Here is a 57671-nt window from a genome sequence, read left to right on the forward strand (position 1 = left end):
TGGGGCAGAGCTCGGCTCGTCCGAGCGGAGCCCCAAGCGTCGAAAGCGGTGATAGCGTTTTTGCCTCATGTCGAAGGTGGCAGTCCTCGGCGCGGGCGCGTGGGGCACGGCGCTCGCGAAGGTCCTCGCAGACAAACAGAACCCGACGTTCCTCTGGTCGCACCGCGCCGATCTCGCGCTCCTGATCAACGAGCGGCGCGTCAACGAGCGGTACTTGCCCTCGGCCCCGCTGCCGCCGACGTTGCGCGCGACCGCTGACCTCGAAGAAGCCCTCTCCGGCGCCACGCTCGTCGTGCTCGTCGTGCCCTCGCACGCGATGCGCGAGGTCGTGACGATCGCGCGCCCGTACATCCCGGCGCGTGCGCTCATTTGCAGCGCGACGAAGGGCATCGAGAACGACTCGCTCATGCTGATGAGCGAGGTGCTCGTCGACGAGCTCGGGCGCGCGGTCGAACCGCGGCTCTCGTATCTGTCGGGCCCGAGCTTCGCGAAGGAAGTCGCCGCGGGGCAGCCGACGGCCGTCGTCGTCGCGGGCAAGAGCAACGACGAGACCGTCGCGGTGCAGCACGCGTTCGCCACGGAGCGGCTGCGCGTCTACCAGTCGGATGACGTCGTCGGCGTGGAGGTCGGTGGGGCGCTGAAAAACGTGGTGGCCATCGCGGCGGGCGCCGCCGATGGGTTCGGCTTCGGGCACAATGCGCGCGCCGGTTTGATCACGCGTGGCCTCGCGGAGATCGCACGCATCGCGATGGTCAAGGGCGGCAGCCCCCTCACCCTCGCGGGCCTCTCCGGGCTCGGCGACCTCGTACTCACGTGCACCGGCGAGCTCTCGCGCAACCGCACCGTCGGCTACGAGATGGGGCGCGGGCGCACGCTCGACGACGTGCTGACGCACCTCGGCCACGTCGCCGAGGGCGTCAAGACTGCGAAGAGCGCCTACGATCTCGGCGTGAAGCTCGACGTCGACATGCCCATCACGACCGAGGTCTACCGCGTGCTCTACGAGCAAAAGCCCCCGCTCCAGGCGGTCGTGGACCTCATGAACCGGTCGCTGCGCAAGGAATGACGCGCCCGATCGCGCCTCGGCGGCACGGCCGACATTGCGCAGAAGAAGGCAGGAGAGCCGGAAAGGTGTAGACTCTCCGCGCGATGCTACGTGCGCGTTGGTTCGCTCTCCTTGCTGCAGCCCTTTCTCTTGGCGCCGCCGCGACGGCCGCGGCGCAGAACCCGGTCCCGGATCCGTCCGGTCAGCCGCCGCCCCCGCAGCCCTTCCCGCTGCCGACGACGCTGCCCACGATCCCGGGCCTGCCGCCGCTCATCCCGCAGCAGCCCACGCAGCAGCCGGATCCGAACCAGCCGCCGCAACAGCAGCCCCCGCAGCAGCAGCCCACGCTCCCTGGCCTCCCCACGATCCCGGGCCTGCCGCCGCTCATCCCGCAGCAGCCCACGCAGCAGCAGCCGCAGCAACAGCAGCCGAACCCGTACGGGCAACCCCAGCCTTATCCCTACGGACAGCAGCCCTATGGGCAGCAACCTTATGGGCAGCAACCTTATGGGCAGCAACCTTATGGCCAGCAGCCCTGCGTGCAGCAGCCCTACGGCCCGCCCTGCCCGGCCCAGCAGCCTGTCGTCCCGCTCATGCAGGATCGGACGAAGCTCGAAATGGGCTACCTCTACGGCGCCTCGATCGCCTGGGGCGTGACCACCGGCGTCTGGATCGATCTCGAAGCGGAGACGGAAAACCCCGGCCTCGCGCTCATCGCGCCCGCGCTCTTCGGCGCCGCCGCGCCGACCGCGATGTTCTTCCTCGATCGACCGAAGATGCCCCTCGGCCGGCCCGCTGCGACCGCGACCGGCATCTTACTCGGCTCGGGCGAGGCCGCGCTCATCTGGACGCGCCAGTACACCACCGCCAAGTCAGGCGAAGAGTGGGGCCCGAAGCAATATTTCCGCGCCCACGTCATCAGCTCGACCATCGGCGGCGTCGGCGGTTATCTCGCGCATTACGGCCTCAAGTTCCGCCCGCAGACGAGCATGTTCGTCGGCTCCGCGGCGCTCTGGGGCTCGATCGCGGGCGGCGCGTTCGGCGGCGGCGGAAGCAGCGGATCGTGGAGCGCGTGGGCGAACGACGGCGTCTTCCTCGGCGGCCTGATTGGCTACAACCTCGGCATGGTCACGGCCGCGGGCGTCTCTGCCGTGTGGACGCCGTCGTGGAACCAGCTCGCGTGGATGTGGGGCGGCTTCGGCGCGGGCGCGGCCGTCTCCGCGCTCGTCTACCCGTTTTATGCGCTCTCGGACGACGCCGATCCTCGCAGCGGCCTGATCTTCCAGGGAGTCCTCTCCTTGCTCGGCGTGGCCGGCGGCGCGCTCATCGGCGCGCCCGAGTCGAAGAGCCAGACGACCCAGGCGCCCGCGACGACCATGGGCATCGGCAATCACCCCAAGTTCGCGCGCATCCTCGGCCCCTCCATCATGCCGGTCCAGGGCCCCGGCGCAGGTGTCTCGCTCATCGGCGAGCTTTACTGAACCCGGCGACGTAGCCGGGCCTCCCGACATCGAACGGCGCTGGGCGGGCCGACGCCCGCGGCAAAAGCGCTATCCTCCGGGTCCCCATGCCGACATTGAAGTACTTCGCCGCCCGCGGGGCGCCTCGGGTGTATGCCGTGCACAAGCCGGTCACGACGATCGGCAAGGCGCTCGGAAACGACGTCGCGCTCGCGGGGGCGGGTCTCGCGGACCACCACGCGCAGATCTCCTTCGACGGCCGGGACTTCGTGCTCGAAGAGCTCGACCGCGACGGCGACATCCAGATCAACGGCAAGAAGAAGCGCCGCGCGCGCCTCGTCCACGGCGACCGCGTCGCACTCGGCAGCGTCGAACTCGGCTTCTCGATGTTCTCCGAGGCCACGAAGGCGCGGCAGGACGACGACGACCCGAGCGAAAAACGCGAGTCGCCCGGCGTCTCGGCCGAGCTCGCGGGCGTGCGCAAGCTCTTCGCGTTCAGCGAGAAGCTCATCAACCGCCGCAGCGTCGACGAGCTGCTCGAAGCGATGCTCGACGACATCATCGAGCTCACGCACGCGGACAAGGGTTTTCTGCTCCTCGTCGAAGGCGCCGAGGAAGCCGCGGATCCGGGCAAAGGCGCGCGCCGCGAGGCCCAACGCGACGAGGAGCGCAAGCTCGTGGTGCGCGCCTCGCGTAACGTGCGGCGCGAGGCGATCACGGACGCGCAGGGCTCGATCTCGGACAGCATCGCGCGGCAGGTCCTCGCCTCGGGGCGGCCGCTCATCGTCTCGGACGCGCTCGCCGACACCCAGTTCGGCCGCAGCGAGAGCGTCATCGCGATGAAGCTCTCCAGCGTCATGTGCGCGCCGCTTCTCTCGCAGGGCGAAGTCATCGGCGCGCTCTACGTCGGCAACGACAAGGTCAAACACCTCTTCGATCGCACGCAGCTCGAGCTGCTCGGCATCTTCGCCTCCCAGGCCTCGCTGATCCTGCAGAACGCGATGCTCCTCAGCGCGCTCCGGGCCGACAAGGCGAAGCTCGAAGCGGAGCTCAAGGACAAGAAGTTCGGCGAGATCATCGGCGCGTGTCCGAGCATGCTGGAGGTCTTCCGCAAGCTCACGAAGGTGGCGGCGACGGACATCAGCGTGCTCATCACGGGCGAGACCGGGACGGGCAAGGAGCTCATCGCGCGGGAGATCCATCGGCGTTCGAACCGCGAGGGCGGCCCGTTCGTCACGATCAACTGCGGCGCGATCCCGGAGAACCTCATCGAGAGCGAGCTCTTCGGCCACGTGAAGGGCGCGTTCACCGGCGCCATCGCGAGCCGGCCCGGCAAGTTCCAGGTCGCGGACAAGGGCACGCTTTTCCTCGACGAGATCGGCGAGCTGCCGCTGAACTTGCAGGTCAAACTGCTTCGCGCGCTGCAGGAGCGTGTCGTCTTCCGCGTCGGCGACTCGAAGCCGGAGAAGGTCGACATCCGCATCGTCGCCGCGACGAACCGAAACCTCGAAGAGGAGATCCGCGCGGGCCACTTCCGCGAGGACCTCTACTACCGGCTCAACGTCGTGAACCTGTGGCTCCCGCCCCTGCGCGAGCGCGGCGACGACGTGCTCATCATCGCCAAGGCGCTGCTCTCGAAGTACGCGGACGAGCTCGGCAGCTCCGTGCGCGGCTACAGCCCCGCGGCGCTCGCGGCGATCAAGAAATACGGCTGGCCCGGGAACATCCGGCAGCTCGAAAACCGCATCAAGAAGGCGCTCGTGCTCTGCGACAAGACGCTGCTCGGCCCCGAGGACCTCGATCTCGGTCCCGGCGCGGAGACCGCCATCTTGCCGCTCGAGAAAGCGAAAGAAGAATTCCAGCGCAGGTACGTCCTCGAAGTGCTGGAACGCAACAACGGGAACCGTACGCAGACCGCCCGCGACCTCGGCGTCGATCCACGCACCATCTTCCGGTACCTGGAGAAAGAGCAGAACCCGATGCCGAGCGGCGCGGGCGGCACGCCGCGGGATCCCTCCGAAGGCTGAATGGAAAGCACCGAAGTCCGGTCCCTCCCCCACCCCTGCCCCGACAAAACGCGCGCCGATCTCGAATGGGATCGGCTGCTCGCGGCGCTCGCCGATCGCGCGGCGAGCGAGGCCGGCAAGCGCATCGCCCGTGATCTCCCGTTCGCCTCGACGCACGAAGGCGTGCTCGTGGCGCTCGGCGAGGTGAAGGAGGCCGTCGACCTCGATCGCACGGCCGAGCCCTTGCCCGCGCCCGACGTGCCCTGGGTCGAGGCCGCGCTCGATCGCGCGCGCATCGGCGCGACGCTCGCGAACGAGGAGCTGCGCGCCGTGGGCCGATGCCTCGCGGAGGCCGGCCGGCTGCGTCGTTTCCTCGCGGCGCGCAAGGCGCGCGTGCCGCTGCTCTTCCGCGCTTGCTCGACCGATCCGGGCCTCGACGCGCTCGAACGCGAGGTGAGCTCCTCCTTCGATCCCGACGGCACGCTCTCCGATCGCGCCTCGCCGCGCCTCGCGGAGCTCCGCGGCGAGCGGCGAAACCTGCGCGATCGCCTCGTCCGCAAGCTCGACGAGATCATGCGCAAGCACGCGGACATCCTGCAGGACACGTACTACACGGAGCGCGACGGCCGGTACGTGCTGCCCGTGCGCGCCGACGCGCACGAGCGTTTCCCGGGGATCGTGCACGCGACGAGCGGCAGCGGCGCGACGCTGTTCGTGGAGCCGCGTGTCGTCGTCGACATGGGCAACCGCCTGAAGATGGTCGAGGCCCTCGTGCAGCACGAGGAGGAGCTCGTCTACGCGGCGCTCAGCGCGAAGATCGGCGGCGAGATCGACTCGGTCGCGGCCGCCGTCTTCGCCCTCGCGCACGCGGACGTGCGCGCTGCGTCTGCGCGCCTCGCGAAGGATCTACGCTTCACGTTCCCCGAGGTGCCCGAGGCCGACTCGGTCGGCGCGATCCGGCTCGTGGGCGCGCGTCACCCGCTGCTCGCGCTCGACGGCGTCTCCGTCGTCCCGAGCGACCTCGGGATCACGGCGGGCCACGCGATGATCGTCTCGGGCCCGAACGCGGGCGGCAAGACCGTCGCGCTGAAGACACTCGGCCTCGCCGCGCTCTGCGTCCGCGCGGGCCTGCCCGTGCCGGCCGACGAGGGCTCGCGTGTCGACGTCTTCGAGGTCGTGCTCACGGACGTCGGCGACGATCAGAGCCTGCACAAGAACCTCTCCACGTTCAGCGCGCACGTGCAGAACCTCGCGCACATCCTCGGCGATACGCGGCCCGGCGCGCTGGTGCTGCTCGACGAGCTCGCCGGCGGCACCGACCCGCGCGAGGGCGAGGCGCTCGCGTCCGCCGTGCTCGACTCGCTCTGCGCGCGCGGCGGCACCGTCGCGACGACGACCCACTACGAGGGCCTGAAGGCGCTCGCGCTCGCCGATCCGCGCTTCGAGAATGCGTCCGTCGGCTTCGACATCGCCACGATGAGCCCGACGTTCCGTCTCTCGATGGGCATCCCCGGCGCGTCGAGCGCGCTCGCCGTGGCGCGCCGCTTCGGCATCCCGGGCACCGTGCTCGAACGCGCCGAGCGGTTCCTCTCGCGCGAGGCCGTGCGCTTCGAGGACATGGTCGCGAAGCTCCAGGCCGAACGAAACGCGCTCGAAGTCGCGCGCACGTCGGCCGAGCGCGAGGCCGAGATCGCACGCGACAAGCAACGCGCGCTCGACGAGGAGCTCACACGCCTCCGCGCCGAGGAGCGCCGCTACGTCACGGAGGCCGGCCGCGAGCTCGTGGAGTCGATCCGCAAGGCGCGACAGGACCTCCGCGACGCGCAGGCACGCCTCCGGGCCAAGCCCACGGCCGAGGATCTACGCGCCGCGGCCCGCGCGATCGACGCCGTCGCCCAGAAGACGAGCACCTTCGGCGAGCTCGAACCGACCGGGCGTGACGAAGGTTTGTCCCGCGGAACCGTCGCGCCGGCCGAGATCCGCGTGGGCACGCGTGTCTACGTCCCGCGCCTGCGCGCCGAAGCCGACGTCGTCGAGGTCCTCGCGGGCGGCCAGCTCCGCGTCGCCGCCGGGCCCCTCAAGCTCACCACCAACATCGCCGAGGTGCGCGCCGCCGACGGGGGTTCGTCCGAAAAAACCCGCGCGGGCGGCGGCAAGAAGCGCGTCGATCTCGACGCGGCCGCCGATCCCGACGTCCCCATCCAGACGAGCGAAAACACCGTCGATCTCCGCGGCCTCCGCGCGCACGAGGCCGTCGGCATGGCCGAGCAGTTCCTCGATCGCTCCGTCGGCGCGGGCCGCCGCGTGGCCTTCCTGATCCACGGCCACGGCAAGGGAGCCCTGCGCGACGCCGTGCGGGACGCGATGCGCCAGAGCCCCTACGTCTCCCGCCTCCGCCCCGGCGAACCTCGCGAGGGCGGAGACGGCGTCACGGTCGTCTGGCTCCGCGCTTGACGGGGCGGTGGCCGCCGCCGCCGCCCCCGCCGCCACCGTCGCGTTTGCCCGCGCCTTTGCTCACATCGGCCTGCTTGCTCGCAGCCGCGCGATCCCGATCGACGCGCCCGAGATCCTCGGCGACCCGATCGAGCACGCCGTTCACGAACGCCGACGAGTCCTCGCTGCCGAAGCGCTTGGCGAGCTCGACGGCCTCGTCGAGGATGACCGCGCGCGGCACGTCCCCGCCGTTCATGAGCTCCCACGCGCCGAGGCGCAGCACGTTCCGATCGACCCGCGCCATCCGTTCGAGCCGCCAGTTCACGCTCGCCTTGCGGATCGTCTCGTCGACCTTCGTGAGGTCCTTCTCGACGCCCCGCACGATCCGGTCGGCGTACTCCCGCCCTTCCGGATCTCCGGGCGTCAAACGCCAGTAGTGCATGATCACGCGCTCAGCGGAGCTCGTGCCCTGCTCCAGCGCGAACAACATTTGCAGCGCCGCCTCGCGGCCTGTCGACCGAGCGCCCATGGTCCCGAGAGCTTTCGATCAGAGCCCGGCGCCGTCGAGGGCCGAGGCGAGCGAGACCATCTCGATCGCGCTCACGGCGGCCTCCCAGCCCTTGTTGCCTGCTTTGGTCCCGGCGCGCTCGACCGCCTGCTCGATCGTGTCCGTCGTCAGGACGCCGAACGTCACGGGCACGCCCGTCTGCAAGGAGACCTGCGCGATCCCCTTCGTCACCTCGGACGCCACGTAGTCGAAGTGCGGCGTCGAGCCGCGGATCACCGCGCCGAGCGCCACGATCGCGCTCACGCTGCGCTTCTCCGCGAGCCTGCGAACGACGACGGGGATCTCCCACGCGCCCGGCACACGCACGATCGTCACGTCCGAGATCGATCCGCCGTGCCGCGCGATCGCGTCGAGCGCGCCCTCGACCAGCCGGTCGACGATGAAGTGGTTGAACCGGCTCACGACGAGGGCGAACTTCGCCCCCGACGGGACGACCAGGTGGCCCTCGACCGTGCGCGGAGCGCCGCGCTCTCCATTGGTGCTCATCCGAATATCCTCAAGCCTCGCCCTGCATGGACACGAGCGGCACGCGCTCGACCACTTCGAGCCCGAACCCGTCGAGCCCTGCGATCTTCGTCTGGCTGTTCGTCAGAAGCCGGAGCTTCTGGCAGCCGAGGTCCGAAAGCACCTGCGCGCCGAGCCCGAACTCCCGCAGCGCCTGCTGCGGCGCGCGCGTCTCCTGCGTCGTGCGGCCCTTCGCCTCGAGCTCGGCCCCGAGATCGAGCCGCGGCGGGATGTAGAGCACCACGCCCTCGCCCGCCTTCTCGATCAGCGAGATCGCCTCGCGCAGGTTCGACCCGCCCTCGAACGGCGTCGAGCTGAAGAGGTCGGCCACGAGCGCGCCCGCATGCACGCGGCAGAGCGTGGGCTTCGCGCCGTCGACCGTGCCCTTCACGAGCGCGAGGAACTGCCGCGCCTCGCCGATGATCTCGTAGACCGCCGCCGTCCACGTCGTGCCCGTCAGATCGAGCCGGATCTGCCGCTCCGACACGCGACGCACGAGCCGCTCGGTCTGCAGCCGGTACTGGATGAGATCCGCCACCGACAGGATCACGAGCTCGTGATGCGCGGCGAACCGCTCGAGGTCCGGCATCCGCGCCATCGTGCCGTCGTCGTTCATGATCTCGCAGATCACGCCCGCGGCCCGGAGCCCCGCGAGCCGCGCGAGGTCCACCGAGCCCTCGGTTTGTCCCGTCCGAACCAGGACGCCGCCGCGCCGCGCACGCAGGGGAAACACATGCCCCGGCGTGACGAGGTCCGTGGGCCGCGCGTCCGGCTGGATCGCGACCTGGATCGTCCTCGCACGGTCGGCCGCGCTGATGCCCGTGGTCACGCCCGTGCGCGCCTCGATGCTCACGGTGAACGCCGTCCCGAGGGGCGGACCGCCGCGCCCCGGCGCGCTCATCATCGGCAGCTCCAGCCGGTCGACCTGCTCCTCTTCGAGCGTGAGGCAGATGAGCCCGCGGCCGTGCTTGGCCATGAAGTTGATCGCCTCCGGCGACACGCGCTCGGCGGCCATGCAGAGATCGCCCTCGTTCTCGCGGTCCTCGTCGTCGACGAGGATCACCATCCGACCATTGCGGATCTCGTCGAGCGCACGGTTCACGCGGCCGAGGACGGCAGAGTCGATCGTCAGTCGATGCGGCATCGTGCCCCCGCCCTTCTCGCCCGCGCGCCCCGCGGCGAGCTCGTCAAAGGAATCCCCCCGATCGGAGCTTCGCGAGGAGGCGTTCGTCCCTGGATTCGTGGTGGTGGTGCTCATCGTTCTCTGCGACCTCTCCTCCCCACCCCGGCGCCTCGTCCGACGAAGACGTAGCGCGCACTCCGCTCGCGATCGAAAGCTGCCGCGCCACGTAGCGCGCGAGCACATCGACTTCAAGATTCACGGCTTGCCCCGGCCGAAGATCACCGAGGTTCGTCCGCCCGAGCGTGTGCGGCACGAGCATGACCTCGAACAGGACACGTGACGAGCGCCCCTGCCCCTGATCCTTCACCCGGTTGATCGTCAGGCTCACGCCGTCGATCGCCACCGATCCCTTGTCGGCGAGGTAGGGCGCCAGCGCGCCGTCGGTCTCGACCACGAGCCTCGTCGCGTCTCCGCTCGGCGACCGCTCGCTCACGCGCCCGATGCCGTCCACGTGCCCGAGCACCATGTGCCCGCCCATGCGCCCGCCGAGCTTCATCGCTCGTTCGAGGTGCACCCGCGCGCCGACCGCGAGCGCGCCGAGCGTCGTCCGATCGAGCGTCTCGGAAGACATGTCGCACTCGAACCCAGTCGGCCGAATGCGATCCACCGTGAGGCAAGCGCCGTTCACGCTGATCGACTCGCCGAGCTCGAGCGGCCCGAGCGAGCACTCGATGAACGCGCGCGCGACGGGGCTGCCGGCTCGTTGCCGGAGGATCCCGATGGTCTCGACGAGGCCGGTGAACATCCGCTTCGGTTCGATCCGAGGGCTTACTCTTTGTTCGCCTGCGCGGCGAGCAGGCGGTCGACGATCCGCTTCGACTCCTCGCCGAGCTCCGTGAACACGACGCCCATGCCGGGCGGGTCGTCGTGGACCCGCACCACCTCGCCGACGCCCTCGATCGTCTCGATGTCGTCCATGATCACGGTGAAGCGCAGGTTGACCTTGGTGCCGACCTCGAGCGGGGTCTTCGAGCGGACGAACACGCCCGTGCGGGAGATGTTCGACACGTACTCGTTGATGAACGAGTCGTAGCTCTCGAACTCCTTGTTGATGGTGACGCGCTCGTCCTTGCGCGGGCCGTGGTCAACAGGAGGACGGTCGCTCTCGTTCATGCGTCACCTCATCTGCCGAGCAGGTCGAACTGTTCGAGGTGGTATTCCTTGCGGGGGACGAGCTCGATCCGGCGCGTGAACAGGCGCTCGGCCTCTTGCACGGCGACACGCTCGTCGTTCTTGAGGAGGTCGACGATCGCCGGGTGCGCGTTGACGATGACCACGTACCCCGGGAGGTTCAGGCGCTCGCGGCGGATCTGCCGCAGGATCTCGTACGCGATGCTCTGCTTCGACTGGAGCTGCCCCGTGCCGTCGCAATAGAAGCACGGCTCGAGCATGATGCGCCCGAGGCTCTCGCGCGTGCGCTTGCGGGTCATCTCGATGAGCCCGAGCTCCGAGATGCGGTTGAACGTGGTCTTGGCCTTGTCCTTCGACAGGAGCTCCTCGAGGCGCTTGCGCACCTTCTCGCGGTTGCCCGCGCGCTCCATGTCGATGAGGTCGAGGATGATCAGGCCGCCGATGTTCCGGAACCGGAGCTGGTAGGCGATCTCCTCGACCGCCTCCAGGTTCGTCGTGAGGATCGTCTCTTCGAGGTCGCGCGATCCTTTGCCTACAAACTTTCCGGTGTTCACGTCGATCGCCGTGAGCGCCTCGGCCTGATCGATGATCAGGTGGCCGCCCGACGGCAGCGGGACCTTGCGCGACAGGGCGCGCTGGATCTCGTCCTCGATGCCGTACGCGTCGAAGATCGGCTCCTCGCCCTCGTAGAGCTCCACGGCGTCCACGCGCTCCGGCATGAACATCTCCATGAAGCGCTTCAGCCGCACGTACTCCTCGCGGCTGTCGATCACGATCTTCTCGATGTCGTCCGTGAAGAGATCACGCGCCGTCTTCAGCACGAGATCGAGCTCCGTGTAGAGGCACGCCGGCCCCCGCACCACGCTCTCGCGCTTCTTCACGACCTCGCCCCAGAGCCGCACGAGGTAGCCGACGTCCGACTTGAGCTGCTTCTTCGTCAGGCCCTCGGCCACCGTGCGCACGATGAGCCCGCCCTGCGGCGGCTTCATCGACTCGATCGCCTCGCGCAGCCGCGAGCGCTCCTTCTCCGAGCCGATGCGCTTCGAGATGCCCACGTGATCGACCGTCGGCAGGTACACGACGTACCGGCCCGGCAGCGACACGTGGCTCGTCACGCGCGCGCCCTTCGTCCCGATCGGCTCCTTCGAGACCTGCACGAGGACCTCCTGGCCCTCGCGGATCACCTCGCGGATCGGCGTCGTCTTCGAGACGCGCATCGGGTCGTGGTGACCGCCGTGCGCGCGCTTCGTCGCCGTACGATCGCCGCCACGATCGCCGCCGCGATCGCGACCTCCGCGGCCACCATCACGGCCGCGACCCTTGTCGCCCTTGTCCCCGCCCCGATCCCGATCGCGACCCTCGCGCGGCGCACGCGGCGCCTCTCGCGCGGCCTCGCGCGGCGCTTCCTTCGTCACGACCGCCGCGGCCGCGGCCGCCTCGGGCCGACGATCGCGGGTTCGTCCGGACCGACGCACGCGACCACGCTGACCACGACCGCGCCGCGATCGCCCGCCGCGCGGCGCCGTCGGCGACGTCTCGGCCGCCTCGACTGCGCCCTCGACCTTGCCCTCGGCGGCCGCCGCTTCCGCGCCTTCCTCGGCCGGGGCAGCTTCCTCTTGCTCGCCTTCGTCCGCGCTCGCTTCCGCGACCTCGGCCTCGTCGTCGGCTTCCGCGGAGCTGTCCGCTTCTTCCTCCGCGCGCGCCTCTTCCGAGGCAGCGGCCTCTTCGCCTTCGGGCGCGGCTTCTGCGGCGGCCGTTTCCTCGGTCGCGGACTCCTCTGACGTCGGTTCGTCCGAGGTCGGCCCTTCGACGCTTTGCGCCTCGGCGGCCTGCTCTTCCTCGGCCTCTTCGTAGACCTCTTCGCCGCTCGGCTCGGCCATCACGTCGAGCGCGGTCGGCAGCGAGATCGACACGTCACGCTCGCTGCGTGCTGGCTCTTCCGGGACGACGTGCGCCGTGATCTCGGGCGCGACGTGCGCCGGCCGTTCTTCTTCTTCGTGCGCCGTGCCGTGCGTGTGACGGCCTGCGAGGTACGCGTCGAAATCGTCCGGACGGATCAGGTCCTCGACGTGCAGGAAGGCCGCGCGTTCGAGACCGATGTCGATGAACGCGGCCTGCATGCCCGGAAGAACACGACTGACCCTGCCGAGGTAGATGTTCCCGAGGGTCCCCTTCTGCGCATCTCGCTCGATGTGCAGCTCGGCGATGATCCCGTTTTCGATGAGGGCGACGCGCGTCTCGCGGATGTCGACGTTGATGACGAGGAGATTCTTACCCATGCCACTGGAGCGCCCTTACCGCGCCGCGAGCGAAGGGTTACCACGACAAGCCCGGGCCATGAAGCCGATTGGCTCGCCTTTCGTTCAGGGATCGTCCTTCGCGACGGACCCGCGCTTCGCCGGCGCCCCCGCCGGCGCGACCGAGCGCCGCGCTGGGGTCGGCCCGGCCGAACCGAGGAAGTGCAGGAAAAGAGGAAGGTTTCAGCCGCGCTGCTAGGGGCAGATGCTCGCGGTATCGGCGCACGAGATGGGGCAGGACTCGCAGAGGATGCAGGTCACGAGCGCGTTGTACCGCTCGGCGCCGAGCGGGTTTCCCATGGCGCACCCGTTCTGGCAGGCGACGTCGCTCTCGCAGCCGGCCATGCACATGTTGAATTCGACACAGGATTTGTCGCCGAAGCAGCCCTCGTAAGCCGGAGCGCACGGGCCCTTCACCGCGCAGCCCGTGCAGCCGCGGCTGTAATCGCCGCACGAGGCGAGATCGTCGCAGCTCCCGGTGGGCATGGTCGAAGCGTCGCCGCCCGCGCCGCCCTCGCCTCCGCTGCCGGTGCCGCTGCCGACGGTGCTGCCGACCGCGGTCCCCATGCCCCCGGCGCCCTGAAATTCTCCGGAAGATCCCCCTGCTTCGTCACCGGCCGAGCAGGCCAGGAGGAACACGAGCGCCGCCCCGAAAATGCCGTTCCGTTGCGCCATGAGTGCAACGGATCAGCGTACTTCGGGGCGGTTCCCCGCGAAAGGGCGACATCGCCCTACATGGACATTGTTCGTCCGAACTTACCGGCGTTCAGGTCACGGAGGGCACATCGCCGCCTGCTGCGCGCAGGCGCTCGGGCAGTTGTCGCAGATGAGGCAAATGGCGACGGCGTTGTAGGCCTCGAGGCCCGCCTGGTTCATCTGCGCGCAGGTCTGCTGGCACGCGGCGTCCGCGCAGCCCTGGAGACACTGCGCGAGCGTCGCGCAAGCTTGGTTGCTCGTGCAGGCCATGATCTCGGTCTGACACCCGCCGCCCATCTGCGTGCAGGTCTGGCAGGCCTGGCAGCTCGCGCCCGCCGTGTCGCAGGCCGGGTTGCCGCCGCCCTGGCCGCTGCTGCTGCTGCTCGCGCCCATGCCGCCCATGCCGCCCGAGCCGCCCGCGGCCGAGGCCGCCGACGTCGTCTTGCCGCCGCCGTTGCCGCCGTTGCCGCCCCAGTCGTCACCGCCCTCGCCGCCACCACCGCCGCTGCCGCTGCTACCGCCGCTGCTGCAAGCCACGAGCGCCCCGAGCGACACGAACACCGCCGCGAACGTCCACTTCATGGGAAACCTCCAAGGATGTGCGACCTCGGCCTCGAAAAAGGGACGAGAGGCCGAGGACAAACGCGTCCGTACACGGGCCGTATCGGCAAGGCAACGAGATCGCGAAGCGAGCTCGCTCCAGGGGGTGAATCGGCCGGGCTTTGCCCGGACGAGAGGGGGACGCGAGGCGTCCCCCTCGGGACTGCCTAGAGCGGAATGTTGCCGTGTTTCTTCGGCGGGTTCTTGTCGCGCTTGTCGCGCAGAAGCTCGAGCGCGCGATCGAGGCGAATGCGGAGCATCCTCGGGTGGATCACCTCGTCGATGAAGCCGAGCTCCGCGGCCTTGTAGGGATTCGCGAACTTCGCCTTGTACTCCTCGACGAACCGCGCGCGCGCCGCCGCCGGATCCGAAGCCGACTGGATCTCCTTGCGGTAGACGATGTTGACCGCGCCGTCGGGCCCCATGACCGCGATCTCGGCCGTCGGGAAGGCGAGGTTGTAGTCCGCGCGGATGTGCTTCGAGGCCATCACGTCGTACGCGCCGCCGTAGGCCTTGCGCGTGATCACCGTGATCTTCGGGACCGTCGCCTCGGCGAACGCGTAGAGCAGCTTCGCGCCGTGCGTGATGATGCCGCCGTACTCCTGATCGGTGCCGGGCAAGAAGCCGGGCACGTCGACGAACGTGACGAGCGGGATGTTGAAGCAGTCGCAGAACCGCACGAAGCGCGCGCCCTTGATGCTCGCGCGGATGTCGAGGCAGCCCGCGAGCACGTTCGGCTGGTTCGCCACGACGCCGACGGTCCGGCCGCCGACACGCGCGAACCCGCACACGATGTTCTGCGCATACCGCTCGTGCACCTCGTAGAGGTAGCCGTCGTCGACGACCGCGCGGACCACGTTCTTGATGTCGTACGGCTTCGAAGATTCGCTCGGCACCATGCCGTCGAGCTCCGGCACTTCGCGATCCGTGGGATCGGTCGAGGGCCGGCGCGGCGGATCCTCGGTATTGTTGGAGGGCAAAAAGGAGAGGAGCTCACGCACACGCGCGAGCGCGGCGCGATCGTCGGGCGCCGTCAAGTGGCAGACGCCGCTCTTCGCCGCATGCGTCGAGGCGCCGCCGAGGTCCTCCTTGGTCACGTCCTCGTTCGTCACCGTCTTGATGACCTCGGGGCCCGTGATGAACATGTAACTCGTCCCCTCGACCATCACGATGAAGTCCGTGATCGCCGGCGAGTACACGGCGCCGCCCGCGCACGGGCCCATGATGGCGCTGATCTGCGGCACGACACCGCTCGCCAAGGTGTTGCGCAGGAAGATGTCCGCGTAACCCGCGAGCGACTCGACGCCCTCCTGGATCCGCGCGCCGCCGGAGTCGTTGAGCCCGATCACGGGCGCTCCGATCTTCATCGCGAGATCCATCACCTTGCAGATCTTCTGCGCGTAAGCCCCCGAGAGCGATCCCCCGATCACCGTGAAGTCCTGCGCGAACACGCAGACCTTGCGGCCGTCGACGAGCCCCCAGCCGGTCACCACGCCGTCGCCGAGGATCTTCGTCTTGTCCATGTCGAAGTCGTTGCAACGGTGCACGACGAACCGGTCGATCTCGACGAAGGAGCCAGGGTCGAGCAAGAGCTCGACGCGCTCGCGCGCGGTGAGCTTGCCAGCCTCGTGTTGCTTTGCGATTCGGGGCGCGCCGCCCCCCTCGAGGGCGCGGCGGTTCATGTCGTCGAGTCGTTCGATCGCGTCTTTCGCGCGGGAGCTCTGTTGTTCGGACATCGCGCGGAGCCCCTACCATGGGCGCGCGCGCGCCGCCTCCCCCCGCCGCCCGGCGACCGAACGGGCGTTGCGCTGGGCGGGCCACCAAGTACGATTTCCTGGCCCGAGCGAGCCCGCGCCTGCGCGGTGACGAGAAGAGCGACGGAAGAAATGAAGAGGGGGGCCGCGCTCGCCTCGGGCACACAACCCATGAAGCCCGCCCCGACCTGCGAGGCCGGCGCGTCGGCCCTGCCGAACGCCAAAGGCGATGCACCCTCGTTCGAGGAGACGGAGCTCTTCGCGCCCGCGCTCCCCGACGGAGGCGCGCGCTACCGCATCGTCGAGCGCCTCGGCAGCGGCGGCACGGGCGTCGTCTACGCCGCCGAGGACCGCGCCGCGAGCCGCCTCGTCGCGCTGAAGACACGCAAGGACGACAGCGACGACCCGCACGACAGCACCGACCTCTTCCTCCACGAGGCGCGCGTCGCCGCGCAGCTCGAGCATCCCAACATCGTCCCCGTGTACGACGTCGGCCGCCTTCCCGACGGCCGGCCCTTCTACACGATGCGCATCGTCAAGCAGCAGAGCCTGCACGACGTGATCACCGAGCCCCTGGTCCACCCGAAGTGGCCGCTCGCGCGCCTCGTCTCCGCGTTCGTCCAGATCTCGCGCGCGCTCGCCTACGCGCACCGGCGCGGCGTCGTGCATCGCGACATCAAGCCGGAGAACATCCTGCTCGGCGACGAGGGCGAGGTGTACCTGAGCGACTGGGGCAACGCGCGCATGCTCACGGGCATCGAGCCCACCTCGCCGCTCTCGCTCCCCGACGACGATCCCTTCTTCATCCGCGGCGAAGGCGGGTATCCGAGCGGTTTGTCCGGGACCCCGGGCTACATCGCCCCCGAGCAGATCCGCGGCGAGCGCGCGAAGATCGATCACCGCGCCGACATCTTCGCGCTCGGCGTCGTGCTCTACGAGATGCTCACGGGCGAACACCCGTTCGACGCGCCCACCGTGCTCGGCGTGATCCTCGCGACGCAGACGCGCGATCCGAGGCCGCCGCGCGCCGTCGCGCCGAGCTGCCCGCTCGTGCTCGAAGACCTCTGCCTCGCCATGCTCTCGAAGGATCCGGCGAAGCGGCCCACGTGCGCCGCGGCCGTCGCAGGCGGCGCCGAGGCGTTCCTCGAAGGCGCGAAGGAACGAGATCGTCGACGCGCCGAGGCGCGATCCCTCTGCGAGCTCGCGCGCGAGCCGGCCCAGCGCGACAAGGCCCTGCGCCTCGAACGCGCGCAGCTCGACGCCGAGGCGCGACGCCTTCGCGCCGACGTGAAGAGCTACGATCCCATCGATCGCAAGCGCCCCGCGTGGGCCCTCGAAGATCGCGCCGCCGCCGTCGAGCGCGAGCAAGCGCGCGCGATGGCCGAGGCGATCGACCTCTACACGAAGGCGCTCGCATACGACCCCGAGCTCGAAGAGGCGCGCTCGGGCCTCGCCGATCTCTACTGGGCCCGCGCCCTCGCCGCCGACGCCGAGCGCCGCCACGCGAGCCGCATCTACTACGAAGCCCTCGTCTCCGAGTTCGACGTCGGCAGCTACGCCGCGCTCCTCCGCTCCGACGCGTGTCTCGCGATCGAGACGAACCCGCCCGGCGCGCGCGTGCTCGCGTATCGCTACGTCGAAAAAGATCGTGTCCTCGTCCCGAGCGAAGAGCGCGATCTCGGCCGCACGCCCGTCGCCGAGGTCCGCCTCTCGCCGGGCAGCTACCTGCTCGTGCTTCGCCGCCCCGGCTTTCGCGACGTGCGTTATCCCGTCCTGCTCCGCCGCGGCGAGCGCCACGAGGCCATGATCAACCTCTACACGGAGGAAGAGATCGGCGAGGGCTTCGTCTACATCCCCGGCGGCTCGTTCATCGCGGGCGGCGACGACGACGCGCCCGACGCGCTCGCCCGCGCCGAGCCCGTCGTCGCCGACTTCGCGATCTCGCGCTTCCCCGTCACGTTCCGACAGTACTGCGACTTCCTCGACCGCATCGAGGATCGCTCCCACGCGCTCGCGCTCATGCGCGCCCCGCGCGACTTCCGCGGCACCGAAGGTTACGTCGTGCGCCGCGGCGAGCACGGCCAGTGGGAGCCCGTCCCCGGGCTCATCGAAGGCGACGCGCGCAGGCAGTTCCCCTACGAAGAAGGGCACCTGCTCGACGTGCCCGTCCTGCTCGTCGACTGGTTCGACGCCGCCGCTTACTGCGCGTTCCACACCGAGCACGAGGGCTTCGAGATCCGTTTGCCCACGGAGCTCGAATGGGAGAAAGCCGCGCGCGGCACCGACGGCCGCATCCATCCCTGGGGTGATCCCTTCGACCCCACCTTCTGCCTCATGCGCGCCTCGCGCCCTTACCTCCCGCAGCCCGAGCCCGTCGGCACCTTCCCGCTCGACGAATCTCCGTACGGCGTGCGCGACATGGCCGGCGGCGTGCGCGAGTGGGTCGGCGACGTACACGGCGAGCGCACGTGGTCCGAGACGAGCGCCGAACCCGAGCCCGTCCCTGGCGCGGTGCGCGACGCCTCCGAGTGGCGCGTCATCCGCTCGGGCGGCTGGTCCACGACGCACGAGTACACCCGCAGCGCCGCGCGCACGCGCTTCTTCGCGCTCACCCGCGCGACGCACCTCGGCTTCCGCGTCGCGCACGATCTGCCGCGACGCCGCCTGCGCTGAGGTTCGTCCTTCCGAACCCTATTGCGATCCGGCGTCGCCTGCGCCGCCGTCCGTCGCCTCTTGCCCGGGCGGCGTGTATCCGGGCAGCACCCACGGCCCCGGATCCTTGCCTTCGAAGGGTTTCACGCCTTCGGGCAACTTCACCTTCGCGAGCGCCGCGTCGTCGATCTCCACGGCGAACTTCTTCCGCAGCTCCGCTTCGAGCGCCTTCTCGCGCTCCTGCATCTTCTGCTGCAGGAGTTTTACGCGGATCGATCGATCCGCCTCCTGGAGCGTCCGGTTGTGCGCCGCGGTGATGCCGTTCATCCGCACCACGTAAAACCGACCGTCCGCCTCCACGATCTCGTCGAGCACGGACCCCACGCTGCCGATCTTGAACACCGCCGCGCGGATCGACTCGGGGATCTTCGGGTTCTTGCCGCGCGGATCGTCGGGCGCGCCGACCACGCCGAGATCCCCCGCGAGATCGAGCGACGCATTCGGATCCTTCGCCTTCGGCGCCGTCGCCGAGTGCTTGTAGAAAAGCTCGCCCCACTCGGCCGCAGTCTTGATCTTCGTCGCGTCCTTCAGCACGCGCTCTGCCGTCTTCTTGTCGGACAGCACGATCGCCGCCACGCGTCGCCGCTCCGGCTCGCGGAACTCCTCCGCGTGCGCCTCGTAGTACGCGCGCACCTCGGCCGGGGGGATCTCGCCTGGCGCGGGCAGGCCTTTGCGCGCGTCGGCGAGGATCGCGTCGCGCAGGATCTGCCGGATCGCCTCTTCCGTCTCGGGCTGCTTGTCGAGCCCGCGGCGCTTCGCCTCGGCTGCGAGCAGCTCCACGTCGATGATCTCGTCGAGCAGCTCTTTTCGACGCTCCTTCGTCTGGTAGCGGAGCCTGTCGAACTGATCCATCCGCTCGAGCGTCGCGGCGAAGTCGCCGAGCGTGATCACCCGCTCGCCGACCTTCGCGAGTGTCCGCGCGGCTTGTTCTTGCGAGAGCCCTGCCGCGGGCGCTCCGGCGTCCGGCGCGGGTGGCGCCACGGCCTTGTCGTTGCAGCCCGCGGAGAGCACGACGATTGCCGCGACGAACAGGGACGATTGCGCGCGCCTCACCAGCATCGAGCGGCCGGTCTAGCACTTCTTCGATGCGATTGGGGGGCGGTTCTGCGAGCTCATCGCGCGGCACCTTGCCGCTTCTCCGGCCTTTTGCCGAACGACGCGTTGCGGACGAGGCGAACCGGGGCTACGAGACGCGCGTGACCCGCGACGCGACCCGCAAAGACCGCGACGACTCGACCCTTCCTCCTCCGCCGAGCCCGGCCCCTGGCCTCAAGTACCGCCGTATCGTCCTCAAGATCAGCGGCGAGGCTCTGTGCGGCGAAGGCAACTTCGGCATCCACCCCGACACGCTCCAGCGCGTCGCCGCCGAGATCGCGGAGCTCTCCTCGCTCGGCGTACAGATCGGCATCGTCGTCGGCGGCGGCAACATCTTCCGCGGCCTGAAGGGCGCGAGCGCCGGCATGGATCGCTCCCAGAGCGACTACATGGGCATGCTCGCGACGGTCATCAACTCGCTCGCGCTCCAGGACGCGCTCGAAAAACACGGCGTCCCGACGCGCGTGATGACGGCGATCGAGATCCGCCAGGTCGCCGAGCCGTACATCCGTCGCCGCGCCATGCGACACCTGGAGAAGGGCAGCGTCGTCATCTTCGCGGCCGGCACGGGCAACCCGTTCTTCTCGACGGACACCGCGGCGGCGCTCCGGGCCATGGAGATCCAGGCGCAGGCGCTCTTCAAGGCCACGAAGGTCGAAGGCATCTACGACCGCGATCCGGCGCGCCACGAGGACGCGCAGATGTTCACGAAGCTCTCGTACGACCGCTTCCTCGTCGACCGCATCGGCGTGATGGACTCGACCGCCGTCACGCTTTGCCGCGAGAACAAGCTCCCCATCCGCGTCTTCAAGTTGACGACGCGCGGGAACATCCTGCGCGTCTGCAAAGGCGAAAACATCGGCACCGTCGTCGAGGCGTGATCCAGACGTTCCTGACGGATGGCCGTTCAGGAACGCAAGTTGCGCCTTTGCCCGAGGACGGCTAACCTCCCGAGTCCCACCTATGGCACGCGTCACCGTCGAAGATTGTCTCGAGCGTGAAGAGAACCGCTTCGCCCTCGTCGTCCTGGCCTCGAACCGCACCCGGCAGCTCATGAAGGGCGCCGAGCCTCTGCTGAAGACGAGGAACAAGCCCGCTGTGACGAGCTTGCGCGAGATCGCGGCTGGCAAGGTGCACTTCCACCGGAACTCCTCGGAAGTCGTGTACGAGTGGCTCCGCCACCAGCACGCCCTCGACCGCTGATCGCGTCGCCGGGCAACCCCGGACATGTCTTCTCCCCCGAGCAAACGCTCTGCGCGCACGCGCCCGCGTGCCCGGCGTGATCTCGAGCTCGAGGCTGGCACCTCGGCTCATTACGAAGACCCCGCCTACTACACGAAGACGTACCGCTCGCGGCTCGACGACGTCCGTTTCTACGCGGACTACGCCGCGGAGCACGGCGGCCCCGTGCTCGAGTACGGCTGCGGCAACGGCCGCATCACGCTCCCGATCGCGCGCCTCGGCCTCGACGTCACGGGCGTCGACCTCTCCGGCGAGATGCTCGCGGACCTGCGCGCCCGCCTTCGCGACGAGCCTCTGGACGTCCGGTCGCGCGTGACCTTGAAGCGCGGCGACATGCGCGCGGTCCGGCTCGGCCGGCGTTTCCCGCTCGTCTTTTGCCCCTTCAACGCCTTCCTGCACCTCTACACGCGGGTCGACGTCGAGCGCTTCCTCGCGCGCGTACGCGAGCACCTCGCGCCGCGCGGCGAGCTCGTCTTCGACGTCTCGATCCCCGAGCCCGAAGAGCTCGCGCGGGATCCTGGCCGCGCGTATGCGACGCCGCGCTTCAACTACCCGACGCCCGACGGCAAGGGCATGTCCGTCCGGTACACGGAGCGCTTCGACTACGACAAGCTCCGCCAGATCCTGTTCGTCGCGATGGAGTTCTCGCCGGTCTCGGGCGAAGACTCCTGGATGACGCCACTCGCGCACCGGCAGTTCCACCCGCGCGAACTCGAAGCGCTCCTGCACTACAACGGCTTCGAGATCCTCGACGAGTGGGGCGACTTCGACCGATCGCCCCCGACCCGCGACTCGATCACGCTCGTCGTGCGCGCCCGCGCCCGCCGCCGCTGATCGGCGAACAACGCTTCAACCAACCCCGCGGAGAACCAACGCCTCAGCTCGAACCACGCAGGGGGTGTGGGGGGCAGAGCCAACGCCCCAGTTCGAACCCGCGGGGGTGTAGGGGGCAGAGGAAGGCTCGCTTCGCGAGCCGACCGGAGCCCCCTACCGGTACATCGGCGTTTTTCAAACGCCGATGTACAACCTGTGCGCGAAGTTTCGCTCGAGCTTCGCCCGCAGCACTTTCTCTGCGGCGGTCTCGATGTCGTACTCGACTCGTTTGAACTCGAAGCGTTTCGCGTCGCTATCGTAGATCGTGTAGCTCGCGCGGTTGTCGTAGTCGCGCGGCTGGCCGACCGATCCGACGCTCACGATGTACTTCCTGTTTGGGTCGAGTGTGAAGTCGACTGCGGGCAGCTCTTCCACGGTCGTCGGCGTCAGCGCGAAGACCTTGCAGAGGTGTGAGTGCCCGATGAGGGTCAGATGCCCGAGCTCGGCGTACATCGGCAGGCACTCGCGTGCTTGCTCCGGGGCGAAGATGTACTCGAACTCCTCGAGGCGAACCGGTGAGCCGTGGCAGAGGTCGACGCCGATGTCCGTCAACTTCTCCTGGTACGGCAGGTTCTTGAGCCAGGCGGCGTTCTCGGCCGAGAGCATCGACGCGTGGGTGTCGAGTGCCTGACGAGCGGCCTCGTAGTAATACGAGTAATCCATTCGTCCGGCGACGGCCGCGTCGTGATTCCCGAGGATCGTTTTCTTGGCGATCTTCCGGACCAGATCGGCGCACTCGTTCGGGGATCCGCCATAGCCTACCGTGTCGCCCAGACAGTAGTAGACGTCGATGCGCTCGCGCCGGTACGCCTCCAGCACAGCACTGAGCGCCTCGTAGTTGGCATGCGTGTCGCTGAAGACTCCAATCCGCATGTGCGTGAGGACCGGAGGGTAGCATGAGGCACCTACCGTTACGGTAGTATTTTCGCACAAAAAAATTTTCGTTCGGATCAGCGTTTTTCAAAGGGTTTCGTCGCTAAAAACGTTGCCCTTCGTTAGAGAACGAACACCAAGTTTCAGCGTGTTCTCGCGCTTCGCGAGCGTGAAACGAGCGCTCGTGGATTTCACGCCGAAGAGGTGGAAGGAAGGCTCGCGTGACAGGGACGAACGGGAAAAGCAACGGCAAAACCAACGGTCACGCGATCCCATCGGCGGGGGCCGAGAGCGCGAGCGAACGTTCGAGCACGCCCATCAAGCCGCCGCCGCGCGCAGTGCAGGACCTCGTGGACTCGTGCGTGCGATTCGTCGAGCGAGCCGTCGGCTTCAAGCTCGACTTCGAGCCCGAGACGTTGCCCGTGCTCGATCATTACGTCGAGAAGGCGCGCGAAGAGACGCGTGATCGCAAGGAGGCGCGGCCGCTCCTCGCGCAGGCGATCGGCGCCTACCTCGGCGAGATCGCGCGCCGCAAATTCCACGGCTTCTGGCGCCTCGAAGACGAGCACGATCCGCGCTCGTGGCGCGTCGAGCTCGAGCCCGTCTACCTGATCCTCCGCCCGATCGAGCTCGCCACGCGCGCGCTCGATCTACCCCCCACGCCACCGCGTGACGCGTCTCCGATCCGCGAGCGCAAGGACGAAGACGAGGACGACGAGGACGACGAGGACGAGGGCACGGAGGCGGCCGCGGAGAGCGAGAAGGCACCGGAGGAAGTGGTCGTCCCCGATCCCACGGATGACCTCGGCCCTGCGCTCCTCGAACTCGATGAAGACGACCGAGCGGCCGTCGCCGAGCGCCTCGCCTTGCTTCCGCCCGTCTCCGACGCGGAGTACCACGCCCCGTCGACGCACCTGGAAGTCGTCGAGATCATCGTCGAGACCATCCGCGCCCGCCGCATGGCCGCGGGCATGGAAGCCGACGCGCACCTCGAGCCCGACGACTACTCCTGAACACGCGTCTTCCTGCGAAAACTGCCTCGATCCGAAGGATGCGGAGCGAGGGAGGCGCCTCGTGATAATGTCGCTCCACCGTGTGGTGGGTTCTCTCTGCGCTCCTCGCGCTGATCGTCTGGGCGCTCTGGTACATCCTCAAGCTGCCGCTCTGGCTCGCGATCGTCGGCACGGTGCTCATCGTGCTCGCTTCGGTCGTGCGGCTCCTCTGGAGCCGGATCCGCGCGAGCCGCGCTGCCTCCGCGCTCGAGCGCGCCATCGCGCAGCAAGGCGCGCAGCAGGCGCTCAACGCGCGGCCCGAGCGTCGCGCCGAGATCCAGGAGCTCCAGAAGCAGGTCCAGGGCGGCATCACCGCCCTCAAGACCTCGAAGCTCGGCAAGAACAAGAAGGGCGGGGCCGCCGCGCTCTACTCGCTGCCCTGGTACGTGATCATCGGCCCTCCGGGCGCCGGCAAGACGACCGCGCTGAAGCACTCCGGTCTCGTCTTCCCGTTCGCCGATCCGCGCGGCGGCGGCGTCCGCGGCGTCGGCGGCACGCGCAACTGCGACTGGTGGTTCACGAACGAAGCGATCCTGCTCGACACCGCGGGTCGCTACACGACCGAGGGCGACGACCACGACGAGTGGATCTCGTTCCTCCAGATGCTGAAGAAGTACCGCAGCCGCAAGCCGATCAACGGCGTGCTCGTGGCCATCAGCATCGCGGAGCTCATCGACGCCTCCGAGCAGCAGATCGAGTCGACCGGCAAGAAGCTACGCGCGCGCATCGACGAGGTCATGACCCAGCTCCAGATGGTCGTGCCCGTCTACGTGCTCTTCACGAAGTGCGACCTCATCGCCGGCTTCATCGAGTTCTTCGGCGACATCCGCAAGAGCGACCGCGCGCAGGCGTGGGGCGCCACGGTCAAGCTCACCGAGGACAAGTCGAACCCGCAGCAGGTCTTCGAGCGCGAGTTCGACACGCTCGTCCAGAAGATCCACGCCCGCTCGCTGAAGCGCCTCGCGCAGGAGCGAAACCGCGAGGCGCGCGAGCGCATCTACCAGTTCCCGCTCGAGTTCGCGGGCATCAAGCGCAACCTCACCGAGCTCGTGCAGACCATCTTCGCGGTCAACGCCTTCCAGGGCACGCCGCTCTTCCGCGGCTTCTACTTCACGAGCGGCACGCAGGAAGGTCGCCCGCTCGATCGCGTGCTCGCGCGCATGGGTCACGCGATGGGCATCCGCCCGCCGGAGACCGCGGCGCAGCAGGTCACCGAGTCGAAGAGCTACTTCCTGCACGACGTCTTCATGAACGTCGTCTTCCCCGACGGCGACGTCGCGTCGCGCAGCGCGGCCGAGATCAAGCGGCAGAAGATCATGCGCATCGCGGTCAGCGCTGCGGCCTTCACGCTCGGCCTGATCCTCTCGATCCCGAGCATCCGCTCCTTCGCCCAGAACCGCGAGCTCATGTTCACCACGCAGGAGCGCGTGGAGAACGCGATGAAGATCAACTGGGGCGAAGGCGAGCCGGGCCCGAAGCTCGATCAGCTCGACCCCGTCTTTGCGCGCCTGAAGGAGCTCGACGACTTCCGCGCCAACCTTCCCCTCAGCTACGGCTGGGGCATGTACCGCGGCGAGGAGATCTACCGCCCCGCCGTCACCGCGTACGTCGCGCTCCTGCAGACCGGCTTCGTGCTGCCCTGCAAGACGAAGCTCGAAGATCGGCTCAAGAACGCGAAGGGCAAGCAGTACCTACGCGAGCGTACGGATCTGAAGACGTACCTCATGATGAGCGACGTCGCGAACCTCGACGTCGACTGGGAGACGGGCCGCCTCACGGGCCTCTGGGCCGAACTCCTGAAGGCCACGAACAGCACGATGCCGGAGTACGAGCTGAAGGAGCGGCTCGCCAAGCACGTGCGGTACTACCTCGAGCTCGTCAAAGACAAGAAGGTCCTCCCGCTGCCCGCGGACAAGACCCTCGTCGAGAACGTCCGCAAGACGCTCCAGTCCGTCCCGGTCCAGGACCGCTACTACGAGCTCTTCGTCAACAGCCTGAACGACGAGCGGTACGACGAGGCCGGCGACGATCGCAAAGAGAACCGCAAGTACCCGCCGCTCAGCCTCGCCGACCTCTTCGTCGATCGCCCGAACGCGACGAAGTTCATCCAGAGCGGCCGGTACCAGAAGGACAAACGTTACAAAGAGGTCGAGGGCCCGTACACCGACAAGGGCCACTACATCGTGGTCCTCAACGTCGCGAACGCCGAGGCGCTCCTGCTCAGCGAGCAATGGGTGGCGCCGCTCGGTCCCGACGAGGCGGTCGACAAGATCCCGACGAACCTGAAGCGCCTCTCCGAGGACTACGACCAGCGCTACATCGAGCAGTGGAGCGACTTCCTCGCCGACATCACGATCGCCCCGCCGTCGACCGTGAAAGAGGCGCTCGACCTCTACAACATCCTGCTCAACACGCCCTACCCGTACCTGCAGATCCTGCGCGCGGTCGAGGACCACACGCAGTGGAAGAAGTACAAGAAGGGCGACGGTCCGAGCGTGAACAAGGACGAGTTGAACAAGATGTTCAACACGAAGCTCCAGCAGCAGTTCTCGCAGAAGACCGGCGGCCTGCGCATCACCACGAACGTCGACGTGACGAAGATGGGCGAGCGCCCGAGCACCGTGCCGCCCTCGTTCGCGGGCCTGATCTCGTTCGGCGTGCCGCCCGAGAACACGCGCCCGGGTCAGCCGATCACGGACACGCCGCTGCAGAAGTACCTCGACAGCCTCACGGAGCTGCGCCGGGTCATGCAGGACATCCCGACGCCGCCCACGTCGAACGACATGATCAACCTGAGCGAGCAGCTCTCGGACGCGGCGAAGAAGGTCGAAGCATTCCTGCAGCCGCTCGACGAGAAGGCCAAGGCGCTGCTCCGGCCGCTGCTCCTGAACCCGCTCCGGATCTCGGGCACGCGCATCGCCGCCGTCGGCGGCGGCAACTACGTCGACAAGCCCAAGGAGCGGTTCCCGAACCCGTTCCGACGGTGAGGCGTCAGTCGAGGACGCGCTGCATCTCCAGCGCGTCCTCGTCGTTGTCCGCGTAGTACTTCTCGCGCACCCCCGACACGACGAACCCGAACTTCTCGTAGAGCCGGATCGCAGGCTCGTTCGAGCGACGCACCTCGAGCAACACGAGCCGCACGCCGTTCTCGGCCGCGAACGCGAGCGCCGTCTCCACGAGCACCGCGCCGATCCCGCGCCGCCGGACCTCCGGCGACGTCGCCACGTTGAGCACGTGAAGCTCGTCGACGACATGCCACGCGACGAGGAAGCCGAGCGCGCGCGGCGCCTCGCCCGTCACGCCGCCCCGCGCGACCCACACGCGCGCCCAGGGCCGTTCGAGCTCGTCCACCGGTGAGAACGACGGCCCCGAGAACGCCGCGCGCGCGATCGCCGCGAGCTCCTCCGCGTCCTCCAACCCGCGCTCGACGCGCGCCACCGACACCTCTAGACGCTCGCTCACTTCGGCATTTCCGTCGGGCAACCGCTCACGATCTGCACCTGCTTCACCTGCCCGCCCTGCAGCCGCTCGCAAGCCTTGCCGAGCAACCGCACGCTCGACGGCGGCTTCCAGATCCAGCCATCGGGATCGTTGTACGGCAAGACCTCATCGTCCAGGTACACGTTCGTCATGCCCTCCTCGTCCGGCGGATCCACGATCGCGAACTCGCACGTCACCGCGACCGCCGCGATCTCCGCGAGCACCCCGCCGAGCGACCCGAGCTCGCTCACCGGGTAGTAGAACGGCGCCATGTCCTTCGGCGATCCGCCCGCGATCGCCATCGCGTCGAGCACGCCCGCGTACGCCTCGCTGCCCGGGATCCCGACGACGAACACCTCGAGCCCTCCGGCACGAAGAGCCTCGATCGCGGCCACCGACGCGGGTTCGTCCACGCAAAACGTTGGACCCCAAAGTTGTCCGGGCGCGCAGCAGTTCGTCCCCGTGGACAAACATGCCTCGTCGCCCTCCTGATTCGGCTGGCAGTCCTCGCTCCCGCACGCTGCCGATTCGTTGCAGTTCGGGCCACCGTCGGTCGCGAGGATCACGTACGTCTTGCCTTCGAGCCCGAGCAGCGTCGGCGTGAGCGCTTCGAGCGTCGGCGAGATCGGCGTCCCTCCGACCGGGTTCGTCGCCGTCGCCAAGCGGATCCCCGTGGTCGTGGGCCCGTCTTCGCCCGTGATCGGATCGCCCTGCATCACCGGAAAGACCTGCTTGCCCGCCGCGCACTGATCCTGATTCGAACCGTGCGCCGGCAGGATCGCCGCGCCCACCTTCACGAGCGGCCCGAGCTTGCGCACGAGATTCACGACTGCGGCCCGCACCGCGTCGTAGCGCGTCCCTCCGGGCGCGGACTCGTTCATGCTCCCCGAAGCGTCGAGCACGAAGTAGAGGTTCGGCGCATCGACGATCGCCTGATGCACCTCGTTGCCGCAGTACCCGCCCGCGTCGGGTGCCGGAGGCCCGCCTCCGCCGCCTGCATCGAAGCCGCCTTCACCGCCCGCATCCGCCACGGGCCGCGGCGGACGTGACGGCAGAGGATCCTCACTCGTCCCACACCCGCCGAGCGCCGACGCGACTCCCCACGCGCCGAAGAGCACGAACGAGGCCACGATCCCCCGAGTCGAACGAAGCGCGTGAGAGTCCATCACACCCGATCCTAGCAGGACCGGGCCACGCGCTCTCGATCGTCAGGGCTCGCGATAAAACCGCGGGACGCGCCGCGAGATGCTCGTCAGCACCTCCCACGGGATCGTGCCCGTCGTCTCGGCGATCTCCTCCGCCGTGATGACGTCACGCCCGAGCGCGCCCTCTTGCTGCCCGAGGAACACCGCCTCATCGCCGACGCGCGCGCCCGGGATCTCCGTCACGTCGAGCATCGTCAGATCCATCGACATCGTCCCGACCATCGGCACGCGCCGCCCGCGCACGAGCGCGTGCCCGCGATTCGAAAGCTTCCGATCGAGGCCATCCGCGTAGCCCATCGGCACCGTCGCGATCACGCTCCGCCGCGGCGCTCGCCACGTGTACCCGTAACCGATCGCCTCACCCGCCTCGACCGTCCGCAGCGCGACGATCTCCGTTCGCACCCGGATCACGGTCTTGAGCTCCGGCGCGAGTCCACGCATCGGCTGCACACCGAAGAGCGCGATCCCCGGCCGCACCGCATCGAAACGCGCCTCCGCGAGCCGCATCGCGCCCGCGCTGTTCGCCGCGTGCACGACCCGCGGCGAGAACCCGCGCGCCCGCACGCGCGCTCGCGCCTCCGCGAACCGCGCGAGCTGCTCCTTCGTCGGCTCGAGATCGTCGCCGTCTGCGCAGGCGAGGTGCGTCATCAGCCCGTCGAGCTGCACTTCCGGCCGACCGTCGAACGCGTCGAGCACATCGTCGAGCTCCGACATCGTCACGCCGAGCCGACCCATGCCCGTGTCCACCTTCAGGTGCACGCGCACCGGACGCCCCTCGTTCTCGTAGCGCGCGAGCGTCGCGATGCGTTCGATCTGCCCGGCGTCGTAGACGACCGGCACGAGATCCCGCGCGAGGATCTCCTCCAGGCCCTCGCGTCGCGGCCCGTAGTAGCCGCCCATCACGAGGATCGGCACGCGGATCCCCGCGTCCCGCAGCTCGATCGCCTCTTCGAGCAGCGCCACACACAGGCCCGGCATCCCGGCTCGTTCGAGCGTACGCGCGACCGCCGCCGAGCCGTGCCCGTACGCGTCGGCCTTGAGCACGCCCCAGATCGCGGGCTTCGTCTGCCCGTCGCCGAGCATCTTCTCGAGGACGCGGTAGTTGTGCCGCAAGTGCGCGAGGTTCACCTCGGCGCGCGTCGGCCTCACGGCGTCCGCGGGTGCGGCCCTGCGCGGCTTCAACACCCGGATTGCACCCCGCCCCCCCTCATGGGGAGCCACCCCGTCCTCGTATGCGGGCAGCGTCATCTCGTTTGCCGATACCCATACGCCGAGCAAAACGTCAAGATTCCGGGTCTTTTTGCCAAAGCGCGCGCCTGCTCAGTAGCACTTGCGCATGCAGCGCTTGTACTGCCCCGTGCATCCGCGCTCGCACGTCGCCGTCGTGCAGGCCGCCTTGCACGCGTTCCACGTCGATTCGCACGACGTGGCGCACGCCGAACCGGGCGGCGCCGTCGACGTATCCACCGCTCCATCCGCGGACGCGTCCGCCCCGGGCCCCGGGGCGCCTGCGTCCACCGCGAGCATCATCGGCGGCGGCGCGAGCGCGCTCGTCGGCTCCGGCACCGCGGAGGCCACGCGAGGCTCCTCCGCGCCGAGGTCCGACTCCTCGAAGTCGCTCGCGCCGCTGAGCTGCTTCATGCGCAGCTTCGCGTACTCCACGCGATCACGCGTCTGTCCGAACGTGTAGAACTTCGTCCACTCTTCCCAGCACGCCTTCCGGATCGTGGGCTTGACGTGCTTCTCCATGTCGAGCGCCATGCAGTGCTCGAACCGCACGTCGCCCTCGTAGACGGCGTTGATGCTCGCGCCACACGAGACCGTCACGAGCGCCACGACGCCGCCGAGGCCGAGACGCACCCACGTGATCGCCCTGGGCAGAGCCCTTCGGGGACGTGACGGCGTGGGCGCTTTCTGCATCGACGTCGAGTCTACCGCGAAGGCCGTCTTCCGCAGACGACCTCGACCGTACGAGAAAACTTCGCGATCTCGTTTGAACTTCGCTCCGACATGGCCTACCTTCCCGCCCTCCCTACAGGAGCGGCGGTCCATCGCGCCGCACAAGACGAGGAAGTCGGCTCATGTTCCTGATGCTCTCGAAGGGTCCTCGGAAGACCAACCGCAGCAAGTCGAAGCGCTACCGCGCGAAGTTGAAGGCGAAGAACAAGGGTCGCCGCAACCGGATCTACCAGCGCGGGTAAGCCCAGGGCTCTCGCCCGAAAAGCCAACGGCCGAAGACGTCTCCACGAGGGACCTTCGGCCGTTCGGCATTTTGTCGTCATGGAACGCAAACGCCTCGGCCCCTCGCGCATGCGAGAAACCGAGGCGTTGCGTGAGGTCGTGAGACCGATGGGTTAGGGGCCGCCCTTGCGGAGCTCGGTGAGCACGAGCTTCGCGACGGCCTTCAGCGTGTCGAACACGCCGACGCCGGTTCGAGCGACGCCCTCGAAGTCGGGCACGTTCATCGGGTTGAGCTTCTCGCGAAGCTCCTCGACGCTCGCGACCTCGGGCAGGTCACGCTTGTTGTACTGGATGACGTACGGGATCTTCTCGAGCTTGTAGCCCTGCTCCTCGAGGTTCGTCTTGAGGTTCTCGACGGACTCCTCGTTCGCCTCCATGCGATCGATCTGCGAGTCGGCCACGAACACGACGCCGTCAACGCCCTTCAAGATGAGCTTGCGGCTCGCGTCGTAGAAGACCTGGCCCGGCACCGTGTAGAGGTGAAATCGGGTCTTGAACCCGCGGATTTCGCCGAGCGCGAGCGGCAGGAAGTCGAAGAAGAGCGTGCGATCCGTTTCGGTCGCCAGCGAGATCATCTTCCCCTTCGCATCGGGGTTCGTGCGCTCGTAGATGTACTGCAAGTTCGTCGTCTTCCCGCACAAACCCGGGCCGTAATAGACGATCTTGCAGTTGATCTCGCGCGCCATGTAGTTGATGAAGCTCATCGCGCGCGCTCCTAGTCGTTGAAGAGGTTGTCGATGTCTTCGTCGGTGATCTCGGCGAACGGAGAGTCGGCGCCGGGATCCGCGACCTTCTTCAAGAGCGCCTCGAAGATGTTGTTCAGCTCCTCGCTCGCTCGGCGGACGCGCAAGCGCACGAGGCCGAGGCTGGACTTGGAGTCGAAAATCACCACGAGGATGACGCGGTTGCCGACGAGCTGGATGTGGATGTTCGCCTTCTCGCCCTCGTGGAACTGAGTTGCGAACTCGTTCTCCTTGAGGAGCTTCGCCATCCCGCCGGTGGCCGCGATGTTGCCGGCCGTCAGCGACGCGAGCGACGTGGTGTCGAGATTGTCCACGTCGCCGCTCGCAGCGATCAGCTGTCCGTTCTTGTCAACGATGAAAACGACCTTCGCATTGGCGTCCTTGACGAGGCGATCCACGACATTCTGGATCTGATTGAACTCCTCCTCGTACATCACCATCTGAGGATTGACCATCGTTCCTCCGCCAGCGCTTCCGCGATGGGGTCTTCGTCTCGTTGCCTAGAGTGCCTTCGTTCCGCCGGATCCGCCGGAGGGCCCCGTCCCCGAAATGACGGCGCGGGAGAGCCACCCTCGCGCACCCGCTCGAGCTCTTCGCACGGGCGCACATTCGACGCGTGCAGCGATGGTTCTATCCGAAGCAGGCGTCGCGGAGCAAGGTGGCCTTTCGGAACGAACGCGCAGATTCCTGCCCGACCCCTCCGCGAGCGCCAAACCCGGAGCGCTCCCGCACCATGGCCCACCCCGAGGAACGAGGAGCGTGGTAAGGCGGATGACCACCCCATCCCACGCAGGTCGCGCGTTTCCCGCGATAACTCACAAAAAAGCCTCGAAAACGCCGGCGGCGCTGCGGTCGGACGCACCCGCGTCCGCACGGTCGTGAAGCTCGCTGGACGGCCCGTTGTCATCCCCTTGACCGGCCCGTCATGGCACGGGATAGCCCCTCGATGGCTCGTTCACGTGGTGCTCACCTGGATCGCGCGACCCGCGCGAAGGCACGGATCGCCCTCGCGTTGACTTTCGCCTGCTGCGCGATCGCCCCGACGCACCCGGCGAGCGCAGACGGCGGAACGATCCACCCCGAGGTGCTCGAGGCAAGCGCGGCGATCGCCGCCGCGAAGGGGCCCGAGGCCTACACGGCGCTGCGGGATCTGTGGCGCACCTGGGATCGCGCGGACCCGACGCACGTCGAGGAAGCGCTCGTCGCGGCGACGGAGAACAAGGCGCTGCCCGCGCCGGTGCGCGTCTACGCGGAGCTGCTCGGCGCGTACGCGCGGCGGCGTCGCGGCGACCTCGAAGGCGCGCTCGCGCGGATCGAAAAGCTCGGGTTCGTCGGCCGCTACATGACGGTGGGCCCGTTCGACAACGACAACAAGACGGGCTTCGGGATCGACTACCAGCCCGAGGCGGAGCTCGACGAGGCGATCCCCGCGGGCCGCGCGTACGAAGGAAAGGAGCGCGCCGTGCGCTGGCGCGTGCCGCCGACGACGTCGTCGTACGGATGGTTCGACTTCGGCGACATCCTCCGCCCGCGCGAGTCGGTGTGCGGCTACGCGACGACGTTCGTCCGCGCGCGCCCTGGAACGAAGGCGCGCAAGGCGACCTTGTGGGTGGGCTCCGCGGGCGCGTTCAAGCTCTACTACGACGGCGAGAAGATCCTCGAAGACGCGGCGTATCGCGAGCTCGACATCGATCGGCACGCGACGACCGTGACGCTGCGCCCGACGTTCAGCCGCATCACCGTGAAGGTCTGCGGCGACGAGGACGCGCCAAAGTTCGCGCTGCGCATCGGCGACGAGGCCGGCAAGCCCGACCTCGATGTCGAGGTGCGCGCGGACCTCGAAGCGAGCACCGAGGCCGCCGCCGCGATGAAGGAGCGCGCGAAGAAGAAGGAGCCGAAGGAGCAAGGCCGCGTCGTCGGTCCCGTGCAGGCGTTCGAAGCGCTCACGTCCGGAAAGACCCCCGCGCCGGCCGCGCTCGAGCAGTACGCGCGGTACCTGGCGATCACCGGCGGTGATCCGAAGGCCGAGCACAAGGCGCGTGACCTCGCGCGCCGCGCCGCCGAAGCCGAGCCGACCGTGCCGCGGCTCCTGCTCGCGGGTGAGCTCGCCGAGGATCGGAACCAGCGGCGCTCGTGGGTCGAACGCGCGAGCACGCTCGCGAAGACGAACGACGAGAAGCTCGACGTCCTTCTCTCCGAGGCGCACCTCGCGCGCACGGGCGCGAACTGGCGCGACGCAGTGCCGATCTACGAGCGCATCCTCGCGCTCGACCCGGACAACCTCGGCGGCACGCTCGGCCTGGTCGAGCTCTCCGTCGAAGCGGGCCTCAAGCGCACCGCGCTCGGCATGCTGGAGAAGGCGGTGCAGAAGAACCCGCGCTGCGTCTCGCTCCTCTCCGCGCTCGCCGCGCAACTTCGCTCGCTCGGCCGTGACACCGAGGCCGAAGAGGTCGAGGCACGTTACGCCTCGCTGCGCTTCGACGACGCCGACTTCCTCAGCCAGAAGGTCGAGCTCGCGGTGGCGCGCCGCGACGCCGTGGGCGCGGAGCGATGGCTCAATCGTTTCCTCGGCGTCGACGCGGGCTCGGCGTGGGCGCGAGGGCTCGCGGCGCGCACGTATCGCGCGCTCGGGCAGAAGGACCGCGCGCTCGCGACCTACCAGCAAGCGCTGGCGATGGCGCCCGAAGACGTGCAGACGCTGCGCGCGCTCTCCGATCTCTACGGAGAGGAAGGCGATCGCGACAAGCAGCTCGACCTCTTGCGGCAGATCCTCACGATCGTCCCGCAGGCGAAGGAGGTGCGCGAGTACGTCGAGCACATCGAGCCGAAGGCGCCGCGCGCGGACGAGGCGTATGCGTGGGCGCCCGAGAAGTTCTTGCCGATGCGCAAGGAGCCCGCGCAGGGCTACCCGATGCGCTTCATGCGCAACCTCACGGTGACGACGGTCTACCCGAACGGCCTCGCGAGCCGCTTCCATCAGGTCGTCTTCCAGCCGCTCACCGACGAGAGCGCCGCGTCCGCGCGCCAGTACGACTTCGCCTACGAGGCCGATCGCCAGACCGTCGATCTGCGCGCTGCCCGCGTCTATCGCGCGAACGGGAAGATCGACGAGGCGATCGAGAGCGGCGAGGGCGCCGCGGACAACCCCGCGATCTCGATGTACACGTCGCAGCGCGCGTTCGTCGTGCTCTTCCCGCGCCTCAACGCGGGCGACGTCGTGGAGCTGCGCTACCGCGTGGAAGACGTCGCTCCGCGCAACGAGAAGAGCGACTACTTCGGCGAGGTCCAGTACCTCCAGAACGACAAGCCCATCGCGAGCAGCGAGTACGTCCTCATCACGCCGAAGTCGCGCCGCTTCTTCATCCGCACCGACCGGCTCCCCGGGCTCGTCGAGGACGTGAAGGAGGAAGGCGACAAGCGCATCTATCGTTTCACGGGGACGAACGTCCCGGCGCTCGCGCCCGAGTCCAACATGCCGCCGTGGTCCGAGGTGCTCGGCACGGTGCACGTCTCCACGTTCGACACGTGGGACGCGGTGGGCGCGTGGTACTGGGGCCTCGCGCGTGAGCAGTTCGACGTCGACGACGAGGTGCGCAAGCGCGCCCGCGAGCTCACGAAGGGCCTGACCGACGACGCCGCGAAGGTGAAGGCGATCTACAAGTTCGCCACGCAGACGCGTTACGTCGCGCTCGAGTTCGGCATCGAGGGCATCCGCCCGCGCCGCGCCGCGCAGACGCTCGCGCGTGGCTGGGGCGACTGCAAGGACAAGGCGACCTTGATCGTCACGATGCTGCGCGAGCTCGGCATCAACTCGACGATCGTCCTGCTCCGCACGCGCATGCGCGGCGACATCGCGCCCGAGCCCGCGAGCCTCGCGCCGTTCGATCACGCGATCGTCTACGTGCCCTCGATGGACCTCTACCTCGACGGCACGGCCGAGCACACGGGCTCGATGGAGCTGCCCGTGATGGACCGCGCGGCGATCGGCCTGCTCGTGAACGAGGGCAAACCCAAGCTCGTGCGGCTGCCGCAGCCGCCGCCGGAGCAGTCGCTCACGCGCCGTCACGTCGAGGTGACGCTCGCGGAGGGTGGCTCGGCGCAGCTCGTGTCCGACGTGCAGGTGACCGGCGCGTACGCGCCCGACTGGCGCCGTCGTTACCTCGCCGAGGGCACGCGCAACGAGCGCGCGTCGCAGGATCTCGCCTCGGACTTCGGCCCGATCGAGCTCGAAAAGGGCCGCGCGGGCGTGGAGACGGGCGACCTCGACGATGTCGAGCAGCCCGTGAAGATCCGCACCCGCGGCAAGGCCACGAGCTTCGCGCGGCGCGAGGGCGACGCGCTCAGCGTGCCCGCCAGCATCACGCCGCGCCTCGTCGCCGAGCTCGCGCCTTCGTCGAAGCGCACGCTCGACGTCACGCTCTCGGCGCTCACGAGCCGTGAAGAGGAGTGGGTCATCAAGGTGCCCGCGGGCATGAAGGTGCGCGCGGCGCCCACGGCGCAGAAGCTCGACACGCCGTTCGGCGCGTTCCACGTCACGGTGGAGCAAGCGCCGGGCAAGGTCACGGTGCGGACGGGCCTCTCGTTCAAGAAGGCGCGCGTCACGCCGGCCGAGTACGAGGCGTTCCGCTCGTTCTGCGAGGCCGTCGATCGGGCCTTCGGCCAGCGCATCGTGGTGGGCAAGTGACCGAACGCGCGAGCACGCCGGAGGGGCCGCCCGAGCTGCCCGAAGGCGTGCTCGCCGTGCGCCTCGGCCCGGGCGCGAACTGTTCGTCCGCGGGCAGCGCCATCGACATCCTCTTTTACGGGAGCGTCGTCGTCGGCGCGCTCGCGGTGGCCCTCACCGCGGCGCTGACGCCACGCGAGCGTCGCGAGTCGTCGGATGAGAACGACGATCACGACGCGAACAGGAACGACACGAACGATCCGAAAGACGCGTAGGCCGCCGGCGCATCGAACGCCGGCGGCGCTCGCAGTCTCTCACGTGGACGGGTTCCACTCCTGGAGCGAGCGGACCCGATACGAAGCACGCGCATCGTGCGCGCTCGCCTCGAGGACGTCGACCGCGGCCATCGCGGCGGCCATCGTCGTGAAGTACGGAACGTTGGCGAGCAAAGCATTCCGCCGGATCGGGTAGCTGTCGCGGATCGACCGCGCGCCGACCGTCGTGTTCACGACGAGCGAGACCTGCCCCGCCTTCATCGCATCGACGACGTGCGGCGAGCCCTCGTTCACCTTGTTGATGGGCGTCGCGGGGATCCGCGCACGGGCGAGCGCTTGCGCCGTCCCGCTCGTCGCGAGGATCGTGAAGCCGAGCGCGCGCAGCCGCCGCGCGATGACGCACGCCGCGGGCTTGTCGTCGTTCTTCACCGAGATGAACGCGCATCCCGTGTTCGGGAGCTGCATCCCCGACGCCCGCAGCGCCTTGCCGAATGCGTGTGCGAACGTCGGCGCGATGCCCATCACCTCGCCCGTCGATCGCATCTCCGGACCGAGCTGCGTGTCGACGCCCGGGAACTTCGCGAACGGGAAGACGGACTCCTTCACCGCCACGTGCTGCGGCATGACCCCGTCCGTGATCCCGAGCTCCGCGAGCGTCTTGCCCGCCATCACCTGCGCCGCGATCTTCGCGAGCGGCCGGCCCGTCGCCTTCGACACGAAGGGCACGGTGCGCGACGCGCGCGGGTTCACCTCGAGCACGTAGATCGTCCCGCCCTTCACGGCGAACTGCACGTTCATGAGGCCGATGACGCCGAGCTCCAGCGCGAGCTGCCGCGACTGCTCCTCGATCGACGCCACGACCTCCAGCGGCAGCGAGTGCGGCGGGAGCACGCACGACGAGTCGCCCGAGTGGATCCCGGCCTCCTCGATGTGCTGCATCACGCCGCCGATCACGACCTCGCGACCGTCGCCGAGCGCGTCGACGTCCACCTCGATCGCGTCCTTCAAGAACTCGTCCACGAGGATCGTGTGCGTGCCGGCCTCGCGTGCGGCCTCGACCGCCGCGTGCGTGTACGCCTCGAGCTCCTTCTCCTCGTGGCAGATCATCATCGCCCGACCGCCGAGCACGTACGAAGGCCGCACGAGCACGGGGTAGCCGATCGATCGCGCCGCCTCGATCGCCTCCTCGACGCTCGACGCCACGGCCGCGCGCGGACGCTTGAGCCCGAGCTTCGTGAGCAGCGCGTCGAAGCGACCTCGATCCTCGGCGCGATCGATCGCGTCCGCGGGCGTGCCGAGGATCGGGACGCCCGCGCGCGCGAGCGGCACCGAGAGCTTCAGCGGCGTCTGCCCGCCGTACTGCACCACGACGCCGACGAGCTCGCCGTCCTTGCGCTCCTCGTCGCAGATCGAGAGCACGTCCTCGAACGTGAGCGGCTCGAAGTAGAGCCGATCGGACGTGTCGTAGTCGGTCGACACCGTCTCCGGGTTGCAGTTGACCATGATGGTCTCGAACCCGAGGTCGCGCAGCGCGAAGGCCGCGTGCACGCAGCAGTAGTCGAACTCGATCCCCTGCCCGATCCGGTTCGGACCGCCGCCCAGGATGATCACCTTGCGCCGCCCACTCGGCGCGGCCTCGCTCTCGCGCTCGTACGTCGAGTAGAGGTACGGCGTCTTCGCCACGAACTCCGCCGCGCACGTGTCCACGCGACCGAACACCGCGCGCACGCCGAGCGTCATCCGCAGCGCGCGCACCTCGTCCTCCGTGCGCCCGATGAGCCGCGCGATCGACCGATCCGAAAAGCCGAGCCGCTTCGCATCGCGCAGCGTCCGCTCGTCGAGCGCGCCCTTCTCCTTCGCGACCTCCGCGAGCGTCCGCTCGAACCGCACGATCCGATCGATCTGCGACAGGAACCAGCGATCGATGCGCGTCGCCTCGTACAACGACTCGAGCGGGATCCCGAGCCGCACCGCGTCCGCCACGTAGAAGAGGCGATCGGCCACGGGCACGCCCACGATCTTCTCCAGCGCCGCGACCAGATCCTCGTGGCTCGGCGGCGGCATCTCCACGGGCACCGAGGGCTCGCGCGGCGCGTCCATCAACATGTCGCGCGCCTGGTTCGGATCACTGCCGAGCTGCCGGTAGTCGACCTTCCCGAGCAGCGACTCCAGGCCATCTCGCCCGGTCTCCAGCGAGCGCGCCGCCTTCTGCAGCGCCTCGGCGAACGTGCGCCCGATCGACATCACCTCGCCGACGCTCTTCATCTGCGGCCCGAGCCGCCGATCCGCGCCGGGGAATTTTTCGAAGGCGAAGCGCGGCCACTTCACGACCACGTAGTCGATCGTCGGCTCGAACGCGGCGCTCGTGCCCGTGATGTCGTTCGTCAGCTCGTCGAGCCGGTAGCCCACCGCGAGCTTCGCCGCGATCTTCGCGATCGGATACCCCGTCGCCTTCGAGGCGAGCGCGCTCGACCTCGACACACGCGGGTTCATCTCGATCACCACGAACCGACCGTCCTCGGGGTTCACCGCGAACTGGACGTTCGATCCGCCCGTCTCCACCCCGATCTCCGTCATCACCGCGCGCGCCGCGTTCCGGAGCTTTTGATACTCGCGATCGGTCAGCGTCATCGACGGCGCGCACGTGATCGAGTCGCCCGTGTGCACGCCCATCGGGTCGATGTTCTCGATCGAGCAGACGACGATGAAGTTGTCCGCCTTGTCGCGGATGACTTCGAGCTCGAACTCCTTCCAGCCGAGCACGCTCTCTTCGATCAACGTCTCGTGCGTCGGCGACTGCTCGATCGCCCATCGCACCTTCGCTTCGAGCTCCTCCGGCCGGAACGCGATCCCGCCGCCCGTGCCCCCCAGCGTGAAGCTCGGCCGCACGATCACCGGATACCCGAGCGGCGCACCCCAGGGCCCCGACGTCTCCGCCAGCGCGCGCGCTTCCTCCACGCTCTTCACGTGGCCCGAGCGCGGGCACGTGAGCCCGATCCGCTCCATCGCCGCCTTGAACAGCGCTCGATCCTCGGCCTTGCGGATCGCCGCGGGGCTCGCGCCGATGAGCTCGATCCCGAGCCGCGCGAGCACCCCTGCCGCGTCGAGCGCGAGCGCCAGGTTCAAGGCCGTTTGACCACCAAGCGTCGGCAGGATCGCGTCGGGGCGTTCTTGCTCGAGGATGGCCGTCAACGTTGGTACGTCGAGCGGCTCCACGTACGTGCGGTACGCGAGCTCCGGGTCCGTCATGATCGTCGCGGGGTTCGAGTTGACGAGGATCACCTCGTATCCCTCGGCCGCGAGCGCCTTCGCGCCCTGCGTTCCCGAGTAGTCGAACTCGCACGCTTGCCCGATGATGATGGGACCAGAGCCGATCAGCAGGATCTTTCTCAGATCGTCACGGCGCGGCATCGGGCGGGCGAGTTAGCACCGGAACACGGCACCGTCGATGGATGCGCGAAAGGTCGCTCAGAAATCGAGGCTCGCCACGAAGACATCCTGGAAATCGTCACGGGTCGCGAGCTCGACGTGCCGGACCCGCGACCGGACATCCGCGAGCCTCGCCCGGGCCGCCTCGGGATCCCGCGCGAACACCGTCGCGCCTTCGAGCGACGCGTTGCCCACCGCGACGACCGCCGACGGATCCACCTCGGGCAGCATCCCGAGACGGATCGCCACGTCGTGCCGGAGGTGCGTCCCGAACGCGCCCGCCACCGAAACACGCGCGAGGTCCTTGTCTCGGATCCCAGCCGTCGTGCAGAGCAGCTTCGTCGCCGCCCGCAGCGCGCCCTTCGCGAGCTGCAGCTCGCGGATGTCCATCTGCAGGAGATCCACGCCCCGCGCGAGCGTGATCCGATCCGCGCCCGACGCGATCGCGCCGTCCTTCGCCACGAGCCCCGCGCGCACGAGCTCGCCCAGCACTTCGAGCAGCCCCGTCCCGCAGATCCCTTTTGCTTTCACCGTCCCGATCGTCGTCGGGCGGATGGCCCCATCGTCGCGCACCTCGACCCGCACGATCGCGCCCGGCTCCGCGCGCATCCCGACCGAGATGTTTCCTCCTTCGAACGCCGGCCCCGCGGGCGTCGACGCCGCGTAGAGCGAGCCCTCGTGCGCGAGCACGATCTCCGTGTTCGTCCCGATGTCGATCAGCATGCGCGGAGGCCCCGATCGATCGAGCTCGGTCGCCAGCACGGCCGCGGCCGTGTCACCGCCGACGAACGATCCGAGCAGCGGGAACGTCGTCAGTGTCTCCCCGGACAAACCCACGTCCGCGGCCGGCCCGGTCCGCTCGTCGAAGAACGGCGGCGTGTACGGCGCTTCGGCCAGGCTCGTCACGTCTTCGCCCCAGAGCAGCGTCGTCATCGCGCTGTTCGCGGCCACGACCCACCGTCGGATCGCGCCGTCTTCCGGAAAAATCCGCCCGCGCGCTGCGCCTTCGAGCAGCCGCAACGTCTCGCGCGCGTCCTCCGTCAGCTCCTCGCGCGCCTGCTTTCCTTGCAGCGCGTGCGTCAGCCGCGTCATCACGTCGTGGCCGCGACGCACCTGCCGGTTCAGCACGCTCGCCTCGCCGAGCACCTCGCCCGTCTTCGGATCGATCGTCCGGAGTTGCACGCTCGTCGATCCGAGATCCACGGCTGCATCCACGATCTTCGGCAGCTCGCCGGTCGCGAGCCTCGTCACGCTCGGCGCCGCGCGCAGATCGAACCGGCTCTGCACCTCCACCGTGATGGGCGTGCGCGGCCGGATCCGGCACGAGAGCCTGAGGCCTTCGCGGAGCATCCCCTCGCTGAGGACGGCCCGGTCCTCCTCGGTCGGCGGCGCGCTGCCGGCGAGCACGCGGACGATGCATTTCCCGCACGAACCGCGACCGCCGCAGGGCGCGTTGATCGCGATTCCGCGCGAATGCGCGATTTCCAGGAGCGAATGTCCAGCATGGAAGCTCACCGTGGTACGGACGGGGGGTCCATCGCTGGACGGCTCTTCGAAGGTGGCGCGGACGAGCATGGATGGGGAGGCTAGCTCTTGGGGCTCCTCGCGGCCTTGACAACCCCCGCACCCGTCCGCCATAAAGCTCGCCCCGCCGCATCTACCTTGGTTTCGAACGGCGCTCCGACGGTCGGAGCGAGGCCAGGCAGAGCGCACCCCTCACGGGAGCGAGAAGGCATCCATGCCCAAGATGAAGACGAACCGGGCCGCCGCGAAGCGCTTTCGCGTCACTGGCTCGGGCAAGATCCGCCGGAGCAAGGGCGGCTTGAACCACTGCATGCAGGAGAAGAGCAAGAAGCGCCTGCGCCGTCTCCGCAAGAACGACACCGTCGACACGGCGATGGAGGGGCGTGTGAAGCTCCTCCTGCCCTACCGCTGATCCCGAGCAAGAGAGGAGCGCCCAATGCCGAGAGTCAAGCGTGGGTTCAAAGCCCGTCGTCGTCGTAACCGCGTCCTGAACCTGACCGAGGGGTATTTCCTTGGCAGGAAGAACCGCTACCGCCAAGCCGTCGAAGTCCTGCGCCACGCGTGGGAGTACGGCTACATCAGCCGCAAGCTGAAGAAGCGGGATTTCCGGCGCCTCTGGATCGTCCGCATCAACGCCGCTGCCCGCACGAACGGCACGACGTACTCCCGCCTCATGAGCTCGCTCAAGAAGGCGAACGTCACGCTCGATCGGAAGATCCTGTCGGAGCTCGCCATCCACGATCCGGCGTCGTTCGGCGCGGTCGTGAAGCTCGCGGGCGGAAGCCGCTAGGCCGGGAGATCGGGGCGTGAGCGCCGCGGATCCCGCTCAGGCGATCAAGGCCATCGACGAGGGCCTGGCTGCGCTCGGCACGCGCTACCGCGACGCGTTCGCGGCCGCGACGAGCGAGCAGGCCCTCCGCCTCGAACACGCCCGCGTTCTCGGCAAAAAGGGCGAGCTCACGGCCGTCCTCGCGCTGATGCGCCACGTCCCCGCCGACCAGAAAGCCACGGTCGGCAGCCGCGTGAACACCTTCAAGGAAGAGGTCGAGGCCGCGTTCGAAGCGCGGCTTCAGGCGATCGCGCGCGCCGCCCGCGAGGCGGAGCTGCGCGGACTGCCCCACGACCTCAGCTTGCCGGGCCGCCTCGAGCTCGGCCGCGGCCATTTCCATCCCATCGCGCAGGTTCGGGACGAGCTGCTCGCGATCTTCCGCGACCTCGGCTTCGTCGCCGAATCGGGCCCCGAAATCGAGCTCGAAGAGAACAACTTCACGAAGCTCGCGTTCCCGCCCGATCACCCCGCGACGGACATGCAGGACAGCTTCTGGCTCGGCCCGGGCCTGCTCCTGCGCACACACACGACCACGGTCCAGCCGCGCGAGTTCTTGCTCCGCAAGCCGCCGCTCGCCGTGGTGATGGCGGGCGCCGTGTACCGCCGCGACGACGACGTCACGCACTCGCCGATGTTCCATCAGATCGACGGTTTCCTCGTCGACGAGAAGGTGAGCTTCGCGGAGCTCAAGGGCGTCATCACGGCCTTCATCGAGCGCCTCTACGGCCCGGGCCTGCCGGTGCGGTTCCGGCCGAGCTACTTCCCGTTCGTCGAGCCCGGCGCCGAGGTCGACTGCGGCTGCGTCTTCTGCCGCAAGCCCGACGGCACCTACGCCGGATGCCGCGTCTGCAAGCACACGGGGTGGCTCGAAGTGCTCGGCTGCGGGATGATCCATCCCGACGTCTTCCGTCACTGCGGCCTCGATCCCGAGCGGTACAGCGGCTTCGCCTTCGGCGTCGGCCTCGATCGCCTGGCGATGCTCCGTTACGACATCCCGAACATCCGCCTGAACTTCGAGAGCGATCCGCGCTTCTTGTCTCAGTTCTGAGCTGCGAGCGTCGTGGCCGTCACGGCCGCCGATCCCTCGAACGAGATCACCTCATCCGCGATCGCGAGCGGCCCCGGCCGATGCGTCACGATCAAGATCGTCCGCGTGCCCCGCTGCGCCGCCAGCGCGGAAAGCACGCGCGCCTCGGCCTCGGCATCGAGCCCTGACGTCGGCTCGTCCAGGAGCAGCACCGGCTGATGGCTTGCGACCGCGCGCGCGATCGCCACGAGTTGCCTCTCCCCGCCCGAAAGCTCGTGCCCTCCAGCCGCGATCCTCGCCCCGCCACGCGCCTCGGCGAGCCCGAGCCCTCCGACCTCCGCGAGCGCCCGCCGGACCTCCGCGTCCTTCGCGTCCTTCGCGCCGAGCCCCACGTTTTCCTCGATCGTCCCCGACACGATCGCCGCCTCTTGCGGCACCCATGCGAACGGCCGTTCGTCCGGACCGACCCCTGCGCGCGTCAGCTCCTCGCCGTCGTATCGAAGAACCCCTTCCGTCGCGGGCACGAGCCCGAGCAGCCCTCGGAGCAGCGTCGTCTTTCCGCTCCCGGTCGGCCCCACGATCGCCACGATCCGCCCCGGCTCGGCCGTGAACTGCACGGCCCGCCCGCTCACGCCGCCCACGTCGAAACGCAACCCCTCGACCGACAACCGCGCCAGCCGGAACCGACTGCGCGTGCCTTGCACACTCGCCGCCTCGGCCGCTTCGAGCGCCGCCTCAGCGCCTCCGACCTGCACGCTCGCTTCGAGCGCCTCGAGCGACGCGGCCCCTCGCTCGATCGCCGTCCGCGCATCCCCGAGATCGCGCAGCGGCCGATACGTCATAAAAAACACCGCGGCGAATGCGACGAGCAACCCATCCCCGAGCGAAGGCTGTGATCGCTCGATCCACACCACGAGTGCCAGCAATGCGGCCGCGGCGAGTACCTCGTTCGCGCCGGAGATCGCGCCCCTCGTCGCTTCGGCCCGCGCGGCGGCGCGACCGGCCTCGTCTCCCGCCTTTCCGAGCGCCGCATGAACCCTCCGCGCGGCTCCGTACGTTCGCCATAGATCCAGATGCCGTACGAGCTCGTCTACAGCGGAATGCAGGCCTTCTGCGAGCCGCGCCGACCGCGCGTGATGCACGCGGACGAACCGCCGCGCGAAGGCCAGGATCAACGCGAACGGCGCGAGCAGCAGGATTGCGGCGATCGCGAGACGCGAGGACAGGCAGAGAAGCGCCACAGCGAGCGGAACGAGGTGTGCAATCGCACGAGCTGCCGCGAGCACACCTTCGTCGACGCCTCGTTCAACGTCGCGGATACGCACGGTGATCGCGGCCAAGGAGGTGGCGGCCGCGCTCGGCGGTTGCCCTTGCAGCACGATCGCGGCGGTGATCGTACGCCGAATTGCGTTTCCGACCTGAAAGACAGCCCGCTTCTGACCGTAGATGGAGAAGGTGCTGGCTGCAGTCTTTACAAGGGACGCCCCGAGACCGATAGAAGCCAGAAAAATCGGATGATGCAGGGCGTCGCGGGGGTCGACAAGGGCGCTGAAGGAAGCAAGTTGCCTACCCATCAGCGCCTGCCCGAGAAGGCCAGCGCACGAAGCCAAGATTCCATGGGCTATCGCCTGCACCAGGGTAGCCCCAGAAAACATCCAACAGTTTCGCCGATCCCGGCGGAGCTCGTGAACGACACGCAAGACGAATGTCCGACTGGACGTGTTCTCAGTCGGCATCATCGACTACAACGGAGCGCGTAAGCATGGGAGCACACCGCCATCGAGGCAGCCTGTCGCCCACCGCCTCGCATGACGGGGAGCCAGGCTCCCTGCGTGCCGCGTCGGAGGATGCTCCTAGCATGCCGACCGGCGATAGGCCCGACCCGGGAGCGGGAAATTCGGGAACATACACCGATGACGGCATGAAATTTGCAGAATTCGTCGAGAAGACGAGCGATCCAGTCTCCAGCATTGCATCCGTGAACGGCGGCCCGAGCCAGCCGATTTCTTCTCGGAGAGGATCCACCGGAATCAAACCGCACAATCCCCCGTTCAGCCCCCCATCGGGCAGCGGGAACAAGGGCCTTGCCATGGCGAGCTTCGAAACCCCGACGAGCCCGGACCGATCCCTCCTTGACCCAGCCGAGAGCTTCCACTCTCGAAAGGGTGATTCCGAAGAAGTGAACGAAAAACCCTCCACCGCAACGAAGAGCAAGATGAGCACGTCGACCGCCCGCCGCCCCGATGCCAACCGCCCCTCCACCAAGGCCGCGATGACGGGCTCCACGACGCGCACCGCCTCGGCCCCCAAGCCCGCGCGTGGGAGCGCGCCCGGTCGTCGCGGTGCCGCCCCCGTCGCGAGCGCGCGCCCGGTTCGTCGCAGCGGAACGATCGAGCGCCGGCCGAAGGGCCAGGAGCCCGAGCAAACGCAGGCGCCGGTCGACGACGAGGCGCTCCTCGACGACGCGCGTGGCAAGACGCCGAACCCGCCGCTCGCCAAGGAGCCGCTCGCCGCGTCCGACATCGACATCGGCATGCTGGATGACGAAGGCGCGGCCGCGGAAGAGGCCGCCGCCATCCGCCCGCGGCCCGAGATGCACGATCCGGAGCCGACGACGGCCGAGTTCATCGACCTCGAGTTCACGCCGCTCAGCCGGCCGGATTCTCCCCGGACCAACGCCGACCGCGAGCTCAAGGACATCGAGGAGGGCGGCGGTGACTCCATGCTCGCGCGGTATTTCCGCGACATGGCGCTGCACCCGGTCATGGGCCCCGAGGAGGAGCTCGAGACCGCGCGTGCCGTCGAGCGCACGGAGGTCGATCACTGGGTCGCGTTGCTCTCGTACCTGCCCGCGGCCGAGTTCGTGCTCGACGCGCTCGCCGAGGACGTGGCGAAGGCCGGCGAGGACGAGGTGAAGGCGCCGCAGATCGAAGAGCTGCAGAAGCTCGTGAAGATCGCGAAGAAGCAGAAGTACAAGCTCGCGCCCGAGCACGAGAAGGCGTGGGCCCAGCTCACGACCGAGCTCGCCAACGTGATCCGCCTGCCGGACTCCGACCGCCTCTGGATGTCGCGCGCGAGCAGCATCGCGCGTGATCTCGTGCGCGAGCCGGACTTCGAGGAGGACACGATCGCCGACACGGAGGAAGGCGCGCCGATCCGGCCGCCGCGTCCGACGCTGCCGATGTCGCCGTCGTACAAGCGTTACCTCGATCGGGTCGAGAAGACGTTCCAGGCCCAGCACGACGCGAAGAACCGGTTCGTCAAGGCGAACCTCCGTCTCGTCGTGTCGATCGCGCGCCGCTACAACCGCGGTCGGCTCCCGCTGATCGACCTCATTCAGGAGGGCAACATCGGCCTCATGAAGGCGGTCGAGCGCTTCGATCACAACCGCGGCTACCGCTTCTCGACGTACGCGTCGTGGTGGATCCGGCACGCGATCAGCCGCGCCCTCGCCGACAAGGGCCGCGCGGTCCGCATCCCGGTGCACATGCTCGACACGTACAACCGCGTCGCCCGCGCGACCCAGGCGATCATCGCGCGCACGGGTCACGAGCCGACGATCGAGGAGCTCGAGAAGGAGACCGGCGTTCCGCGCGAGAAGCTCGACAAGGTGAAGGACTTCTACGCGGAGACCCCGTTCTCCCTCGATCGCCCGGTCGGCGACGAGGACGGGCGCAAGTTCATCGACTTCCTCCAGGAGGAGAACGCGCTCTCGCCGTTCGATCACCTGGCGAACCGCAAGTGGAGCGACGAGGTCCGTCGGCTGCTCACGACGCTGACGCCGATCGAGTCGCGCATCATCCGCTGGCGCTTCGGCCTCGACGACGAGGACGAGCTCACGCTCAAGGAGATCGGTGACAAGTACAACCTGTCGCGCGAGCGCATCCGCCAGCTCCAGGAGCAGGCGCTCGTGAAGATCCGCAAGCAGATGCGCGACTACTACTGAGGTTCGGCGGGGCACAACCCCGCAGACTTCACCCCACCCTGGGCCACGCGGAAAAACACTCCGCGTGGCCTTCGGCTTTCAGGGGGGTATGACATTCTTGTCATACACGCACGGGCACGGCGTGCGCGATCTGAGCAAGGCATGCTCTCGAGCTAACGGTCCTTCCAGAGGGCGCGCGCGGCCGCCTCGACGACCTTGTCGATCGAGCCGCGGGCCTGGCCGACCTTGTCGGGAATGCCGTTCACGTAGATGGAGAACGCGAGCGGCGCGCGGCCCGGAGGACCGAGCACGTAACCGGAGAGCGCGGCGACGGCGTTCAAGGTGCCGGTCTTGGCGCGGACGATGCCGCGATCGCCGAGGTTCTTGAAGCGCCCGCGCAGCGTGCCGTCGACGCCGCCGACGGCGAGGTGCGCGAGGAACTCGGGGCCCATGGTCACGTCGCGATACGCGGCGCGGAGGAGCGAGGTGGTGCCGAGGGGCGTGATGCGGTTCGCGTCGAAGAGGCCCGAGCCGTTTTTCACGACCATCCCCTCCTCGAATGCGCCGATGTCCTTGAGGTAGCCGGTGATGACCTCGGCCGCGCCTTCCGCGGTGCCGGGGCGAGCCTTCTTCTCGGCGCCGACGGCCTTGAAGATCATCTCGGCGTAGAAGTTGTCGCTGTCCTTTCCGAGGAGCGCGAGGAGCTCGCCGAGCGGGCGGGATCGATGCGACGCGAGCAGGCGCTTCTCCTTGGCGCCGCCGAGCTTCACGGGCCCCTCGACCTCGATGCCCGCCGATGCGAGGACCGCGCGCAGCGCATAGCCCGGCACGAGGCGTGGATCGTCGAGGCGCCGCCGAACACGCACGACACGCGCGTTCTCGGGCAGGTGTCCGCCCACGCGCGCGACGAGACGATCACCCTTCGGCGTGAGCTCGAGCGTGATCTTCTCCGGATCGCCTTTCTTCGTCGTCCGCACCGTGCCCACGACGTCGACGAAGCCGAGCGGATCGACGCGCACCTGCGCATCTTTGCCCTTCTCCGCCGCGCGCACCGAGAGCGTCACCGTGTTCTCGTCGAGCGCGACCGCGGAGACAGGCGCGCGGAACGGCGCCCACTCGTTCGGCTGCTCCTCGAACGCCGGCGGCACGAAGCGCTCGTCGAAGTAACTCTGGTCGACGGCGATCGCGCCGACGCGACGCACGCCTGCGGTCACGAGCTCACGCACCATCGGCCAGAGGTTCCCGGCGTCGAGCGACGGATCGCCCTGCCCGCGCAGGACGAGCTCCGGCACGCGATCGCCGTCGAGCTTGCCGTAGAGCCCCGTCACGAAGCGATGCCCCGGCCCGAGCAGGCGCAGCGCGGCGGCGGCCGTGACGAGCTTCGCGTTCGAGGCCGGGTTGAAGGCCGCGTGCCCCTCACGCGCGGCGACAGTCTCCCCCGTTCCCACGTCGACGAGCGCGACGCCGACGGATCCGCCCCAGCCCTTCACGTCCGCCGCGAGCTTCTCGATCGCTTGCAGGATCGGCCCTGCCTCGATCGACGCGCGGGGGCGCGCGGGTGCCTCGGCGCTCGGCCGATCCGCAGGCGCCGGGGTCGCGGTGGGCGTCGGGACCTCCGAGCGCGCCGAGGCGGTGAAGGCGAGGAGCGCGAGGCCGGCAAGCGTGGGGCGGAGACGGCTGCCTTGGTGCATGGGAGGTTCCTACAACGTCCGGGTCGGGAGCGCGCATCCGACGAGGGCAGAGGTGGGCTTTCATTGTGCGGAGAGCGCGAGACCTTGCTAGGGTCGAGTCAAACTCGATCCTCTCTTTGGGACCGGAGAAGACCGTGGCTCTTCGCACCTCGACCTCGCACATCACCCTGGGGCTCTCGATCTCCATCCTGCTCGTGGCCTGCGGCGGCGCTCAGCCGAAGCAGGCCGGCGACGACTCCACCTGGGAAAAGCCGCCGGCAAAGACGACCGACGAGAGCAGCGCGAAGAGCGAGGCGCCGGCCGGTGACACCGGCGAGGACACGAAGTGGACCGGCGCGGCCGAGCCGGCGAAGCTCAACGAGGATCAGATCAAGCAGATGGAGATCGCGCTGAAGCGTGGCCAGACGAAGGCCGCGAACTGCGCGACCGTCGTCGAGAACGGCCCGACGGGCGAAGGCCCGGTGTCGGTCACGTTCGACGGCAAGATCGGCAAGATCACCGACGTCGAGGTCGGCGCGCCGTTCGCGGGCACGCCGGTCGAGCAGTGCATCAAGCGCTCGTTCATCGGCGAGTACTGCCTGCCGTTCGAGGGGGATCCGAAGGTCGTGCAGTACAAGGTGAACCTGCCCGCGAAGGCCGCCGCGGCGACGCCGCCGAAGAAGAAGTGAAGAGCGGAATGAAGCGCGCCTCGATCCTCGTCACGCTCGCGCTCTTGCTCGGCTCTTCGCAGAGCTTCGCGGAGGAGACCGAAGAAGCTCCGGCGCCGCGGTATCCGCCGTCGTCGGTGCGGCCGAAGCTCATCGGCGGCGGGCTCGCGATCACGGCGATCGCCTACGGCGTCGGCTTCGTGGCCGCGACGAGCTGGCCGGATGCGCCGGGCGCGGAGTCGCTCAAGATCCCGGTCGTGGGTCCGTGGATGGCGATCGCCGAGAACAAGTGTGGTGATCCCACGGCGACCGACTGTTCGGGATCGATCTGGATACGCGGGCTTTTGACGGGCCTCGGCGGCCTCGCGCAGCTCGGCGGGCTCGGCCTCGTCGCCGAGGCGATCATCATGAAGACCGAGGCGGTCGCGCCGAAACCCGCGGAGGCGGAGCAGAGCGCGTTCATCATGCCGGTGCCGATCGTGGCGCCGAACATGACCGGGCTCGGGCTCGTCGGCAGGTTCTAGCTCTTCACGCGGCGATACGGCGGCGGCTCGGGTCCGAGCACAGGCCGCGCAGCGATCTTTCCGAGACGATCGACGGCGACCTCGAGCGTCGCGCCGAACGCGAGGCCGAGACGTCGCGCAGCATCGCTGCCGCCTTCGATCGGTGGAGCACCAACGATGTCGCCCGGCAGCAGCGTGACGTGGCGGCTGACGAAGGCGAGCGACTCCGCGAAGGAGAGCGCAGGCGCGGCGGGTCGCGCGAGCTCTTCGATCACGCTGCCCACGCGCAGGCGTACGCGCGCTTCGTCGAGCGAGCCGGCTTCGTCTTTCGTGACCAGCACGGGACCGAGCGTCGCGGCGAAGTCACGCGCGCGAAGTCGTCCGCTCGTTCGTTCGTGCTCACGCGCGACCCAGCCGAGGAGGATCGTGAAGCCGAGGATGGCGCGCTCGGCTTCTTCGATCGTCGCGGCGCGGAGCTCGTCGCCGAGCAGCACCGCGATCGAGATCTCGACGTCGGGCCGCGGCTCGTTCGGCGGGAAGGGGACGGATTCTTGGTGCCCCAACAATCCACGCGGGTTGCCGAGGTGGTAACGAGGTTCTTCGCCGTCGGGCGTATCGACGAGCTGCACGAGGAGCGCGCGTTCCGGCAGGCACGGCGGGAGCCAGAGCAGCTCGTCGGGCCAGAGCCTCGCCTCGGTGGGACGCTCGCCCGCGCAGAGGCCATCGTCCAGGACGTCGAGGCCTGCACCACCGACGGAGAAGACGCGCGCGAAAAAATCTTCGGCGGTGGACGAACCCTCGTCGAGCAGCGGCCCTTCGCGCCTTCGCTCGAGCTCGGCGACGTCGTAGACGCAGCCGTCTCGCTCGAGCGCGATCCGCGGCACCGGTGACGGCGGAAGGAGGACACGGGCAAGACGCATCGGCAGGGCGCCTCGGCACCAGGATCGACCACGTTAGCATCCCTCGCCGGGTGCGTCGCGGCTTTCAGGCTGGAAAACGGCTGTTTTTTCTTCAGCGGCTCGCGCGTTGACGCGCCACCCTGGACGCCTAGACTGCGCCCTGGTTGTCGCTTGGGGCGTCACTTCCATCGAGCGGAGTGATGCATCCCAAACCCCCGGACGTGCTCAGGCAGCGAGTTTGCCCCAAACGGGCAGAGCTACCCGACAGTCCGGACAAACCAACCGAGCGCGGCTCGGGAGTGATGCGCCCACGCGGGGCCGGAGCGGCGGTTCATGAGCAAGCGGACCAAATTCGTCTTCGTCACGGGTGGGGTGGTTTCCTCGATCGGCAAGGGCCTCGGCGCGGCGTCCATCGGCGCGCTGATGGAGGCGCGCGGGCTGCGCGTCACCCACATCAAGCTCGATCCGTACATCAACGTCGATCCCGGGACGATGTCGCCGTACCAGCACGGCGAGGTCTTCGTGACCGACGACGGCGCGGAGACCGACCTCGACCTCGGCCATTACGAGCGCTTCACGCTCGCGCGCATGACGCGCCAGAACAACTTCACGACCGGACGCGTCTACGAGTCGGTCATCTCGAAGGAGCGGCGCGGCGAGTACCTCGGCGCCACCGTGCAGGTGATTCCGCACGTGACCGACGAGATCAAGCACCGCGTCCGCGCGGCCGCCGAGGGCGTGGACATCGCGATCGTCGAGATCGGCGGCACGGTCGGCGACATCGAGTCCTTGCCGTTCCTCGAGGCGATCCGTCAGCTCAAGGTCGAGTGCGGAAGCCAGAACGCGGTCAGCGTGCACGTGACGCTCGTGCCCTTCATCGCGACCGCGGGCGAGCTCAAGACGAAGCCCACGCAGCACGCCGTGAAGGAGATGCGCGAGATCGGCATCCAGCCGGACATCCTGCTCTGCCGCTGCGATCGGCCGCTCTCGCGCGGGATGAAGGAGAAGATCTCGCTCTTCTCGAACGTCGAGGTCGACTGCGTGATCGCGGCGGTCGACGTCGGGTGTATCTACGAGCTGCCCATCGTGCTGCACGCCGAGGGCATCGACGAGAAGATCGCCGAGAAGCTCAACATCTGGGCGCGTCAGCCGGACCTCTCGCAGTGGCACTGGGTGGTCGAGCGCTTCAAGCGGCCCACGCGCGGCACGGTGAAGATCGGCGTCGTCGGCAAGTACGTGCACCTGCGTGACGCGTACAAGTCGCTGCACGAGGCGCTCGTGCACGGCGGGCTGCACAACGACGTGCGCGTCGACCTCGAGTACATCGACTCGGAGCAGATCGAGCAGAAGGGCGCGGCGGAGCTGCTCGGCGCGCTCGACGCGATCCTCGTGCCCGGCGGCTTCGGCGATCGCGGCACCGAGGGGAAGATCGAGGCGATCCGCTACGCGCGCGAGCAGAAGGTGCCGTTCTTCGGCATCTGCCTCGGCATGCAGCTCGCCGTGGTCGAGTTCGCGCGGCACGTCTGCGGTCTGCACGGGGCGAACTCGGCCGAGTTCGATCGCAACGCGTCGCATCCGGTCATCGACCTGATGCCCGATCAGAAGGGCGTGCTCGACAAGGGCGGCACGATGCGCCTCGGCGCGTATCCGTGCGTGCTCGAGCGTGGCTCGCTCGCGGCCGAGGCGTACGGCGCGACGTCGATCAGCGAGCGCCACCGTCATCGGTACGAGGTGTCGAACAAGTACCGCGACTCGCTCTCGCAGGGCGGGCTCGTGCTCTCGGGGACGTCACCCGATCAGCGCCTCGTGGAGATGGTCGAGCTCCGGGATCACCCCTACTTCCTGGGCTGCCAGTTCCACCCGGAGTTCAAGAGCCGCCCGCAGGCGGCGCACCCGCTCTTCTCGCGCTTCGTGCGCGCTGCCGTCGAGCGTCAGCGCGAGCAACGCAAGCCGCGGACGGAGAGCGTCGGCGGGGCGCAGAGCACGCTGCCCGGCCCCGCCAAGACCTCGTCCACCGTCAACTGACGCGCGTCGCCGTACGAGCGAGCGAGGGCGCGACGTCGTCCTCGCTCGACGTCTGCTTGCCGAGGAGGAGCGGCGCACGCTCGCCCACCTCCGCGATGAGGTCCTTGCGAAGGATGCGCTCGGGCGGACGCCGCAGATCCCACACGATGCCGAGCTTCTCGAGTGCGCGCAGCACGTAGAAGCTGATGTCGATCTCCCACCAGAAGAAGCCCTGATTCGCGCTCGACATGTAGTGGTGGTGGTTGTTGTGCCAGCCCTCGCCGAGCGTGAGGAGCGCGAGCAGCGCGTTGTTGCGGCTCGTGTCTTTCGTCGCGTAGCGGCGTGATCCCCAGACGTGCGCGAGCGAGTTGATCGTGAACGTCGCGTGCATGAGCACGACCGTCGAGACGACGTAGCCCCACAAGAAGCCGTCGAAGCCGAAGGGGATCGTGACCGCGGCGATGAGCGCAGCCGAGCCGATCACGTGGTAGCGATCGAGCCAGCGGAGCTCGGGGTAACCGGCGAGATCGGGGACGAGATCGATCCGCGTCTCCTGGTGCTCTTTGCCCATCCACCAGCCGAGGTGCGCGTACCAGAAGCCACGACGCAGGGGGCTGTGCACGTCGCGCTCGGTGTCGGAGTGCTTGTGGTGAACGCGGTGCGCCGCGGCCCACCAGAGCGGCCCCTTCTGCACGGCCGTGGTGCCGAGGAAGGCGAGCACGAGCTGGAAGAGGCGGCTCGTCTTGAAGCTGCGGTGCGAGAAGTAGCGGTGGTACGCGGCCGTGATCGCGAACATGCGCACGAAGTAGGTCGCGGCGGCGAGCGCGACGAGGCGCCACGTCGGGCCACGCACGAGCGCGATGACGAGGCCCACGTGCATCGCGACGAGCGCGGCGACGTGGAACAGCTCGGACAGCGACCACTTCGATGATGCGACGACCGTGATGGAAGGCTTTGAATCCGGAACGTCCGTTTGCACGAGGCCGACTGTCACACGCGCTCTTCAGCCGTCCCCCTGCGTCCCGTCACGATTCGGTCATGCGAGAGCGTGGCTCGCCGGATGCACGCGTGACGCGTGGTGCAACGCGTCGCGCGTCATCGTTTGGCGCGGTGCGCACGACGCGCGCGGGAGCAAGGAGGATCGCGTGAAGGTGCGAGAGATCATGAGCGCGCCCGTCAGCACGCTCGAGCTCGGCGACAACATCCTGTTCGCGGAGGAGCTCATGACCGTCGAGCGCGTACGTCACCTGCCCGTGCTGGATGGCGACGTGCTCGTGGGCCTGCTGTCGCACCGCGACCTCCTGGCCGCCACGGGCCGCGTCCTCGACAAGCTGCCGGCGGACGACATGGCCGAGGCGAAGCGCAAGACGTGCGTGCGCCACGTGATGCGTGGGTCGGTCGATACGATCGGGCCTGAGGACGATGCGGCGGACGCAGCCGACATCATGCTCACGCAAAAGATCGGCTGCTTGCCCGTGGTGGACGAAGGCCACCGGCTGCTCGGCATCGTGACCGATTCGGACTTCGTGACGATGGCGCGTGACGCGCTGCGCGCAGGAAAGATCACGCAGGCCGCGAAGCTGCCAGTGGTGCGCGCGCCCGCGACGACGAGGCCGAGGCCGAAGGTCGCAGCGTCGGCGACGTCCGCGCGAGGGGTGAAGACGATCGCTTCGAAGAAGGGGACGGCGACGAAGATCGTTCCGAAGATCTCGACGAAGGCGCGCGTGCGAAAAGGCGCTGCGACGAGGAAGGCGCCGACGCGGCGAAGCGCGTGACGATGCTCAAAGCGTGACGACGTCGATGGGCGGGCCCGCGGAGACCGTAACCTCCGAGGCGCGCAGCACGTCGCCGTCGAGCACGTAGGGACCTTCGGGGGAAAAACGCACGACGAACGAACGCGCGAGGTCGTCGAAGGAGCCCGCGCCGCCGATGGACTTGCCGAGTAGGACGAGCGGCGCGCGCGGGCCGAGCGAGCGTGGAGGCAGAGGGCTCGCGACGAGGTGCGGGCGATGGAGGTCCTCGCCCGCGCGGTAGTTCACGCGCATGCCGATGCCGAGGTCACGCACGACCGAAGCGCACACGAGCGACCAGCGATCGGAGGCGAGGCGACGGCCGTCGACCTCGATCGTGCACGGCATGGGCGTGAGCACTTGCTGTGCATACGGACCGTCGACGAACGACTCGACGAAGATCCGGCCGGCGATCCGAGCCGCGCCGCCGTAGCCGCGCGCGCCGTCCGCGTAGTAGAGGTCGAAGAACCGCGCGACGAGGCCGGTGCCGAAGATGAAGCCGATGCGCTCGTTCGCCGCGCCCTCGCGCACCCGCAGCGTGGCCCTGCGGCGCGATGCGAGCGTGCGAGCCGCGAAGATCCGCGCGAGCAGCCGCGTGGGATCCCCCTGCATGCCGAAGTTCCGCGCGACAGTGGCGACCGTGCCGCCGGGCAGGAGCGCGAGGCGCGGGAGCGAGGCCTCGCCGAAGGCACGCGCGAGCGCCGTGACACCGGCCATGAAGCTGCCGTCGCCGCCGGAGAGGATCACGAGGTCCGTGCCGCGTGCGGCGATCCGCGCGCAGACGGCGTCGAGCTCGTCGACGCGGGAGGTGGGGTGAACCTCGGCGACGCCCGCCGAGACGCGCCTCACCTCGTCGAGGAGCGAGGGCCTTCGTCGGTAGAGGCGCGCCGTGATGTTGGCGATGACGTCGAAACGCATGAAAAAAAGGTCCGCAGCAACGCCGGGGCCTGTAGGGGAGCGGACGCGATGGGCGTGATCGGGAGGCCAAAGAGCCGCCCGAGCCGCGCAGGGTGACGCACCGGAGGCCCGGGGGAAAGGGCCGAACGCGCGCGGACACGGAAGGCTTTGCGAGACGGGTCGAGGTCAGGTAGCTCGAAAGGAACGCCCGATGATCGCTCGTCGCACGAAATTCCCGCGCGCCCTTGGAAGTCTCCTCGTCCTCGCTCTCACCGCAGGCTGCGGCGGAGGCCCCGCGCTGCGCGCCGCAGAGCAAGGGGATCTCGGCGGGGCGCGGCGCGCGCTCGCGAGCGGCTCCGCGCAGCAGGCCGTCGACGAGGCCGAGGCGCGTCGCATCGCGCGCGTGGTGCTCGAACAAGAGGTGAAGGCCGCGAAGGGGGACGCGGGCGTGAGCAAGCTGAAGGAGCTGCCGTCGTGCGCCGAAGGGCTCGACGAGGTGCTCGAAGCGCGCGCCGCAGGCAGCGACGAGGTCGCGGCGATCGCAGCGCTCATCCGCTTCGATGCGCGCCTCTGGGATCGAGACGATCTCGCGGAGGCGGCGCGCTCGGCACGCGCGTCGAAGGACGCGTCGACCGCGTGGCGCGCGGTGGAGGCGCGTGGGCTCGTCGCGTACGCGGACGGCCCGCAGCGGAGGAGCTTGTTCTCCGACGGAGATCAAGCCGTGCGCCTGGCCGCGCTCAAGGCCTCGTTCGACGCGTTCGATCCGAACGACACCGAGGCGCTGCTCGAAGCGGCGCGGCTCGATCCGCATCCGCCCGCGCGTCTGCAGGCGATCGACGCAGTCGGCAACCTCGGCGGCGAGCGCGTCGTGCTCGCGCTAAAGGATCTCTTCGTGAAGGCCGACGAAGACGAGCGGGTCGCGATCGTCGGCGCGTGGTCCTCGGCGCGCGCGATCGACGCGGGCGGGCGCGCGCAGCTCGTGCGCGTGTCGCAGGTCGAACGAGGTTTGCCGCAGATCGCGGCGGCGGGCGTGCTCGTCCGTCAGCCGGGGCCGGGCGTGGAGGACGCCGCGGGCGTGCTCGCGCGGGCGATCGAGACGGGCTCGACGCGCGAGCGGGTGTTCGCGATCCACGCGGCGACGCTCGACACGAAGGGCGTGCGCGAGGCGCTCGTGAAGGCGCGGAGCGACGCGGATGAGGACGTCGCGATCGCGGCGCTCGGCCGCGGCCTGGAGATGGCGCCTGCCGAAGGTGAAGGCGCCAAGCCCAAGGAGCGCGCGGAGATCACGCAGAAGCTCCTCGGCGTCGCCAAGGGCAAGGGCATGCGCGCGTTGCTCGCGAAGGCGGCGCTCGCGCGTGCGGGCGCGCGTGAGGTGCTCCCGCTCCTCACGGAGGACGCGCGCTCGACGAGCGAGCAAGCGCGCAAGGTCGCGGGCACGTCGCTCGTGGCGCTCGGCGAGCTCGGGCGCGCGGCGCTCCTCGCGGTCGACGCCGACCCGCGCGTTCGCACGGGCGTCGCGTGCGCGATGCTCCGCGCGAAGTAGCGGTTTGCCCGCCTAGAAGCGAGAAACGATCTCGAGCCGCGCGCCCTCGAAGGGCGGGAAGAGGCGGCAGACGCCGGAGACGCAGCGGATCGCGCCGCGCCGCTGCCCGACGAAGAGGTTCACGGTGTTCACGAGCCGCGAGGCCCACGTGTCCGTGCTCCCCGATCGATACGTGAGGCCGCCGCTCAGGTAGTGGCAGAGCACCACCTTGAACTCGTCCTCGCCGGCGAGCTCGGGCTGGCAGCCGGGCCGCGTCGAGTACTCGTAGCCGAAGACCGCCGAGAGGTGCGGCGACCAGTGGAGCGCCGTGTAGTTCTCGCCCTCGTTCCACACCCGACCGTGCGTCGCGGGCAGGTACCGGTTCCGGTGGAACCCTTGGAGCTGCAACGAAAACGGCCCCTTGATGTGCTTGACGAGGTCGTAGCGGATGTAGCCCTCGTAATAGAGGACGTCCGTCTCGCCCGGCGCCCGCGTCCCGAGCGTCGGCACGGCGCGCTCGGCGAGACGCATGCCGATCCAGGCGCGCGCGTGCGACTTGCCCTGCTCGCGGCTCATGTCGACGCCCACGGCCGTGTCCCACGTGTCCGTGCGGAACTGGTCGTCCATCGACTGGCAGAGGTCGTTCGTGGGCACCTCGGTCCAGCTCCGGTACCGGCCGAGCCAGCCGTAGACCGACGTGTGCTCGCTGTACTTGAAGTTCGCGGTCGCGCGGCCGCCGGTCATGCACACGTTCGGCGACTCGATCGGCTCGATGTAGATCGGCTCCGCGGTCGGCGGCGCGCTGTAGGCGACGACGCTGTACTCGGGCGCGCTGTAGCCCGGCGTGGTCACG

At 68.9% G+C, this 57671-nt stretch carries 46 protein-coding genes and 1 pseudogene (1 of these 47 running past the window's edge); 22 read left to right on the forward strand and 25 right to left on the reverse strand.

What is annotated here, in order from left to right; genetic code table 11:
• The first annotated feature begins 67 nt into the window (after positions 1 to 67).
• The 4 genes from QHF84_RS35000 (at position 68) to QHF84_RS35015 (ending at position 6965) form a co-directional block, all read left to right on the forward strand.
• Positions 68 to 1066: an NAD(P)H-dependent glycerol-3-phosphate dehydrogenase gene (locus QHF84_RS35000; protein WP_281317864.1), complete on the forward strand. Its 999-nt coding sequence runs from the start codon at positions 68 to 70 to the stop codon at positions 1064 to 1066.
• Positions 1067 to 1149: 83 nt separating this feature from the next.
• On the forward strand, positions 1150 to 2526 hold the full coding sequence (locus tag QHF84_RS35005; RefSeq protein ID WP_281317865.1) for a hypothetical protein: 1377 nt from the start codon (positions 1150 to 1152) through the stop codon (positions 2524 to 2526).
• An 86-nt stretch (positions 2527 to 2612) separates the two neighbouring features.
• Positions 2613 to 4532 (forward strand): sigma 54-interacting transcriptional regulator, encoded by a 1920-nt coding sequence (locus QHF84_RS35010; RefSeq protein WP_281317866.1) that lies wholly within the window; start codon positions 2613 to 2615, stop codon positions 4530 to 4532.
• A complete protein-coding gene (locus QHF84_RS35015) occupies positions 4533 to 6965 on the forward strand; it encodes a Smr/MutS family protein (protein WP_281317867.1) in 2433 nt (810 codons plus the stop codon).
• Between the two features lie 88 nt (positions 6966 to 7053).
• On the opposite strand, the pseudogene nusB reads toward QHF84_RS35015, so the two are convergent.
• From nusB to QHF84_RS35060, 9 genes and pseudogenes are all read right to left on the reverse strand, one after another.
• Positions 7054 to 7473, reverse strand: a pseudogene (nusB, locus tag QHF84_RS35020) (transcription antitermination factor NusB); the annotation flags it as partial.
• A gap of 18 nt (positions 7474 to 7491) precedes the next feature.
• A complete protein-coding gene (gene ribE, locus QHF84_RS35025; protein ID WP_281317868.1) occupies positions 7492 to 7998 on the reverse strand; it encodes a 6,7-dimethyl-8-ribityllumazine synthase in 507 nt (168 codons plus the stop codon).
• 10 nt (positions 7999 to 8008) lie between these two features.
• Positions 8009 to 9274 carry a 3,4-dihydroxy-2-butanone-4-phosphate synthase gene (ribB, locus tag QHF84_RS35030; protein ID WP_281317869.1) on the reverse strand — a complete coding sequence of 422 codons (1266 nt, stop codon included), beginning with the start codon at positions 9272 to 9274 and terminating at the stop codon, positions 8009 to 8011.
• On the reverse strand, positions 9204 to 9944 hold the full coding sequence (locus QHF84_RS35035) for a riboflavin synthase (protein ID WP_281317870.1): 741 nt from the start codon (positions 9942 to 9944) through the stop codon (positions 9204 to 9206). The genes ribB and QHF84_RS35035 overlap by 71 nt, the downstream gene beginning before the upstream one ends.
• Positions 9945 to 9967: 23 nt before the next feature.
• The gene (locus QHF84_RS35040) at positions 9968 to 10312 is read right to left on the reverse strand and encodes a PilZ domain-containing protein (protein WP_281317871.1); all 345 of its coding nucleotides are present in this window, start codon (positions 10310 to 10312) and stop codon (positions 9968 to 9970) included.
• A gap of 8 nt (positions 10313 to 10320) precedes the next feature.
• Positions 10321 to 12609 (reverse strand): Rne/Rng family ribonuclease, encoded by a 2289-nt coding sequence (locus tag QHF84_RS35045; protein ID WP_281317872.1) that lies wholly within the window; start codon positions 12607 to 12609, stop codon positions 10321 to 10323.
• 213 nt (positions 12610 to 12822) lie between these two features.
• Positions 12823 to 13302: a hypothetical protein gene (locus QHF84_RS35050; protein WP_281317873.1), complete on the reverse strand. Its 480-nt coding sequence runs from the start codon at positions 13300 to 13302 to the stop codon at positions 12823 to 12825.
• A 96-nt stretch (positions 13303 to 13398) separates the two neighbouring features.
• The gene (locus tag QHF84_RS35055) at positions 13399 to 13905 is read right to left on the reverse strand and encodes a hypothetical protein (protein ID WP_281317874.1); all 507 of its coding nucleotides are present in this window, start codon (positions 13903 to 13905) and stop codon (positions 13399 to 13401) included.
• Positions 13906 to 14090: 185 nt separating this feature from the next.
• Positions 14091 to 15659, reverse strand: coding sequence for an acyl-CoA carboxylase subunit beta (locus QHF84_RS35060; RefSeq protein WP_281317875.1), 1569 nt, complete (start codon positions 15657 to 15659; stop codon positions 14091 to 14093).
• A 150-nt stretch (positions 15660 to 15809) separates the two neighbouring features.
• Between QHF84_RS35060 and QHF84_RS35065 the strand changes: the two genes are divergently transcribed.
• Positions 15810 to 18350 carry a bifunctional serine/threonine-protein kinase/formylglycine-generating enzyme family protein gene (locus tag QHF84_RS35065; RefSeq protein WP_281317876.1) on the forward strand — a complete coding sequence of 847 codons (2541 nt, stop codon included), beginning with the start codon at positions 15810 to 15812 and terminating at the stop codon, positions 18348 to 18350.
• 18 nt (positions 18351 to 18368) lie between these two features.
• Here the strand turns inward: QHF84_RS35065 and QHF84_RS35070 are convergent, their stop codons facing one another.
• Positions 18369 to 19448: a peptidylprolyl isomerase gene (locus QHF84_RS35070; protein ID WP_281317877.1), complete on the reverse strand. Its 1080-nt coding sequence runs from the start codon at positions 19446 to 19448 to the stop codon at positions 18369 to 18371.
• Positions 19449 to 19672: 224 nt separating this feature from the next.
• Between QHF84_RS35070 and pyrH the strand changes: the two genes are divergently transcribed.
• The 3 genes from pyrH to QHF84_RS35085 all read left to right on the forward strand — a co-directional run bounded on the left by pyrH (position 19673) and on the right by QHF84_RS35085 (position 21560).
• The gene (pyrH, locus tag QHF84_RS35075) at positions 19673 to 20365 is read left to right on the forward strand and encodes a UMP kinase (RefSeq protein ID WP_272418627.1); all 693 of its coding nucleotides are present in this window, start codon (positions 19673 to 19675) and stop codon (positions 20363 to 20365) included.
• A gap of 82 nt (positions 20366 to 20447) precedes the next feature.
• Positions 20448 to 20687, forward strand: a complete 240-nt coding sequence (gene rpoZ / locus QHF84_RS35080; RefSeq protein WP_136930313.1) for a DNA-directed RNA polymerase subunit omega — start codon at positions 20448 to 20450, stop codon at positions 20685 to 20687.
• Positions 20688 to 20711: 24 nt separating this feature from the next.
• Positions 20712 to 21560 carry a class I SAM-dependent methyltransferase gene (locus tag QHF84_RS35085; protein WP_281317879.1) on the forward strand — a complete coding sequence of 283 codons (849 nt, stop codon included), beginning with the start codon at positions 20712 to 20714 and terminating at the stop codon, positions 21558 to 21560.
• Positions 21561 to 21734: 174 nt separating this feature from the next.
• On the opposite strand, the gene QHF84_RS35090 is transcribed toward QHF84_RS35085, so the two are convergent.
• Positions 21735 to 22472, reverse strand: coding sequence for a metallophosphoesterase family protein (locus QHF84_RS35090; RefSeq protein WP_281317880.1), 738 nt, complete (start codon positions 22470 to 22472; stop codon positions 21735 to 21737).
• A 221-nt stretch (positions 22473 to 22693) separates the two neighbouring features.
• Between QHF84_RS35090 and QHF84_RS35095 the strand changes: the two genes are divergently transcribed.
• Together QHF84_RS35095 and tssM are read left to right on the forward strand one after the other, a co-directional pair.
• Complete coding sequence (locus QHF84_RS35095; RefSeq protein WP_281317881.1) at positions 22694 to 23485, forward strand: hypothetical protein; 792 nt, start codon at positions 22694 to 22696, stop codon at positions 23483 to 23485.
• A gap of 80 nt (positions 23486 to 23565) precedes the next feature.
• Positions 23566 to 26511, forward strand: coding sequence for a type VI secretion system membrane subunit TssM (gene tssM / locus QHF84_RS35100; protein ID WP_281317882.1), 2946 nt, complete (start codon positions 23566 to 23568; stop codon positions 26509 to 26511).
• A 4-nt stretch (positions 26512 to 26515) separates the two neighbouring features.
• Here tssM and rimI read toward each other — a convergent pair whose 3' ends face one another.
• The 6 genes from rimI to QHF84_RS35130 form a co-directional block, all read right to left on the reverse strand.
• Entirely contained in the window at positions 26516 to 26986 is a 471-nt protein-coding gene (gene rimI, locus QHF84_RS35105) for a ribosomal protein S18-alanine N-acetyltransferase (protein ID WP_281317883.1), read from the reverse strand.
• Positions 26983 to 28173, reverse strand: a complete 1191-nt coding sequence (locus tag QHF84_RS35110; protein ID WP_281317884.1) for a vWA domain-containing protein — start codon at positions 28171 to 28173, stop codon at positions 26983 to 26985. The genes rimI and QHF84_RS35110 overlap by 4 nt, the downstream gene beginning before the upstream one ends.
• Before the next feature lie 39 nt (positions 28174 to 28212).
• Positions 28213 to 29358, reverse strand: coding sequence for an alanine racemase (gene alr, locus QHF84_RS35115; RefSeq protein ID WP_281317885.1), 1146 nt, complete (start codon positions 29356 to 29358; stop codon positions 28213 to 28215).
• Between the two features lie 171 nt (positions 29359 to 29529).
• Positions 29530 to 30129, reverse strand: coding sequence for a hypothetical protein (locus QHF84_RS35120; protein WP_281317886.1), 600 nt, complete (start codon positions 30127 to 30129; stop codon positions 29530 to 29532).
• A 434-nt stretch (positions 30130 to 30563) separates the two neighbouring features.
• Positions 30564 to 31154, reverse strand: coding sequence for an ADP-ribosylation factor-like protein (locus QHF84_RS35125; protein ID WP_281317887.1), 591 nt, complete (start codon positions 31152 to 31154; stop codon positions 30564 to 30566).
• Positions 31155 to 31165: 11 nt separating this feature from the next.
• Positions 31166 to 31648 (reverse strand): roadblock/LC7 domain-containing protein, encoded by a 483-nt coding sequence (locus QHF84_RS35130; RefSeq protein ID WP_136930304.1) that lies wholly within the window; start codon positions 31646 to 31648, stop codon positions 31166 to 31168.
• 491 nt (positions 31649 to 32139) lie between these two features.
• Between QHF84_RS35130 and QHF84_RS35135 the strand changes: the two genes are divergently transcribed.
• Complete coding sequence (locus tag QHF84_RS35135; protein WP_281317888.1) at positions 32140 to 35877, forward strand: DUF3857 domain-containing protein; 3738 nt, start codon at positions 32140 to 32142, stop codon at positions 35875 to 35877.
• Entirely contained in the window at positions 35874 to 36131 is a 258-nt protein-coding gene (locus QHF84_RS35140; RefSeq protein ID WP_281317889.1) for a hypothetical protein, read from the forward strand. Before QHF84_RS35135 ends, QHF84_RS35140 begins: the two co-directional genes overlap by 4 nt.
• 39 nt (positions 36132 to 36170) lie before the next feature.
• Here the strand turns inward: QHF84_RS35140 and carB are convergent, their stop codons facing one another.
• Positions 36171 to 39542: a carbamoyl-phosphate synthase large subunit gene (carB, locus tag QHF84_RS35145; RefSeq protein ID WP_281317890.1), complete on the reverse strand. Its 3372-nt coding sequence runs from the start codon at positions 39540 to 39542 to the stop codon at positions 36171 to 36173.
• A gap of 57 nt (positions 39543 to 39599) precedes the next feature.
• Positions 39600 to 41075 carry an ASKHA domain-containing protein gene (locus QHF84_RS35150; RefSeq protein WP_281317891.1) on the reverse strand — a complete coding sequence of 492 codons (1476 nt, stop codon included), beginning with the start codon at positions 41073 to 41075 and terminating at the stop codon, positions 39600 to 39602.
• Between the two features lie 223 nt (positions 41076 to 41298).
• Between QHF84_RS35150 and rpmI the strand changes: the two genes are divergently transcribed.
• From rpmI to pheS, 3 genes are read left to right on the forward strand one after another with little or no spacing between them, the layout of a single operon-like run.
• Positions 41299 to 41496 (forward strand): 50S ribosomal protein L35, encoded by a 198-nt coding sequence (gene rpmI / locus QHF84_RS35155; RefSeq protein ID WP_153819534.1) that lies wholly within the window; start codon positions 41299 to 41301, stop codon positions 41494 to 41496.
• A gap of 24 nt (positions 41497 to 41520) precedes the next feature.
• The gene (gene rplT, locus QHF84_RS35160) at positions 41521 to 41874 is read left to right on the forward strand and encodes a 50S ribosomal protein L20 (protein ID WP_272418474.1); all 354 of its coding nucleotides are present in this window, start codon (positions 41521 to 41523) and stop codon (positions 41872 to 41874) included.
• Positions 41875 to 41926: 52 nt separating this feature from the next.
• A complete protein-coding gene (gene pheS, locus QHF84_RS35165; protein WP_348652909.1) occupies positions 41927 to 42961 on the forward strand; it encodes a phenylalanine--tRNA ligase subunit alpha in 1035 nt (344 codons plus the stop codon).
• On the opposite strand, the gene QHF84_RS35170 is transcribed toward pheS, so the two are convergent.
• Positions 42952 to 43866: an ATP-binding cassette domain-containing protein gene (locus tag QHF84_RS35170; RefSeq protein WP_281317893.1), complete on the reverse strand. Its 915-nt coding sequence runs from the start codon at positions 43864 to 43866 to the stop codon at positions 42952 to 42954. The two genes, pheS and QHF84_RS35170, sit on opposite strands and share 10 nt — an antisense overlap.
• A gap of 147 nt (positions 43867 to 44013) precedes the next feature.
• Here QHF84_RS35170 and QHF84_RS35175 point away from each other — a divergent pair, with 147 nt between their 5' ends.
• Positions 44014 to 44700, forward strand: coding sequence for a hypothetical protein (locus tag QHF84_RS35175; RefSeq protein ID WP_281317894.1), 687 nt, complete (start codon positions 44014 to 44016; stop codon positions 44698 to 44700).
• Between the two features lie 455 nt (positions 44701 to 45155).
• Positions 45156 to 46886 carry a sigma-70 family RNA polymerase sigma factor gene (locus tag QHF84_RS35180; RefSeq protein WP_281317895.1) on the forward strand — a complete coding sequence of 577 codons (1731 nt, stop codon included), beginning with the start codon at positions 45156 to 45158 and terminating at the stop codon, positions 46884 to 46886.
• A 152-nt stretch (positions 46887 to 47038) separates the two neighbouring features.
• On the opposite strand, the gene dacB is transcribed toward QHF84_RS35180, so the two are convergent.
• Positions 47039 to 48556 carry a D-alanyl-D-alanine carboxypeptidase/D-alanyl-D-alanine-endopeptidase gene (gene dacB, locus QHF84_RS35185; protein ID WP_281317896.1) on the reverse strand — a complete coding sequence of 506 codons (1518 nt, stop codon included), beginning with the start codon at positions 48554 to 48556 and terminating at the stop codon, positions 47039 to 47041.
• Positions 48557 to 48690: 134 nt separating this feature from the next.
• Here dacB and QHF84_RS35190 point away from each other — a divergent pair, with 134 nt between their 5' ends.
• Positions 48691 to 49224: a hypothetical protein gene (locus tag QHF84_RS35190; RefSeq protein WP_281317897.1), complete on the forward strand. Its 534-nt coding sequence runs from the start codon at positions 48691 to 48693 to the stop codon at positions 49222 to 49224.
• 8 nt (positions 49225 to 49232) lie between these two features.
• A complete protein-coding gene (locus tag QHF84_RS35195) occupies positions 49233 to 49727 on the forward strand; it encodes a hypothetical protein (protein ID WP_281317898.1) in 495 nt (164 codons plus the stop codon).
• Here the strand turns inward: QHF84_RS35195 and QHF84_RS35200 are convergent.
• Positions 49724 to 50626, reverse strand: a complete 903-nt coding sequence (locus QHF84_RS35200; protein ID WP_281317899.1) for a fumarylacetoacetate hydrolase family protein — start codon at positions 50624 to 50626, stop codon at positions 49724 to 49726. The genes QHF84_RS35195 and QHF84_RS35200 overlap by 4 nt on opposite strands.
• Positions 50627 to 50938: 312 nt before the next feature.
• Here QHF84_RS35200 and QHF84_RS35205 point away from each other — a divergent pair, with 312 nt between their 5' ends.
• Entirely contained in the window at positions 50939 to 52630 is a 1692-nt protein-coding gene (locus QHF84_RS35205; protein ID WP_281317900.1) for a CTP synthase, read from the forward strand.
• Here the strand turns inward: QHF84_RS35205 and QHF84_RS35210 are convergent.
• Positions 52623 to 53588 carry an acyl-CoA desaturase gene (locus tag QHF84_RS35210; protein ID WP_281317901.1) on the reverse strand — a complete coding sequence of 322 codons (966 nt, stop codon included), beginning with the start codon at positions 53586 to 53588 and terminating at the stop codon, positions 52623 to 52625. The two genes, QHF84_RS35205 and QHF84_RS35210, sit on opposite strands and share 8 nt — an antisense overlap.
• Before the next feature lie 166 nt (positions 53589 to 53754).
• On the opposite strand from QHF84_RS35210, the gene QHF84_RS35215 reads away from it, so the two are divergent.
• Positions 53755 to 54384 (forward strand): CBS domain-containing protein, encoded by a 630-nt coding sequence (locus QHF84_RS35215; protein ID WP_281317902.1) that lies wholly within the window; start codon positions 53755 to 53757, stop codon positions 54382 to 54384.
• A gap of 6 nt (positions 54385 to 54390) precedes the next feature.
• Here the strand turns inward: QHF84_RS35215 and QHF84_RS35220 are convergent, their stop codons facing one another.
• A complete protein-coding gene (locus tag QHF84_RS35220) occupies positions 54391 to 55317 on the reverse strand; it encodes a diacylglycerol kinase family protein (protein ID WP_281317903.1) in 927 nt (308 codons plus the stop codon).
• A 190-nt stretch (positions 55318 to 55507) separates the two neighbouring features.
• Here QHF84_RS35220 and QHF84_RS35225 point away from each other — a divergent pair, with 190 nt between their 5' ends.
• Positions 55508 to 56839 carry a hypothetical protein gene (locus QHF84_RS35225; RefSeq protein WP_281317904.1) on the forward strand — a complete coding sequence of 444 codons (1332 nt, stop codon included), beginning with the start codon at positions 55508 to 55510 and terminating at the stop codon, positions 56837 to 56839.
• A gap of 12 nt (positions 56840 to 56851) precedes the next feature.
• On the opposite strand, the gene QHF84_RS35230 is transcribed toward QHF84_RS35225, so the two are convergent.
• A protein-coding gene (locus tag QHF84_RS35230) for a DUF6029 family protein (protein WP_281317905.1) crosses the window boundary here: on the reverse strand, positions 56852 to 57671 show its final stretch. 1271 nt of this gene lie beyond the right edge of the window; only the last 820 of its 2091 coding nucleotides appear in the window; its start codon lies beyond the right edge, outside the window; it ends in the stop codon at positions 56852 to 56854.

The sequence above is a fragment of the Polyangium sp. y55x31 genome (assembly GCF_029946505.1).
Classification (GTDB): Bacteria; Myxococcota_A; Polyangia; order Polyangiales; family Polyangiaceae; genus Polyangium.

Coding starts and splice junctions, on each gene's coding strand:
- QHF84_RS35035 (WP_281317870.1), bottom strand. CDS start 9,944: ATGTTCACCGGCCTCGTCGAGACCATCGGGATCCTCCGGCAACGAGCC.
- rplT (WP_272418474.1), top strand. CDS start 41,521: ATGCCGAGAGTCAAGCGTGGGTTCAAAGCCCGTCGTCGTCGTAACCGC.
- QHF84_RS35055 (WP_281317874.1), bottom strand. CDS start 13,905: ATGAAGTGGACGTTCGCGGCGGTGTTCGTGTCGCTCGGGGCGCTCGTG.
- QHF84_RS35070 (WP_281317877.1), bottom strand. CDS start 19,448: ATGCTGGTGAGGCGCGCGCAATCGTCCCTGTTCGTCGCGGCAATCGTC.
- QHF84_RS35065 (WP_281317876.1), top strand. CDS start 15,810: ATGAAGAGGGGGGCCGCGCTCGCCTCGGGCACACAACCCATGAAGCCC.
- QHF84_RS35090 (WP_281317880.1), bottom strand. CDS start 22,472: ATGCGGATTGGAGTCTTCAGCGACACGCATGCCAACTACGAGGCGCTC.
- QHF84_RS35205 (WP_281317900.1), top strand. CDS start 50,939: ATGAGCAAGCGGACCAAATTCGTCTTCGTCACGGGTGGGGTGGTTTCC.
- carB (WP_281317890.1), bottom strand. CDS start 39,542: ATGCCGCGCCGTGACGATCTGAGAAAGATCCTGCTGATCGGCTCTGGT.
- QHF84_RS35040 (WP_281317871.1), bottom strand. CDS start 10,312: ATGAACGAGAGCGACCGTCCTCCTGTTGACCACGGCCCGCGCAAGGAC.
- QHF84_RS35000 (WP_281317864.1), top strand. CDS start 68: ATGTCGAAGGTGGCAGTCCTCGGCGCGGGCGCGTGGGGCACGGCGCTC.
- QHF84_RS35200 (WP_281317899.1), bottom strand. CDS start 50,626: ATGCGTCTTGCCCGTGTCCTCCTTCCGCCGTCACCGGTGCCGCGGATC.
- QHF84_RS35175 (WP_281317894.1), top strand. CDS start 44,014: ATGCCGTACGAGCTCGTCTACAGCGGAATGCAGGCCTTCTGCGAGCCG.
- ribB (WP_281317869.1), bottom strand. CDS start 9,274: ATGAGCACCACCACCACGAATCCAGGGACGAACGCCTCCTCGCGAAGC.
- QHF84_RS35050 (WP_281317873.1), bottom strand. CDS start 13,302: ATGGCGCAACGGAACGGCATTTTCGGGGCGGCGCTCGTGTTCCTCCTG.
- QHF84_RS35120 (WP_281317886.1), bottom strand. CDS start 30,129: ATGCAGAAAGCGCCCACGCCGTCACGTCCCCGAAGGGCTCTGCCCAGG.
- QHF84_RS35045 (WP_281317872.1), bottom strand. CDS start 12,609: ATGGGTAAGAATCTCCTCGTCATCAACGTCGACATCCGCGAGACGCGC.
- QHF84_RS35015 (WP_281317867.1), top strand. CDS start 4,533: ATGGAAAGCACCGAAGTCCGGTCCCTCCCCCACCCCTGCCCCGACAAA.
- QHF84_RS35220 (WP_281317903.1), bottom strand. CDS start 55,317: ATGCGTTTCGACGTCATCGCCAACATCACGGCGCGCCTCTACCGACGA.
- QHF84_RS35135 (WP_281317888.1), top strand. CDS start 32,140: ATGGCTCGTTCACGTGGTGCTCACCTGGATCGCGCGACCCGCGCGAAG.
- dacB (WP_281317896.1), bottom strand. CDS start 48,556: ATGCACCAAGGCAGCCGTCTCCGCCCCACGCTTGCCGGCCTCGCGCTC.
- QHF84_RS35005 (WP_281317865.1), top strand. CDS start 1,150: ATGCTACGTGCGCGTTGGTTCGCTCTCCTTGCTGCAGCCCTTTCTCTT.
- QHF84_RS35060 (WP_281317875.1), bottom strand. CDS start 15,659: ATGTCCGAACAACAGAGCTCCCGCGCGAAAGACGCGATCGAACGACTC.
- rpoZ (WP_136930313.1), top strand. CDS start 20,448: ATGGCACGCGTCACCGTCGAAGATTGTCTCGAGCGTGAAGAGAACCGC.
- QHF84_RS35130 (WP_136930304.1), bottom strand. CDS start 31,648: ATGGTCAATCCTCAGATGGTGATGTACGAGGAGGAGTTCAATCAGATC.
- QHF84_RS35195 (WP_281317898.1), top strand. CDS start 49,233: ATGAAGCGCGCCTCGATCCTCGTCACGCTCGCGCTCTTGCTCGGCTCT.
- QHF84_RS35225 (WP_281317904.1), top strand. CDS start 55,508: ATGATCGCTCGTCGCACGAAATTCCCGCGCGCCCTTGGAAGTCTCCTC.
- QHF84_RS35180 (WP_281317895.1), top strand. CDS start 45,156: ATGAGCACGTCGACCGCCCGCCGCCCCGATGCCAACCGCCCCTCCACC.
- QHF84_RS35125 (WP_281317887.1), bottom strand. CDS start 31,154: ATGAGCTTCATCAACTACATGGCGCGCGAGATCAACTGCAAGATCGTC.
- ribE (WP_281317868.1), bottom strand. CDS start 7,998: ATGAGCACCAATGGAGAGCGCGGCGCTCCGCGCACGGTCGAGGGCCAC.
- QHF84_RS35010 (WP_281317866.1), top strand. CDS start 2,613: ATGCCGACATTGAAGTACTTCGCCGCCCGCGGGGCGCCTCGGGTGTAT.
- QHF84_RS35085 (WP_281317879.1), top strand. CDS start 20,712: ATGTCTTCTCCCCCGAGCAAACGCTCTGCGCGCACGCGCCCGCGTGCC.
- rpmI (WP_153819534.1), top strand. CDS start 41,299: ATGCCCAAGATGAAGACGAACCGGGCCGCCGCGAAGCGCTTTCGCGTC.